Source organism: Pontibacter flavimaris (assembly GCF_001907195.1).
Taxonomy (GTDB): domain Bacteria; phylum Bacteroidota; class Bacteroidia; order Cytophagales; family Hymenobacteraceae; genus Pontibacter; species Pontibacter flavimaris.
This window is the reverse complement of the sequence record NZ_LVWA01000004.1, coordinates 1-57671: the sequence shown is the minus strand read 5'-3', so window position 1 is coordinate 57671 and position 57671 is coordinate 1. Positions and strand designations below refer to the sequence as shown.

The window sequence follows — 57671 nt, the reverse complement described above, 5'->3', positions numbered from 1 at the left end:
CAGTATATTTAAGGTAAATTATTGTACTACTTTGCCGTGCCTGTGCTGTGGCATTTCACTGAATTTATACTTTAAGAACATGGACAAGATGGAGCATGGGGAGGAAAATAACAGGGTCCGGAACACGCCCTTCCAGGTAAAGCTGCCGCTGTTTGTAAGTCTGGCGCTGGTGGTGGGCCTGCTGTTGGGCGCTACCATGTTCGCGCCCTCCACCACCAACCCGCAGGGCACCGCCAAAGGCTACCTCAAGTTCCGCGACGTGCTCAGCTACATAGACCGCGACTACGTGGACACCGTGGACGTGGAGGAACTGACGGACTACGCCATCACCAAGATGCTCGAGAAGCTGGACCCGCACACAGCCTACATTCCGGCCGACGAGCTGGCCATGGCACGCTCCTACCTGGAGGGCGATTTTGAGGGCATCGGCGTGGAGTTCAACATCTTCAAGGATACCATTTACGTCATCACCCCGCTCAGCGGAGGCCCCTCCGAGGCGGCAGGCATACAGACCGGCGACAAAATCATCAAAGTAGACGGGGAAACCGTGGCCGGCACCGGCATCAACAACGAGGGCGTGTTCAAGCGCCTGCGCGGGCCCAAAGGCACCAAAGTGAACCTCACCATCCAACGCAACACCCTTAAAAAGCCACTTAACTTCACCATCGAGCGCAGCAAAATTCCTACGCACTCCGTGGATGTGCGCTACATGGTGGATAACAGGACCGGTTACATTAAAGTCAGCCGCTTCTCGGCCCATACTTACGAGGAGTTTATGGAGGCACTTACCGAGCTGCAGGGCAAAGGCATGGAGCAGCTGCTGCTCGATTTGCGCGGCAACCCGGGCGGCTACATGGACCACGCCATCCGGATGGCCGATGAGTTTATTGACGGCGAGAAGATGATCGTGTACACCGACGGCAAGGGCAACCGCTACGACTCCAGAACCTTCGCTCAGCGCAAAGGCGCGTTCGAGAAAGGTCCGCTGGTAGTGCTGCTGGACGAGGGCAGCGCCTCTGCCTCCGAGATTGTGGCCGGTGCCCTGCAGGACAACGACCGCGCCCTGATCGTGGGCCGCCGCTCCTTTGGCAAGGGCCTGGTGCAAATGCCGATCCCGCTCAATGATGGCTCCGAACTGCGCCTGACCATCTCGCGCTACTACACGCCGAGCGGCCGCTCCATCCAGAAGCCCTACAAGGGAAATGCCGAGGACTACGAAAAGGATATCCTGAACCGCTTTGAGAACGGCGAGTACTTCCAACCGGACAGCAGCCTGTTCGTGGACTCGCTGAAGTATAAAACCCTGGGCGGACGTGCCGTGTATGGCGGCGGCGGCATTATGCCGGATGTGTTCGTGCCGCGCGATACCACCGAGCTGTCGGAGTACCTGAGCCAGCTGTATAACAAGAACGTGATCCGCGAGTATACGCTCAACTATTACCAGAAGCACAAGAAAGAGCTGGAGAAGATGCCGTTCGAGAAGTTTAGCAAGAGCTTTGAGGTGACCGACAAGATGCTGCAGGAGGTGGTGCAAACGGCCACAGCCGCCGGCGTGGAATATAACGAGGCGCAGTTCAGGCGCTCCGGCAACCTGCTGCGCAACCACCTGAAAGCCTTCATCGCCCGCAGCGTGTACGGCAACGAGGGCTTTTTCCCGGTGCTGCACCAGTCGGACGAGGAGTTTCAGCAGGGGCTAAGGCACTTTAGCCGCGCCCAAAGTATGGCAGCGGGAAGTATGTAGATTTTGCGTATCTCGTAGCATGTATCAGGTAACAAGACTATGCTTTTAATTAAGGTTGAGGAAAGTAGTTAATACGCTAAGCGCCATCATCCTTCTTAATAAGTCGTGCTACGTGTGTCGTGCTACCTGATACGGATATAGTATCACCTTAAAAACTAATCCATATGCCTTTTTACCATAAACTTGGGGAGATCCCGCACAAACGGCACACGCAGTTCCGGCAACCCGACGGAAGCCTCTATGCCGAGCAGCTGGTGGGCACACTGGGCTTCAGCGGTGTTTCTTCGCTGCTCTACCACATTAACCCGCCCACACAAATCAGCCGCCTTGGCGAGCCTAAAGCCTTTGCGCCCCGGCGGGCAGAGGGCGTGAAGCTGGCGCCGCAGCACCTGCGCACCGTAGAGGCGAAGGCCACCGGATCCGATTACCTGAGCGCCCGCAAAACCATGCTCTTCAACAACGACGTAGCCATCAGCCTCTGCAACCCATCGGAGCACGAGATGGACTACTACTATAAGAACGGGCAGGCCGATGAGGTGGTGTTTGTGCACGACGGCACCGGCGATCTGCTCACCCAGATGGGGCGCATCCCGTTTGGTCCCGGCGATTACCTGGTGATTCCGCGCACGGTTATTCACAAGTTCCGCTTCGATAAAAGCGAGCGGCAGGTAAGGCTGCTGATCATCGAATCCTTCAGCCCGGTAGAGACGCCGCGCCGTTACCGCAACCACTTCGGCCAGCTGCTGGAGCACGCGCCGTTCTGCGAGCGCGACATGCGCCCGCCAATGGAGCTGATCACCGAAAAAGGGAAAGGCGAGTACCTGGTGCAGGTGAAAAAGGAGGGAGAGCTGCATCAGTTCTACTATAAAACAAGCCCGCTTGATGCCGTGGGCTGGGACGGCTACTTCTACCCGTACGCTTTTAACATCAGGGATTTTGAGCCGATTACTGGCCGCATCCACCAGCCGCCGCCGGTGCACCAGAACTTCGAGGCGCACAACTTCGTGATCTGCTCGTTTGTGCCCCGCCTGTTCGACTACCACCCGCTGTCCATCCCGGCGCCTTACAATCACTCCAACGTAGACTCCGACGAGGTGCTGTACTATGTGGAGGGCAATTTCATGAGCCGCAAGGGCGTGGAGCGTGGCTCGTTCACCATCCATCCCGGAGGTATACCACATGGGCCGCACCCGGGCACCGTGGAGGCAAGTATAGGCAAGAAGGAAACGGAGGAGTATGCCGTAATGATCGACACCTTTAAGCCGCTGCACCTGACCGAGGACGCCCTGCCTTACCTGGACGAGAAATACCCGATGAGCTGGAACGAGGACAGCGATGACAAGGTACGCCTAGGTGATATGTTTGACTAAACTGCTTCTTGTTTTGTAACTTGCGGCGGGAAAGGCGGTCTTAGGGGCCAATTTTCCCGCCGCAATTGCTTTACACCCTTTATACTTAACCTTGATGAAGAGAATGATGCTGCTGGCCGTACTGCTGTTTGCCGTAGTAGCCACCGCCTGCGAAAAGATCGAAGACCTGCTTACTTTTTACATCGAAGAAGAGGAGACCTTTACCATTGATTCTGGTTTTCCTTTGGGAGCGCTGGTGCCGGCCACGCCGTTTACCATCACCACAAACTCAGCGGAAACGTTTAAGAACAACAAGACCCGTGCCGAGCTGGTAAAGAACGTGAGCCTGAACAGGCTGGAGCTGACGATAACGGAGCCCGAAGCACAAAACTTCGATTTCCTGAAGCGCATCGAGCTCTACATCTCCAGCGAGAAGCAGCCGGAGGTGAAGATAGCCTACCTGGAGGAGGTGCCCGCCGGGGCCAGTGTGCTGAAGCTGAAATCGACCAACGCCAAGCTGGACGAATACATCAAAGGAGACAACTATACTATCCGGACACAGGCCGAGATCGCGAAGCCGGTAACGGAAGACATTACCATTAAAGCCGATATGCGATTCAAAGTAACCGCAGATCCTTTATAAGATGCATACAATACAGATGAGGATTTCAGAGGATAACAAGTTAGAGAAGATCATCATTGTTGGCGACCGCGTGCTGATAAAGCCGAAAATGGCCAGCGATCAGACCAAGAGCGGTTTATACTTGCCGCCGGGGGTGCAGGCCAAGGAAAAGGTGCAGGAAGGCTACATCATGCGCGTAGGCCCCGGCTACCCGATTCCTGCAGACTTTGGCTACGACGAGGACACGTGGGGGCAGGAGGAGGAAGAGGTGCGCTACATCCCGCTTCAGGCCAGAGAGGGCGACCTGGCCATTTACCTGCAGCGCGATGCCATCGAGATCAGCTACCTCGGCGAGAAGTACTTCATCGTGCCGCAGTCGGCGGTGCTGATGCTGGTACGCGAGGAGGATCTGTAGGCTGGAAATCGGGGAGGTTTATACTTTGCTGAAGTATACTTTTATACTTTAAAACACGAAGCCCGGGCCGCTACTGTAGTCCGGGCTTCGTGTTTTAATACTTTATAGCTCAAGTTGCGATCAACCCACCCCTGCCCCTCCCAAGAGGGGAATTTCGCAAAAGAGTAGGTGATTCCCCTCCTTGGAGGGGTTAGGGGTGGGTATACACCTGCACTGCATCAGTAAACACAGCTTGGGTTTTATACTTCCTTACGAAGCTACGCTTTGTGAAAAGCTATACTTCTGGCGCGAGTGCCCGGCTATTTCCTGGGCCTCCAGCCCAGTTGAGTCAGAGGCTCAACATTACAGCAAGTCACGAATCTGAAGATTCGCGCCAGAGAAGTATGATTTAAGAAATTCCCCAACCTGAAGCTTGAATCGTTAAGTTCTAGCTACCCCGCTGTTAAAAACCTCTGTCATTCTATTAAGAATCTTGGTAGCAGGTAGGTTAAGCCGTCGCTCCAGGCCATCAAGATCCCCGGAAACAAGTTCGGGATTTTCCACTTTCAGGATGACAAAAAACGAGAACTTAACAGCCCCGCCTGGGAGGGGTAGGTTTATCCTTTATACTTCACTACTCCAGCGGCTTTGTCAAATCAAAATCAGCCCGGAAGCGGAGTTGATTGTCGCGCTTGAGGATATAGCTGAACGTTTTGCCGTCGGGGCTGAGGGCAAGTGTCCACTCGTTGGTAGCGGCAGCTGGCAGGAGCTCTGCTGTATAGGCATCCGCCGGGAAACGCTGCTCCAGTTCACTTTCTGAGGTAGAGGCCATGCCGCCATACATGGTCACTTCGTCCGGGGTGCCGTCTTCGTGGCGGTGGTCGTGCTTCAGTTGCAGTCCCTCCGCCGTTTTGCTGATCACCCACGTTCTGGATTTATCCTCACCTACTATAAACGGAATGCGAATGGTGCTGTCGGAGCAATTTTGCATGATCATCATCAGGGGCGCACCGGCAAACGGATCTTTCCCATCAGCCGGGAAAACTACTTTTCCGCTGAAAGACTGTCCGCACAGGCTGCTCATACTTTGGTAAAACGACTGTTGCTGCTTACTGGATTGCTGCTGCGGCCCGGTGCAGGCAAGTAGCAGCAACAGGCAAAGGGAGGTGAGGATATGCTTCATACAGCCAAAATAGCGAATAAATATGGATGCGCCGCTATATTCATACTTTCAGCGCGGGTGGCCCCATACATGCCAGATCCTCCCCTGAAGTATAAAACGGTCCAGCCGCCACTGAGGCAGCGGCAGCTGGGTATAAGCGGATGCTGTGGTCGGCTATTTCCGGATCATGACCTTGTAGGTGTATACCTGGTTGCCGTGCTGCAGGCGCACAATGTATAAGCCGTTAGAATGCTTGCTCAGGTCGATCATGCCTTTGTACTGGCCGTTTATCTGCTGCACCGAAGTGCTATAGAGCTGCTTGCCCAGCAGGTCTGCCACCGTCAGCGTCAGGTCTTCGGGAGAGGAGGTCTCTACCGTGAAGCTGAATTTGCCGTCCTGGCTTGGGTTTGGGAACACCATCAGCTCCGGCCCCACGTTCCGCGCCGCGCTCTCCACCTCATACCTGTAGGCAAGCGACATCTCCGACACGCAACCATCTGTAAAGGCAATCACACTGTACTGGCCGTTCAGCGTCGGGCTGAGGCGCTGGCCGGTAGAACCTTCCAGCGGCGCACCGTCCAGGTACCACTGGTTGCCCACCGGCAGGCTCGAAACAAGCTCGTTCCCCTCGCGCGTCACCTTAGGCTGATCGAGCGGGATGCCTTCCTTTAGCGCTACTGCCACACGCGGGCTCGGGCAGCCGAGGGCGCGCACCTTCAGGTCGTAGAAGTAGTAGTAATAGCTCTCCCACTCCGAGGAAGCGGTGTTGCCGCTGATGGTAAACACATTCTCTAGCCCAAACGGGTAGCCTGTTACGCCCTTGTTGTTGCGGTAGATGGTGGCGCTGTCCTCATACGAAATGGCGATGTTGTACATGCCGGCGCGCGGTAGCTCCAGCCCCAGGTAGTAGAGCTGGCCCTTGTCGTTGGGGTCGTCGGGCTGTACCAGATCATTTGTTGCTGGTGCGGAGCGGGTGGCGGTAACCCTTAGGACGCGCGAAGAGACCGGAGCCCCATTCATGTCATACACCGTGAACGTGATCTTGCCGCTGTGGCCAATGTATAAACGCGCCTGCTCCAGCACCACCGGGGCCTCTGTCGTTACCTGTACGTCGGGCGAAAACTGGTTATAGCCACCTTCCGGAAATTGGTTTTTGTCTTTGGGTCCAACAGTGGCCGAAAACTCATCAAAAGCAGCGAAAAGTGTGTTGCCTGCCGTGGCAGCCTGCACCCGTGCCTGGTTGCCGGCGGCCACCGGCGTGGTGCTGGTAGGGGAGGTGTACCAGAAAGGCGTGCCGTTGCCCTCAGCTGACAACGTATAAACCGGGCTGTCGCCGCACCGGAAAGCCGAGGCATCTACAGGTGTGGCCGCCTCGCCGGCAACCGTGAACGTATACCCGCGCTGGTTGTTGCCCTCCACGGCATCCGACGTCAGCCCCGATTGCGCCACCAATTCATACGTGGCACCCGCCTCCGTGGCAAAAGATCCGTCTACAAGCAGCTCCGCCTGCGCGAAGGGGGGCAGTTCCTTGTCAAAAACTCCTGTCAGCGTTGTCAGTTCCTGGCCGTTCTTCAGCACTTTTATACTTACCGGGATGTTCTGCTGCGCTGCGGTGCCATAGTTGCGGATGGTAACCATGGCGGCCTGCTCGGGCGAGGCGCACAGCGTGCTGCCCCCGACAGGCTGCACGGCAGCTATACTTATGTCGCGCTGCGGCCTCACAAACTGGATGAGGTAATCCTGGGTTTCGCCGCGGCCGTAGCTGCTGCAAGCGTTTACCGCGGCGGCATCGGTGGTTTCCTGCACCACCACACGCATCCGTACTTTGTTGCCCGCCACCAAGGTGCCTGGTGCTTTTATAGTGGCTGTGAAGGTGCCATCTCCATTTATTACACCGGAGGTAGCCGCTATTTCGCCGGGCTCTGCAAAGCTGCCGTTGCCGTTCCAGTCGATGTATACCTTGGCTACTTTGGCGGCGGCCGTGCCACAGCTGCCCAGTTCCAGCTTCAGTTGCTTTGCCTGGCTTGGCTCCAGGGTAAACACCGTGGAGGTGAGGTCGCGGTAGGTGGTGCAGTCGTCCTGCTGGTTTATACTTTGAGATCCGAAGGTGAGCTTGCTGATGCGGGCGCCCTGGTTAGAGGTGGGGGCGCTGGCGCAGGCCGCCGTGCCTCCCATACCGCTCACCAGCAGCGCGTAGGCCTGCGGGCCTTCTTTTAAGGTGCCTTTGTGCTTGATGGTGAGGGTATACTTTTTACCCGGCACGGCATCTGAAATCAGGATCTGCTCCACGTTATCCACCACGTTATCGCCTGTTGTGGCGGCAGCCTCCGGGGCGGCCGGGTTCAGGGTCCAGGGCAGGTAGTCTTTTCCATTGCCGGATACGCGTACATCCAGGTCGTTTACCAGCTTGGGCGTGCGGTTGTTAAGCGCCTTGGTGCCTGCGGCTGTTACCGTGCCTTTGGGGTCGGTCCAGGAGATGGTGATCCGGAGCGGGCCGTTGCCGGAGGCGGTTACCTCCAGCGTCTGCGTCTCGCTCTGCTTCAGCGCCCGCTCCTCCAGCAGGTGCGTGCCGTTGGTGTTGCTGATTACCTTAGCGGCCAACTCAGCATTCACCAATCCCCAGCCATAGCGGTAGTCCGGCCCGGCCGCGTCGCCGGCCTCATCGGCGGTATGAATAGCCAGGCCTTTGAGGGTAGCGGCGCGCATGAATTTGCCGGGGTTTACGTTGGTGTAGTGCTCCTGCAGCAGCAGCAGTGTGCCTGATACGTTGGGCGAGGCCATGGAGGTGCCGCTTTGCGTCTGGTAGCTCCTGTCGTTGGAGGAGTAGGTGGAGAGCACATCGATGCCGTTGGCCACCACGTCCGGTTTGATGCGGCCGTCGTCGGTAGGGCCCCAGGAGCTGAAATTGGCCATTTTTACATCCAGGGGTTGGTTGTATCCATCGGTCACTGCGCGTATGGCGCCCACTGTCAGTATGTTTTTGGCGGTGCCGGAGGTGGAGATCACGTCGTAGGCATCGTTGCTGCTTATACTTGCCGGCCGCGACTTCACGTACTCGAAGGTGCCGTTACTGTTGCGCTGAAAGTATGGCTCACCTACTTTCGGCCCGTTTTCCACGCGGTTATTGCCCGCTGATTTTACGATCAGGTAGTAAGGCGCGTTAAAAGCGATCTCATCCCAGGTGGCGGCTTCGCTGTTGTAGTACCCGAAGGTGAAGTCCTCCTCCTGGCTCACGCTGCTGTTGCCCCACCATTCCCAGTAGGGGTCCTCTTCAGTGCCTTTGCGCTCGGAGTTGTAGCGCCAGCCGGCCAGGTTACCGTAGGAGTGGTTGGAGATCAGCAGGTCTTTGGCTGCCTCGGCCATCTCTGCGCCGTCACCGTTAAAATCATAAGCCAGCAACGATTTGTAGCCGTAGGCCATCCCCTTCGCCAGCGGGTTGATGCCACTGGCTATCATGGTGCCGGCTACGTGCGTGGCGTGCTCGCTTTCCTTGGTGGGGTTGTCTTTCTGGATGACGCGGCCACTCATTTCCTGGTGCGAGGCGCGTACACGGCCACCGTCCCATATGGCCAGTTTGTTGACTACGTTGCTGCTACTGCCGCTCAGGCTAAGGCCCAGCGAGCCGCCGGCCCAGAGCTCGTCTACCCGTGTGGTGGAAGCGGAGCTAGAGTTGTTATAGGTGATGTAGTAGACGGGCATGCCGGTTTCATCCAGCCCCTGCAGCGAGATCACGGTTCCGTCCTTGTACTGCTTCTCAATGACCCAGCCATACTTTTCTGCCAGCGCTAGCGCCTTTCCCCGGTTGGCCCGGTAGTCTTTTTCGGCGGCAGAGGCAATTCGCTGCAGTTCCTGCGTGTTGGTGCGGTCGGGGGTAAGGCCACGCTGGGCAAAGGCCGTAGTGCCTACAGCCAGGCTCAGCGCAACAAGCCAAAGGCTCAGTCCTCTCATATAAATATAGCAGGGTAAAGATGTTCCATTCTAAAGTTAGTATAAATCAGGATAAAGACAAAGTGGTTCTTATGTTAGGGAGGAAGAGAAAGTTTATACGGAATGGCCGCTGTTGGTTAGCGTTTTGACGCCAGTTATACTTGCCGGCTGCTGTTAGTTGATGCAAGCCATACTTTCATACTTGTCTGTTTATACTTATTGCTATACTTTATACTTACCTGGCGCAAGCTGAAAGTCCCGGAGTATTTCGGGGCGTCCACTTGTGCCTTAAACTTTATACTTGCTGATTTATACTTTAAGCCATACTTCCCTAGCTGCTGCTTCCTTTCACTAGAAACAGGCTATACTTGCTAGCGACCTTTCATCCTGTAGACTTACATATCTACAGTTGCATTTCCTGCTTTGGTGCTCTCAAGCCCGAGAGGGCTCGTCCTTTGGCATCGCGCTGTGTACATTTCCTTTGCTCCTACGTCGCAATGCCGCCAAGGCGGCACCGTAAATCTACAAGGCGCTCAACCCAAGGACTGGGTATCATTCCAATAGCTACGGCCTTTGCTATAGAACAAGTATAATTCCCCTCCTTGGATAAGGAGGGGTAGGGGTGGTTGGAACAAGTACTGCAGAAACTCCCTCCCCTGTTTTTAGGGGAGGGCTGGGGTGGGCTGAATCTCACTCAAACAAAAAAGCGCACCGGCCATGGCCGGTGCGCTCTCTTCAAAGTATAAACTTTATACGTGCTATCGCTTCTGATACTGCGCGAACTCCTTGGCGAAGTAGGACAGGATAATGTCGGCGCCGGCGCGTTTTATACTTAGCAGGCTCTCCAGCATGGCTTTCTCCCCGTCGAGCCAGCCATTCTGGGCGGCGGCTTTTACCATGGCGTACTCGCCGCTTACGTTGTAGGCGGCAATGGGCAGGTTCGAGTTCTCGCGCAGCGACTTGATGATGTCCAGGTAAGCCAGGGCGGGCTTCACCATCAGGTAATCTGCGCCTTCGGCAATGTCGAGCTCGGCCTCCACCAGGGCCTCGCGGGTGTTGGCCGGGTTCATCTGGTAGGTTTTCTTGTCGCCCATTTTAGGGGCGGAGCTCAGGGCGTCGCGGAACGGGCCGTAGAAGGCGCTGGCATACTTGGCCGTGTAGCTCATGATGCCCACCTTGTGGTAACCGTGCTCGTCCAGCACATGACGCAGGTGCGCCACGCGGCCATCCATCATATCCGAAGGGGCCACCACATCGGCACCGGCCTGCGCCTGCGATAGCGCCATTTTGCCCAGTACCTCCAGGGTCTCGTCGTTCAGGATCTCGCCGTTCTCCACAATGCCGTCGTGTCCGTCGGAGCTGTAGGGATCCATGGCCACGTCCGAGAAGATCGCCACATCGGGGAAGTTCTTCTTTATCTCGCGGATGGCGCGGGCGTAGAGGCCGTCGGGGTTATGGCTCTCGGAGGCATACTTGTCTTTCAACTGATCCGGTATACTTGGGAAGGGCGCAAAGGCCTTCACGCCCAGCTCCACGCAGGAGGCGATCTCGTCCTGCAGCGTGTCTACGGAAAAGCGGTTGATGCCCGGCATGGAGCCTACCTCTACCCGCTGGTTCTGCCCCCCGATAACGAAGAGCGGAAGTATAAAATCATTTACATGGAGTGTTGTTTCCTGCACCAGGTTGCGAATGGCTTCGGTCTGGCGGTTTCGTCTTGGTCTTCTGAGCATATCTATGAATTTTACAGAAAAGCGTTCTTTCTTTTGTCTCCGCAAAGGTACGGCTTAAATGGCAGAAAAGCTGTTTGTTTATAGGAGTGATGCCTGGCAGGTGGGGATGAAGAGGAGGTGGAAGATGCTGCGCCTCCTCTGAGAAACTGAGTTTAGAACAAATGTAGCTAAATCATTCCCGGCCCCTCCGGGTCAGTTGCGTTGCAGACCTGCGCTCGCAGACCATGGAGAAGTTATAGTTCTTCGATCTTACGCGCATCAACCTACAGAAACAGCCACCTGCACTAAAAAAGAAAAGGGCAGAAGATCCCGTCGACCGCCCACCCTTTACTTTTCAAACGCTATACATTGTCCTCATCCGGCAGGATCTCCACATCCTGCACCAGCACAAAGTTCTCGATCTCGCGGGCTCTCGGGGTGTTGGCCAGGCCCCCTTCGGCGGTCTCTTTATACTTGCGCTCCATACTTTCGCCTACCTCGCCCAGCGCTGCCACGCACTGGTCTACCGGTATAACCGGGTCTACGCCGGCAATGGCGAGCTGCGCCGAGGAGAAGGCAATGGCTGCCGCGCTGGCGTTGCGCACAATGCAGGGCACCTCCACCAGTCCGGCCACCGGGTCGCACACCAGGCCCAGCATGCATTGGATGGTGATGGCCACGGCATTGAACACCTGCGGTACATCGCCGCCGAGGCAATAGACAATGCCGCCAGCGGCCATGGCAGCGGCGCTGCCTGTTTCGGCCTGGCAGCCGCCCACCGCCCCGGCCAGCGAGGCATTCTGTTCGATGATCAGGGCAATGCCGGCAGCCACCAGCAGGGCCTCATGAATTTTTCTGTCCTCCAGGCCGTGCAGCTCCTGCAGCGTGGTGAGCGTGCCCGGAAGTATGCCCGAGGCACCGGCCGTAGGGGCGGCCACTACACGGCCCATGCAGGAGTTCACCTCCTTGGCGCCCAATGCCCGCGACACCAGCATCTTAAACTCCGGCGAGAGCACCGTTACCGGCGATCGGGCCACTTTCTTGGCCCCGTTGTTCACCATGCCCGAGCGCGACTTCATGTCCTCGGTGAGGCCGGTTTGCACGGCATCCTTCATCACCTCGTAAGCTTTGGCGATGTTCTCCCAGATAAACTCCTCGGTGCGGCCTTTCTGCTCGATCTCGTACTCGAGCACGGGCTCATATAATGGCTTGCCGGTCTCAGCGCAGTGCTTTTGCCAGCTCTTAAAATCAGTGAATAGTAATGACATCGTTTTAACTCCTCCTATAGTATTTATTGCGGCAGAACCGGCTTTCTGAAGCGCCTGGTCCTATACACAAGTATACGGGTTTTAAGTATAACAAAATCTCCCCCGGTAAATGTTCTGATCATTAAAATATACGGAAGCTAACCTATGCCGGCGGGGCCCGTTTTTCAGGAATAAGGGTTCGGTTTATACCTTTATACTTCAACGATGGAGAACAGCAAGAAACGCGTGGCTATGCGGGTGCACGGCAGGGTGCAGGGAGTGTTTTTCAGGGCCAGCACCCAGGAGAAGGCGCAGGAGCTCGGCCTTTCGGGGTTTGTGCAGAACGAGCCCGACGGCACGGTATACCTGGAAGCCGAGGGCACTGCGGATGCGCTGCAGCAACTGGAGCAATGGGCGCACCAAGGCCCGCGCCGCGCCAAGGTGGAGCGGGTGGAGGTAGAGGAGAAGGAAACGCTGGAGGGGTTTGAAGATTTTGAGCAGCGGCGGTAGGGAGAGGGTATAATTTTCATTATTTTTATTAATCCCAACTAATAGTTTCTAAAAGTCGATGCGAGATATAACGACAAAAGAAAGCTCCTTACTAAGCCAAGCTCTAGACCATCTAGAAGCTAATTATAAGCATTTTAGAGATGGAGAATCAATTCATCTTTCTGGAGACTTTTTCCGCCATTGTTGGTGTTCTCGCCAACAATCTATACTTCTGCAACCCAACCGCTTGCTGGTGAAAACACGCAGCAAGGGCGGCGGTTATAATCCAGCTTCAATACTTTAAAGCCATACTTTCCCATGCCCCTCTCCCTCCTCCAGCAGGTTCCATACTTTGCGCCGGAAGACATAGCCGCCCTGGAAATGCTCTGGCAGAAGCGGGTGCACCTGCGCCGGCACGACTTCCTGACGCGGCAGGGACAGGTGGAGCAGAACTTATACTTTGTAGCCAGCGGGGCGCTGCGCATCTACTACCCCCTCCCCGACGAGGAGATCTGCGTTGGTTTTGCCTACCCCAATACGCTGGTGGTTTCCTTCCCCTCCTTCGTGGCCGGCAAACCCTCCGATTATTACATACAGGCCCTCCGGAAAAGCGAGCTGCTCGGCATCAGCAAAAACGATTTTATGCAGCTGATGGAGGAGCGTCCCCACATCAGGCGCTTCTGGTACGAGCAGTTGGAGAAGGCGCTGGTGGGCAAGATAGAGCGCGAGGTGGATTTGCTGCTGCCCGAGCCGGCGCAACGGCTGCAGCGCGTGATGCAGCGCAGCCCGCACCTGTTCCAGCACATCCCCAAAAAGTATATCGCCTCCTACCTGCGCATGTCGCCGGAAACGCTGAGCCGGCTGAAGTAGCCCGTCTTACAGGCTGTTGTAGTAAGCCACTAGCTTGGCCATGTCGCTGTCGTTGCGCAGGTTCAGGGAGTTGGTTTTGATGTAGGATTGCAGCTCATCGGCCTTGCCTGGCAGAGCCGCCAGCAGCGAGCCTTTGCTCTTCTTCACTTTCAACAGCTTGTTGCTATTGGCAACGTAGTAATCTTGGCTCTCCTGTACCTCTCGCTCGATGGTGGCAGAGCTATAGCCCTTGCGGTCGAAAACGTTCTTGGTGGTTCGTTTTAGGAGTGTGGTTTTGCCATCAGCAAGTACCTCCAAAAAGGCATCCGGAGTCACGCCCTCGCTGCTGTAGCCTTTGCGGAAAGTCTTGTTAACCTTCTCGTTGTTTTGGATATAACTGATGCTGAACTCCTTCACCGGCTCTATCAATTCCATTACCTGGTCATCCTTGTTCTTAAAAAGAATCACATCCTTTACCTGATCATACATGATGTTGATACCCTGATAGGTGGTGCCATTGCTCAGGGAGATGGCGCCTTCGGCCCAGTCGGGGTGGAGGTAAGGCGAACCAGTCATGGAAATTGTGTTATACTCATGTATGGGGCGGGCCTCCATGTCTGTTGTTAAAGTATACTGTGCCGCAGCATCCATGTAAGACAGGCCGCAGGCTAGTAATGATAACGCTAGTACTTTAACTGATTTTCTCATATGGACAGTGTATGATGTGTGGCCAGGTGCTGAAGATGCAAAAAAATCTTTATATATACTATCTTAAACCTTGATTCCCGTCAAGGATTGGTGCGTATAACCTGCTGTACCTTTGGGGTGTACACATAAAACTATGAGATCCATGACGACACTAGAACAACTCTCCCAAACCACCAGAAGCCTCTACGAAACCGTAGTTCACAGCTTCGACTCGCTAAGCCTGGTAGACCTCAACCACAAACCTGCCTCCGATAGCTGGAGCATGCTGGAGTGCCTGGAGCACCTGAACCGCTACAGCCGCTATTACAACCCGGCCCTGGCCAAGGCCATTGCCCAGAACTCCACCGGAAACTACGTGCAAAGTATAACCTACAGCTGGCTGGGCAAAAAATCGCTGGAGATGGTGCGGCCGCAGAACATGAAGAAGCACAAGACCGTGAAGCACATGAACCCCAACAACAGCCAGCTGACCCGCGCCACCCTAAAGGAGTTTCTGCAGCACCAGCAGGAGCTGCTGCAACTGATTCGTGATGCGGTGAAGGCAGACCTGAGCGAGAAGGCGGTGCCGGTGGAGTTCTTCCAACTGCTGAAACTGCGGATAGGGGAGGCGTTGGAGTTTGTGGTGGCGCACCAGGAGCGGCACGTGCAGCAGGCGCTGCGGGTAAAGCAGCAGCTAGCGCAACAGGCCGCTGCGTAGGCTTTTTATACGTTGGCAGGCGCAAAGCTCACCTGTACCTCCTGCTTCTGGCCGGTATGTAAATCGACGGTGAATAACTGGTGGCTGTTGGTGCTGGTTACCCAGAGCTGCCCGTTCAGGAAAATGATGTCGTTGGGTTCGTGGAGGCCGCTGGTGAGGGTGCGCACGCGCCTGCGCTGCAAGTCGAGTACTTTAATCTTGCCGTTGTAGGTGTCAGCAATGTACACGTCGCTGTCGATCACCTCCAGGCCTACGCAGTGCTGCAGCAGCGCGTCGTCGGTGTCGCCGTCCACATCCCCAAAATCAAACAGGCCTCTGCCCAATGGGGTGAGCACCATGCCGGTTTCCGTGTTCACGGTGCGGATGGCACTGGCCTCAGCATCGGCTACGTAAAGTATAGGTCCGTTAGAGGCCAGTCCGCTGGGCTGGTTGAAGGCAGCCTGAAGTAACGGCCCGTCGGTGAGCGCCTCGCGGCCGCTGCCGGCGTAGCGGTATACTTTCCCGGTGGCCAAATCCATGCGCAGGATCTGGTGGTTGCCGGCGCTGGCAATGTAGAGGTACTCACCAAGTATGAGCAGGTCCCAGGGGCTATTGGGGTTTACGGGCTCGTCCAGCTTGTCGTCCAGGAAATAATAGCCCATTTCGCCGTTGCTAGCTGCCGTTTCAACGGTCTTATGTTCGAGATCTACCTTCCGGATAGCGTTGTTCTTAGCATCTGCCACGTAGAGTATACTTCCGTGCAGCGCCAGGCCGTGCGGCTCGTAAAAAGTAGCCTCGGTGTAACTGCCGTTTTCAAAACCCTGCTCTCCGCTGCCAATCACTTCCAGCACCTGCCCTTGCTGGTTTAGCTTCAGGATGCGGTTGTGGCCGCTGTCGGAGAGGTAGATGTTGCCCTTCGTGTCGCTGATGAGCTTGGAGGGAAAGTATAAACCCTGCTCCGGCGTAGCCTCATGCTCCACGTGGAAACGGATCGGCTCGCGGTTCAATACATCCTTATGCTCTTCTGTTAGTTGCTCTATGTAAGGCTGCACCGTTTGGTACACGCCTTCGCCGGCATGTTGGCCAATTACCTTTCCCTTGGGGTCTATGAGCACCGTGGTAGGCCAGGCGCGCACGCCATACTGGTTCCAGATTTTATAGTCAGCATCATTTACAACCGGGTGCTCTATGCCAAACTTGCGGATGGCCTGCAGGATGGTCTCGTTCTGCTTCTCAGCGTCGAACTTGGCCGAGTGGATGCCCACTACCACCAGCACATCGGCATACTCCTCCTCCAGCCGCTTCAGGTCAGGCACAATGTGCTGGCAGTTAATGCAGCCAAAGGTCCAGAAATCGAGCAGCACGATCTTGCCTGCAAAGTCTTTGATGGACCAGCTCCTGTCGGTGTTGAGCCAGCCGTATTCGGTGTTTATCTCTGGTGCATTTGTGCGTCCGGTAAGCATAGTGTAAGTATGGTTTAAGCGTGTGTGCGGTGCTTTAGTTGTTACAGGTTTGGGGGATGATTTGTTTACCCCATCTCAGCCTTATCCAACCACCCCTACCCCTCCTTATCCAAGGAGGGGAATTTTCACCCCACCCCGGCCCTCCCCTTTTGTCGAGGGCCCCTACCCCCAAAACAGGGGAGGGTGTTCTGCAGTACCGGGTCTAACCACCCCTACCCCTCCTTAGCCAAGGAGGGGAGCTTGGTCTTAGCTACACTTCAAGGTATAAGTTTCATAGTCAAAGTATAAACACCCCTATAGTCCCCTCAAAGGGACAATAGTAATAGCTGTAACTATCGATTCTGTTCCCAGTCCTTGGGTTGAGCGCCTATGCGAGTTTTTCCGGTGCCGAACGCAAGTGAGGCAGCCCGAGGCACGAGGGCAGGAAAAGCTCCCAGCGCGATGCCTGAGGACGAGCCCTCTCGGGCTTGAGAGCACCAAAGTATAGATGCAACAGTAGCTTAAGTAAGTCTGGAGGATGAACGGCAGCTAACAAGGATAGCTTGATTCAAACAGAAGGAAGCAGGGGCGTATAAAGGCACAAGCGGACGCTTGCGCCAGCAAAGTATAAAAGTCTAGCCAAAGTATAAATCGGAAGTATAAGTATGGCTTTTCAAGCCACTCGGATTGCAAATCCGAGAAGATAGGAAGGCACGGGTTGCAAACCCGCGCCAGCAGTGGGAGGTAGAAGCATAACCGGATGCTTGAACCATGTTAAAACCTCTTTTAGAGCAGGGGTGGAAATTTTATCGTAATTTTGCCTAAACAGCTGCGGCGCCATGGCAGAAAACTATACATCAGACTTCGGAACTATCCTGCTCTTTCTGGTAGGCGGGGCTATCTTTGTGGTGATCGGACTGCTCACGGCCAGGATTATCCGCCCGAGCAGGCCCAACCCGGAGAAGCTGACTACTTACGAATCGGGGGAGGAGCCGATCGGTAATGCCTGGGTGCAGTTTAATCCGCGTTTTTACGTGGTGGCGCTCATTTTCATCATTTTTGATGTGGAGCTGGCCTTCCTGTTTCCGTGGGCCACCGTGTTTGGCCGCAGGGATTTAATAGAGGCGACAGACGGCCTGTGGGGATGGTTTTCGCTCGTAGAAATGTTCATCTTTATAGGCGTGTTGGTGCTGGGACTGGCGTATGCCTGGGCCAAGGGGCATCTGGACTGGATAAAGCCAAAGCCTATACTTCCGCAGAGCCGCTCCAAAATACCCCTGGACGTGTACCAGCGTGTAAACGAGCGAAAGTACGACCTGAGGACAAAAGACGCAGGACAAAGAACAAACGAGGTATAGAAGTGTAATTCACATTCCTAAGTATAAAACGTGGATAAGACAGGAGAAGGCGGCGTAGTGATCACCAAACTGGATGACCTGCTCAACTGGGCGCGGCTCACCTCGCTGTTCCCGATGGGCTTTGGGCTAGCGTGCTGCGCCATTGAGATGATGGGGGCCTATGCCTCGGGCTACGACCTGGACCGCTTCGGCATTATACCGCGCGCCTCGCCGCGCCAGTCGGATGTGATGATCGTGGCCGGCACGGTTACCTTTAAGATGGCCGACCGCGTGCGCCGCCTCTACGAGCAGATGCCCGAGCCGCGCTACGTGATCTCGATGGGAAGCTGCTCTAACTGCGGCGGCCCGTACTGGGAGCATGGTTATCATGTGGTAAAGGGGGTGGACAGGATTATTCCGGTGGATGTGTACGTGCCAGGCTGCCCGCCAAGGCCGGAGGCGCTGATCGGTGGCTTCTTAAAATTACAGGAGATCATCCGCCAGGAAACCATTCGTGCCCCGAGAGCCGTGCAGCAGATCATGGCGAAAAGAATGAAGAATGCTTAATTAGGAATGAGTAATCAGTAATGATTAATGGTTAGGGAGATTAGTAATTACTCATTATTTACTATTAATTAATAATTATGACCTTCGGGGAGCTACAGCAGTTTATACTTGATCGGTTTGGCGCAGCAGTTATACTTGAGGCAAAGACCGATGCCCTGCAGCCATACCTGGTGCTTCAGCCGGAGCGCCTGCCGGAGGTATGCCTGGAGCTCCACGACAACGAGCTAACCTATTTCGATTGCCTCTCCTGCCTGACGGGGATGGACAACGGGCCCGAGGCCGGTATGATGGAGGTGATTTATACGTTGTACTCCATCCCCTACGATCATCACCTGACGCTGAAAGTACGGGTGCCACGCAACAGCACATCGGAAGAGGTAATACCGCAGGTGCCCACCGTCAGCCATATCTGGCGCACCGCCGACTGGCACGAGCGCGAGGTGTTCGATATGTTCGGCATCTACTTTACAGATCACCCCGACATGCGCCGCATCCTCTGCGCCGCTGACTGGCAGGGACACCCGCTCCGCAAGGATTACCAACTGCAGGACTACTACCACGGCATCAAAGTGCCCTACGACCAACACAACGAGAACAACGGCTTCCGGGGTGAGCCGGTTATACTTACCCAGCAACCGCCCGCCGAGCAGTTTCCGGATAAGCGCGAGAAGCCGGAGTAAGATCGATATATTTCCCTTCTCTTTCTGGCGTAAGTAGCTATACTTGGATATACTATATACTGCTCTGGCGCAAGCTGAAAGTCCCGGAGCATTTCGGGGCGTCCGCTTGTGTCTCTATTTGCCGCCGCCTCTTGTAACTTGAAATAAGCTATCTTTGCTAGCTTCCGTTCATCCTCCAGACTTACGAGCGTCTCGCTTCATTTTATACTTTGGCTCCCTCAAGGCCGGGAGGCCTCGCCTTCGGGCATCGCGCTGGGAGCTTTTCCTTTGCTCCTAACGTCGCAATGCCTCACTCTCGTTCGGCACCGGAAAAACTCGCATAGGCGCTCAACCCAAAGGCTGGGATCAGATTCGATAGCAGCGGCTGACGGAGCTCGAAGAATCAAAGTCCCCCTTCGAAGGGGGCAGGGGGATGATAATCGTTCCCGAATTCCCCTCTCGGGAGGGGCTGGGGTGGGTTTATACTTTGTAGGGACAGGTCGCGACCTGTCCGCGCGAAGGCTGCGGCTATGCAACTTATACTTCAGCAGAAGCAACTACAGACTCCCCGCCTTACAAGTCTTGGGTCCCGAACTTGTTTCGGGAGAGGGGTAGGGGTGGTTGGATTCGGTGCTGCAAAGCTCCCTCCCCTGTTCTGGGGGTAGGGGCACTCGATAAGAGGGGAGGGCTGGGGAGGAGTAAAAAAAAGCCGCCGGTTATACTTCCGGCGGCCTCTGATTTTATACTTTATACTTACTGCACGTTCTTAAAGAAGGTAGGCGAGTTGCCGTAGAGCGGAGTTTTGCCGTCCCATTTCTCGATGAACTGCTGCTGGATGAGCAGGGGGGTGAGGGTGCGCTGGCGCAGTTCGTTGGCGCGGGCTTCGGCCTCGGCTTCCACTATTTTCTTGCGGGCCTGGGCCTCGGCTACCTTCAACTCGTTTTCTACCTGCATGGCCTGCTGCACCGCTTTGTTTTTCAGGTTCACGGCCTGCACAATTACCTCGGGGTACTGCAAGCCACTTGTCATCTGCTCCAGTTCGAAGCCTTCCTTGCGCAGGGCATTGTCAAGCGCTATCTGCACTTTATCCTCGAAGCTTTGGCGGTTCGAGATGATGCTGTCGGTGCTGTATTGGTTAAACTGGATGCGGAAGGCGTCGCGGGCATAGTTAAAGAGCGTCGTTTTGGTGATCAGCTCGATGTCTTTGCGGTACTTGCTGAAGATGCGGGGGCTTTCGCCGGGCGTTACCCGGAAAGAGATCGTGGGATCAACGGTAAAAACGGAACCATCCTTGGCGTTCACGGTAAAGGCCGGGTAATCCACCGTCTGCACGAAGGTCGGGAACTGGAAAACCTCCTCCGTGAACGGGTTAAACCACACGCGCCCGGTTACCAGGTTCACGTCCTGCACGCCTTTGTCGGTGCCGTAGAGTTTTACCAGGATACCCTCGTGGCCTGCGTCGATGCGGGTGCAGGAGGTCATGGCGGTAACGGAGAACAGGGCGATAAGTACAACAGCAATTATCCAGGTAGTGATACTTCGGGTCATCAGGCGTTTAGTTTAGTTAGCGAAAAACGGATTATAAAGAAATTGGCAAGTATAAGTATGGCCAGCAGCCCAAAGCCAAGTATAACCGAGGCATCGGAAGGCTGGCGGATAAGCGTCACTACTTCGGTGTAGGCAAAGATGTCCGCAAGCAGCAGCAGAATGAGCAAAAGAATGTAGAGTAATTTCATTAAAAGTATATTGCAATCACAATATACTGAAAACCTTTTGTTCTATCACCCGCTTCAGGCTGATTGTCTTCAGGAAAGTATAAATAAGGAGGATTGGGCAAGGTCTTTACGGATGCAAACGGGCAGCCGGCGTTCTTTGGCGGGAAGGTGGTAAAAAACTACGCATAGTTGCTATCGCGCCGGCCGCTCCTGAAGAGGAAGTACCCCACTAGCATGTACACGATAACGCCCACTCCGATGGGAGCTTCCTGCTGCGCATACCAGATGCTGCTGTTCTGCAGCAAGGGGTTGGTAACCATACCAATCAGGATAAAAGAACCGAAAACCAGGGCAGGAGAAAGTATAATGGCAATGGCCCGCACCAGCATTCTACGGTTTCTGCTGAGGTAATACCCGATGCCTGTGGAGCCGATTAACAGCAGCACGATTCCGGTCGCCATGAAAAAAGCTGCGGCACCGGAAGTGATGATCCGGCCGTTTGTGGCGACAATGACGGCTAGTTTTATGGCCCAGGCAAGCGTGCCCCCGATCAAAAATAGCCCCGCTACCTGCGCCCATCTTGAAAAAATTAGCTTCAACGGCATATGAACCGGTATTTGGATGTTAGGAAATGGCTTCAAGAGAAAGGAACAAGCCTTCGTATAGCCGGAGCATCAGAAAGCCAACGGGGGAAGCCGCTTCGGGGAGAAGTATACGCTACAGGGTAGTGTCAGCACGTATGCCAAAGCTATTCCAACTGTAACGCTATGTGCTCTGGTTATACTTGCTCTTCAGGTTAGGGGTGGTAAAGAAAACATACGCAAAAAGGATGGCAAAAGCTGCGTAAACCAGCGCCGCTATCCAAAGGTAGTTCAGGCTCGTGTCCTTAAATGCCAGTTTCGCCAGAGCCAGTGCGCCGACAACAAAATGGGACAGGTTGCCAACCGCAACAGGCCGGCTGTAAATCCCGCCTATCAGGTTTGCTTTGGCTGTCCAGTTAATCATGGCAAAACCAAAGTATAGCGCTCCCAGCACCTGCAAAATAATGGCAGCAGCTTCAGACATCCCTAAGCTGCCGGCAACTTCCTGCGGCAAAAAAGATAAGGCTACCCCTGCCATGCCCATCACGACAGCACTTATAGCCATTAGTAGCTTTGTATTCATGTTTTGTTTTAGGTGAGATTTTAATACCCTTAGCCCTTGCCAAGAGAAAGTATAAGCATAAGAAAAGTATGGATTGCACTCCGGTAGCAGCGGGAAAGCTATAAGGAGTGTGGTTTTAACACAATATACTGAAAACCTTTTGTTCTTTCACTTCCTCAAAGCCAATTGCCTTGTAAAAAGTATGGCTGTCGGTTCTTTGGGTATTGCAGCGCACTCGTACCTTGCCAACTCCTTTTTGCCTGGCCCATGCCAGCACCTGCTCCACCAGCATCCGGCCGGCTCCGGTTCTCCGGCAGTGCTCATCCACCACCAGGCCGCCTATCTCCACAAAGGCTCCGGACTCCAGGTGCAACGTATAAAATCCGTGCACCCAGCCGATCAGCCTTTCATCCAGCACCACCCCAAAAGCGCAGTGGTCTTTACTCGCTAAGATTTCCTGCAGCCATACTTTGGTTTGATCAACTGATGCCTTGTAGCCGAGTTGGGAGGAGAGGGTGACTACGGCTTCGGCGTCTGTGAGGGTAAGGGGTCTGAGGTATGGAGTCATGGTTTGCTATTGATTTAGTAGGCAGTGCGAGCTACAAGCTCGCACTGCACTAGCGGTGGGATGGCCTGTGTTAGGTGCTTTTAATTATTTTAATACATGTATTAAGTGATCTTTGATATCGTAAAGATTAATTCCAAAGTTTTCGGCATCCTCTGGTCGAATCGCAATAATTAATTTTTCAGTAATTTTGTTTTTTGTTGATTCTTTTACAAATGACTCAGCTATTACAGCAATCATTTTTTTTCTTGATATCTTTATTCGACCTCTTCCGGTTCCAATCACTGGCACAGAGAGTTCTTGCAACTCACCATTTTCTCTAACATGATTCCACAATCCATTTAGTGCTATATTTACATCAGATATAGATGAAGATGCATTACCTCCTTCGCCAATATTTGCCATTGCAGTAAAGTAAAATGTTTTACCATGAGTATGTATTGGAATTGTTGTTCCCATAGGGTAAGGCGAAGTTAAGTTAATAACATCTAGTCCTTCCTGGATTTTCTTGATCAATTCATTCTGGTTTCCAGTAAAATACTTTGCTGTAAATTGGCCCTGAAGACTATTAACTGCTATTTTTCCTCCGGCTACATCTGCCTCAAATAAAGTATTTGTGCTAATCATGGCAGCACCGCTAATATCAAATAAATCAACTATTCGCACATCAATACAAAAGTCATATTCAGGAAATGAAATTGAGAATGATTTAATAGGTCTTCTTAGAAGGATTGAGATTAAAATTGATATAATTATAAAGAAGAAGAATGCATAGGAAGCATACTGGTCTCTTGTGTAGACGTTAAAGAAATCCAGAGTTTCTATAAGAAGCCATAATAACCCAAAAATGGCAAGTATTGATTTTAACCCATCAATCGAAAATATATATCGCCAATAAGCCTTACTTGTAATTGAATTGAAGATGTATCTCATTGCAGGTTAACACGTGTAAAAGTAGGTTCCAGCGCTACATTTTGAAGCAACCATAAAATCCGGGTCATTAAGTGCGGCTCTTATTAGATCCTTTTTATTTGGTATATGCAAAGTTGGAACATTGTTCATAGAATCTCGGAAGATTGGTAAATTGTCCCACAGATCTATTATCTGCTTTCGTAAGGTACCAGATTGGCAATTAATTATATCACTCTTTTCGCAATACTCTGGATAAACTACTATTATTGGGAGTTCTTGCGTGTTAATTCCATAATCCATTTCTTCTCTTATAGCTCTGGAACTCTTAGTTGAGGAACTCAAGAACAATAGTATACTTTTTGAGTATCTTAAGCGCTCACGAATTCTAGGCTTTAATGTCATCTCCCAATCGCTATTGTCCCTTACATTATAATTTTTATCATGTGAGTCAACAAAAGGGAAAGTGGAGTCACCTCCCTTCCAAGCTCTTAGCATGTTGTAATAAACAAAATCCTTTGTTGCATGTGCACCAAGACTACATTCGTTGAATGGTTCACTTACATAAAATGCTGAGTAATTTCCATCTTTATAATTCATATGCGTTTATTTTTTACATTTTGTTGAACAAAGCTTCTGTATAAATGCAAAAGGCATATAGTCTTTTGTCGTTTTTGACAGATAATCATAATTAAATATCCGAATATACTATATATTATTTAATATATGCATTTTCGAATGCTATTCTTTACCTAGAACCAGCCCCTCTATTATTCCCCCTTTTTCCCGACCTTTGCTATTCATTCATCATTAGTTATTAATTATTCACCCTGTGTCCACGATCTATAAAAACTACCTGCTGCAATCGGAGCCGAACAAGTTCAGCCAGGATGCGCTGAAGGCCGGTGAGATGATTGTGAACATGGGGCCGCAGCACCCGAGCACGCACGGCGTACTGCGCCTGGAGGTGGTCACCGACGGCGAGATCATCCAGGAGGTAGTGCCGCACATTGGTTACCTGCACCGCTGTTTCGAGAAGCACGCCGAAAGTATGGCCTATAACCAGACCATCCCCTACGTAGACCGCATGGACTACCTGGCCGCTATGAACTCGGAGCATGTGTGGTGCATGGGCGTGGAGAAGCTGCTGGGCATTACCGACCAGATTCCGAAGCGGGTGGAGTATATCCGCGTGCTGGTAACGGAGCTCAACCGCATTGCCTCGCACTTTGTGGCCATCGGCACCTACGCCATCGACATCGGGGCGTTTACGCCGTTCCTGTGGCTGTTGCGCGACAGAGAGCACATTCAGCGTTTGCTGGAGTGGGTTTCGGGCGCGCGTATGCTGTACAACTACATCTGGGTGGGCGGTTTATACTATGATCTGCCGATCGGCTTTGAGGAGCGCTGCCGCGAGTTTATAGACTACCTGCAGCCCAAGCTCGATGAGTTGGACACTATACTTCTGGAGAACAAGATCTTCATCGACCGCACGGCCAACGTGGGTATACTTCCGCTGGACGTGGCGATCAACTATGGCTGCTCCGGCCCCATGCTGCGTGGCTCCGGCCTGAAGTATGATTTGCGCCGCGTGGATGGCTACAGCGTGTACCCCGAACTGGACTTTGAGGTACCGATAGGGCAGGGGCTGGCTGGCACCACCGGCGACTGCTGGGACCGCAACTACGTGCGCGCCCTGGAGTGCCGCGAGTCGGTTAAGATCATCCGCCAGTGCCTCGACCAGCTTACCGGCGACCACAAACGCACCCCCGACTTTGACCCTCAGGCAGCCTGCCCCAAGAAAATGCGCATGACGGGCACGCAGGAGCTATACTTCCGTGGCGAAACCCCACGCGGCGAACTGGGCTACTACTTCCGCACCACCGACCGAAGCGACGTGCCGTTCCGCGCCAAGGGCCGCGCCCCAAGCTTTGTGAATCTCTCCGTACTGCCCGAAATCAGCCGCGGCTGCATGGTCGCCGACCTCATCGCTATTGTCGGCTCTGTGGATATCGTGCTGGGCGAAGTGGATAGGTAGCCGTTATAGTTGTTCGTTGTTAGTTATTGGTTGTTGGTGTTGTAGAAACAGGTCGCGACCTGTCCGCGCAAGAACGATAGCTATAGCTATAAAACTTATACTTTAGCCAAAGTAATTACAGAGCTCCCCGCCTTGGCTAAGGAGGGGTTAGGGGTGGTTTGACCCGGTCCTGCTGGAAATCCTGATTCAGACAAATTACCGGTGCACGATTCGGACAGGTCGCGACCTGTCCCTACAGCCCAGCATCTGCAAGTATAAAACCAACAATAAAGCCTGCTTCATCAGCAGGCTTTATACTTTATTTTCCGCGTTGCTCTTTCCAGAGCTGGTTAAACGATTTGCCGGCAACTTGCAGCGGCTCGCGGCGCTTGCTCCAGGTATCCTTCTGCACGTAGCGCAGCACAAAGTTCTTGAGGCCGGCAGGGGCTAGGTTCATCAACGTTCTGCTCTTCATCGCCTTTACCCACAGTTTGATTGCGGTTTTTTCCTGGCTCTCGGCCAGCCCTTCGTCAACGCTTTGCTTGCGGTTTAAGAGCAGCAGGTTGTGGATGTTGATCTTGACCGGACACACCGAGGTGCAGGCGCCGCAAAGGGAGCTGGCAAAACTCAGGTGCTTGTTTTCGGCCATGCCACTCAGGTGGGGCGTAATTACCGAGCCGATGGGGCCGCTGTAGGTGGTCTCATACGTATGGCCACCGATGTTTTTGTAGACCGGGCACACGTTCAGGCAGGCGCCGCAGCGGATGCAGTTCAGGGCCTCGCGCTTCTCGGGCAGGGCCAGCAGTTCGGTTCGGCCGTTGTCGAGCAGCACCACGTACATCTCCTCCGGGCCGTCCTTTTCTTTGGACTGGCGCGGGCCGGTAAAAATGGTGTTATAAACCGTTATACCTTGTCCGGTGCCGCTGGTGCTCAGCAGGGGCCAGAACAGGTCCAGGTCCATGATAGAGGGAATCATCTTCTCGATGCCCACAATGGCAATGTGCGTTTTGGGGAAAGCGGTAGAGAGGCGACCGTTGCCCTCGTTCTCGGTTACGGCCACGCCGCCCACGTCAGCGATCAGGAAGTTGCCGCCCGTAATGCCCACCTCAGCAGAAGTATACTTTTCGCGCAGCAGCGTGCGGGCCACGCCCACCAGTTCCTCTGCGTTATCGGTAGGAGGGATGCCCAGTTTGCGCACGAATAGCTCCGAGATGTCCTTCTTAGACATGTGCATGGCCGGCGTTACGATGTGGTAAGGCCGCTGCTCTGCCAGCTGCACAATATACTCGCCGAGATCTGTTTCTACAGTCTCGATGCCGTTCTTCTCCAGGTACTCGTTCAGGTGTATCTCCTCCGTCGTCATCGACTTGGACTTTACCACCGAGCGGGCGCGTTTGCGCTTCATGATCTCGCCAATCTCCTTTAAAGCCTCCTGCGCGTCTCGGGCCCAGATCACCTTGCCGCCACGGGCCGTGAAGTTGGCTTCGAACTCCATCAGGTACTTGTCCAGGTTGTTGATTGTCTGGGTTTTTATAAAGGAGGCACGCTCGCGGGCCAGCTCATGGTCGGAGTATTGGGTAAGGCCACGCTGCACAGCGGCGTTATACTTGCCGATGTTAAACTTGATGGTGGAACGATGCCCCTGGTCGAATGCTTTCGTCTCCGCGTCCTGCAGAAACTGTTTCAGTTTACTCATACTGTATTTCCCCCTGCGTTTTCCGGTGGTGAGCCATACTTTATAGCTACCCTCTTAAAAGAAAAGCACCCTTAAAGGTATAAAGAGTTTGGGAGTTTAAGAGTTAGAAAGTTTAAGAGTTTAGGAAGCTGGAACAATTATAGTTTGTTACTCCTCCTTTTTTAACTCATTTTTCTCTAACTCCCAAACCCCCAAACTCTCTAACTCAGAAGTCTTACTTTTTATTGCTGTCCACTACGATGCGGTTCTCGCGGTTGGCCAGCTCCCAGGTCACGTGGAACGCCAGGCGCGATACTTTCTCAGCGCTCTCGTAGATGATCTTATCGGCCTCATCGCCTGGCTGGTGGTAATCGTCGTGCACGCCGTTGAAGTAGAACACGATCGGGATACCGTTCTTGGCGAAGTTGTAGTGGTCGGAGCGGTAGTAGAAGCGGTTCGGGTCGTTCTCGTCGTTAAAAGTATAATCGAGCTTCAGGTTCACGTACTTCTGGTTCATCTCCTCGTTGATCTGGTGCAGTTCCGAAGAAAGCTTGTCAGCCCCGATCACGTAGATGTAGTTGCTGTCGTTGGTCTTCTCGTGCTCATAGTCCATGCGGCCGATCATGTCGATGTTCACGTTGGCCACGGTGTTCTCCAGCGGGAAGATCGGGTTTTCGGAGTAGTACTCAGAGCCCAGCAGGCCCTTCTCCTCGGCAGTCACCGTCATGAACAGCACGCTGCGGCGCGGGCCGTAACCGTCTTTCTTCGCCTGGGCAAAGGCCTCGGCCAGCTCGATCACCGCCACCGTGCCGGAGCCGTCGTCGTTGGCGCCGTTGTAGATCTTGTCACCTTCCAGCGATTCGTCCACACCCACGTGGTCGTAGTGCGCTGTCACGATAACTACCTCGTCTTTTTTATCGGTACCCTCCACAAAGCCCAGCACGTTCTCGGTTGGCAGTGGCTCAGAGGTTCTGCTCATCAGGATCCTGATATCAGAAGCAGGCTTAAAGGCGATGGTGGAGGCATTGCGCTGCAGCTGCTCCGGCGTAGTGCCCAAAATGGCGGCGCCTACAGTAGGCGTGGCAAAAATTGTGGCCGGGCGACTGCTGTTGTTGCTGCCCATCTGCGAGAGGGAGGGCTGCGAGAGGCGGTGTGAGAAGCGCTCGGCCATGCCGCGGTACTCCTCTGCTCCCAGCACGTACACCACGCCCTTAGCGCCTGCCTGCTCTGCGGCGGCACCAAAACCGCGCATCTTGGTCTGCATCTCGGCTGGCGTCAGCATGGTTACCACCAGTTTGCCATTAGCGTCTTTCCCGGCAAGCTGCGCGGCATCCGCTACATAAACCGCCTCCACGCTTTGCTCCGTCGTGAACGGGGAAGAGCCGAACGGGAAAAAGTCCTGCATCATCAGGTACTTCTCGGTTCCTATCGAAATATGGCCTTCGCCCCAGGCGCTTTTCTGCAGATCGAATGTCTGGTAATAAGGGTTGGCGCTGTTGGCTTTCACCGGTCCGGTCAGACCGTCCTCACGGAACTCGCGGGCGATGTACTCGGCAGCCATTTTCTGGCCTTTCTCGCCAGTGTTGCGGCCCTCGTACTCATCAGAAGCGATGATGTGGAGGTGCTTCGACAGATCGGCGGCTGTAATGGTTTCGGCATACTTGGGGGCAGCCTCGCTCAGCTTGGCTACATCGGTGGTAGGCTTGCTGGCGCTTGGGCCCTGGGCGCAGCCATAGCCAAAGGCGGCTAGCAGCAGGGCGGCGTAGAGATTATGTCTCTTCATGGTTTAGTTAAGGTGTTATAAAAGTATAAGTTGAGGTTAGACGTGCGTTGGTGCAGGTGGTTTAATCCGCGGTGCCTACTGCTTCACGATCAAAACGGTGGCAAAGGCCGCCACGCCCTCTTTCTTGCCCACAAAACCTAAATGTTCGGTGGTGGTGGCCTTGATGGAGATATCCTCCTCCGGGATGCCCATCACCTCGGCTAAACAAGCCTTCATGGCCGGAATATGCGGGTTTACCTTGGGCTCCTGCAGGCAGATGGTGGAGTCGATGTTGCCGATCTCGTAGCCCTCGCGGCTCAGCAGGTGCACCACTTCCTTCAGCAGGATCTTGGAGTCGATTCCTTTGTACTTGGGGTCTCTGTCGGAGAAGTGGAAGCCGATGTCGCGCATGTTGGCGGCACCCAGCAGGGCGTCGCAGATCACGTGGGTGAGCACGTCGGCGTCGGAGTGGCCCAGGGCGCCGTGCGTGTGCGGAATCTTGATGCCGCCGAGCCAGAAGTCGAGGCCCTCCTGCAACTGGTGCACGTCGTAGCCGAAGCCGGTTCTTATTTTCAGTTTCATAGTGTGGTTATCCGAAGTATAGGTATGCCTAAAGCGCCTGAAGAAGCAGGGCTAAAAAGTAAATCTAAGCTAAAAATACGATTTTGTGCCACTTCCAGGGCTGTTTTTTGCGTTTATACCTGCCTCGGGCAAGGGCGCTGCCGGTATCAAAGTATAAAGCACCGCATACTCTACGGGCGCACGTGCGTAGAGTTGAGGAACCACGCATAAGGTGTAATCAGAAATAAGGATGAGTAGAAAGATAGGAACCGCCCTGCCCCTGCTGGCGATGGGGCTGCTGGCTGGCTGCGGCGGCGAGAACACCGAAACCAACGTGCAGGTGCCGGGCAGCGAGAAAACCACGGAGTCGAAGGCGCTGGAGATGAGCGCGGAACTGATGCAGGACAAGGCCCCGCTCACCAGGATTGATATGTACCTGGCTGGCTTCCACTTTTACAATGGTCACCCGCAGGGGCAGATGGAAGCGCACCACTATGTGACGCAGCTGAACGAGGACGTGCAACAGGCGATCATTTTTGATGGCAACGGCGAGGACGCCAAACTGATGGGGGTGGAGTACATCATCTCGGAGCGGTTATTCAAAAAGCTGCCGGAGGAGGAGAAAAAGCTGTGGCACAGCCACCACTACGAGGTGAAGTCGGGCACCCTGATTGCGCCGGGCATACCCGATGCCGCCGAGCACCAACTGATGGAGAAGCTGGTGAGCACCTACGGCAAAACCATCCATACCTGGCACACCGACCGCAACATGGAGCTGCCTTTTGGTGCCCCGATGATCATGATGGGCTTTACCCGGGACGGGCAGCTGCGGCAGGAACTGGTAGACGAGCGCGACAGGAACCTGGAGGTATCGACGGCCGAGAAGCGCAGGCAACGCGCGGACATCCCGACGCCGGAGGTGGTGCCGGGCGCCAACGCCTGGGAGCAGGGCGAGGTGCGCCAGCTGCAGCTAACCGACAAGGCCCCGGATTTGCAGCAGCATGGTCATTAGTGGAAGTATAAAGTATAAAAGTATGGCTCGGTTGAAATTTATATTTGGGTTATACTTTATACTTCCCCGCTCTCTGGCGCGGGCTTGCAGCCCGTGCCCCTTTATGCGTTGGGTTTTCAACCCGACTGGCTCAAAGAGTCATACTTTTATACTTTGGCTATACTTCCATAGCTGCTGCTGCCTTCCACTTGACACAAGCTATACTTACTAGCTTCCGCTGATCCATTGCCTTACAACCTTAATTGTTTTATATCCAGTTTTGGCTCCCTCAAGGCCGGGAGGCCTCGCCTTCGGGCATCGCGCTTGGAGCTTTTCCTGCCCTCGTACCTCGGGCTGCCTCGCTTGCAGCTCGTCACCGGAAAAACTCGCATAGGCGCTCAACCCAAGGGCTGGGATCAGATTCGATAGCTACAGCTATTACTACTGTCCCCTTGAGGACAAACAAGAACGAGAGTTCGAAACTTGCGACCTTAGGTCAATAGGGGAGCCTGTCATTACTTTGACTATAGAACTTATACTTTAGCCAAAGTAATGACAGGCTCCCCTCCTTAGTCAAGTCTTGGATCCCGAACTTGTTTCGGGAGAGGGATAAAGGGGTGGTTGGATCCGGTACTGCTGAGCTCCCTCCCCTGTTCTTAGGGGAGGGTTGGGGAGGGGTGAATCCGTTTGCGTTACAAAGTATAAAAAAAGCGCCTGCTAAAGTATAGCAGGCGCTTTCAAAATTTGCGGCAAGTCGGCTTAGGCTTCCACCTCTGCCAACGTCGGGTAATTCACGTAACCTTCAGGGCCTGGAGCGTAGAACTTGCTCTGGTCTGGCTGCTGTAGCTCGGCGTTCTGGGCAAAGCGCTCCACCAGGTCGGGGTTGGCGATAAACGGCACCCCGAAGGCCACCATGTCGGCATCGCCATCGGCAATTACTTTATTTCCTGTCTCCTGGGTAAAGCCGCCGTTGAGAATCAGGGTGCCCTTATACTTAGGGCGGTAGCGCTTGGCCACCTGCGGCTCGATGTGCGGCACATCCTTGTTGGCCGGCGAGGCCTCGGTCAGGTGCACATACGCCAGGTTATACTTGTTCAGATGTTCCACAATGTAGTCGAAAGTCGGGATGGTGTCTTCGTTTACGGTAATGCCGAAGCCGCCGTGCATGCTGGGGTTCAGGCGCACACCAATCCGGTGCTGCGGCACCACTTCCTTGATAGCATCCAGCACCTCGAACAGGATGCGGGCGCGGTTCTCCACTGAACCACCGTAGGCATCGGTACGCACGTTAGCCGTGCTCACGAAGAACTGGTGCAGCAGGTAACCGTTGGAGGCGTGCACTTCCACACCGTCGAAACCGGCATCAATGGCATTGCGGGCAGCGGTTTTAAAGTCCTGTACAATCTGCTTTATCTCCGGTATCGTCAGCTCGTGCGGTGTCACGGTATCTTTAAAGCCCTCGGGCGTGAAGGCTTTGTCGTTGGGGTTAATGGGAGAGGGGGCCACCGGCAGTTTTCCGCCATGGAAGTAGGGGTGCGACATGCGGCCTACGTGCCACAGCTGCAGGAAAATCTTGCCTCCCTCGGCGTGCACGGCGCCGGTTACTTTTTTCCAGCCGGCTACCTGCTCTGCGCTATGGATGCCTGGCGTGTTAATATAACCCACAGCCTGCTTCGATATCTGCGATCCCTCGGTGATGATCAAACCGGCGCCGGCGCGCTGGGCGTAGTACGTGGTCATCAGCTCATTGGCGGCGTTGTGTTCGTTATCGGCGCGGCTGCGTGTCATGGGAGCCATCACGACGCGGTTCTTCAGCGCAAGGTCGTGTAGGGCAATCGGATTTAAAAGTGGTTGTGACATAATGTAGTTAGAAAGTTAGAGAGTTAGAAAGTTTAGGAGTTATCCTGCCCGCACAATCTTCTTCACTCTTGATTATTAATTCGTAATTCTTGATTCTTAATTATACCGTGTCCCACGCCGGGGCGAAGGAAGGGCTGATGAGGCGGGTATTGGCCTGTTTCAGCTGGTTTATCTGCTCCATTTCCTGGGGCGTGAGCTCAAAGTCGAAGATGTTGAAGTTGGCCTCCACGTTCTTTTCTTTGGCGCTCCTCGGGATGGCCAGCACCCCGTCCTGCTGCATGAGCCAGCGCAGCGTTACCTGCACCTCACTTTTGCCATACTTGCTGCCGATGCTTTTCAGCGTCTCGTTGCCCAGTACTTGGCCTTGCGCGATGGGGCTGTAGGCCGTGAGCGTGAGCTCGTGCTGGCGCAGGTAAGTATAGAGCTTGTCCTGGTTGAGGAAGGGGTGGTACTCTACCTGGTTGGTGATGATCCCGGCGCCCGTGGCCAGTACCTTGTCGAGCAGGGCGGTGGGGTGGTTGCTGACCCCGATGTACCTGGCGTAGCCCATTTCCCGGGCTTTCACCAGCTCCGCCATGTACTCCTCCACCGGCACCTCGGCGTTGGGCCAGTGAATCAGTAGCAGGTCCACGTAATCGGTGCGCAGCTGCTGCAGGCTTTCCTCCACAGAAGGCATGAACTTTTCGCGCGACAGATTCGTCGGCAGCACCTTGGTGGTCAGGAAGACCTCGCTTCTTGCTACCCCGGATTCCCTGATGGCTTCGCCTACTGCCTCCTCGTTGCGGTACATCTGAGCCGTGTCGAGGTGCCGGTAGCCGGTGGCAAGGGCATGGCCTACAATTTTCCGGGCCGTGTCTCCCTCCAGCTTAAACGTTCCCAAGCCCAATGCCGGAATAGTGGCCCCCTTTAGTTTGATATAGTTCATACTTTGTTCTTAAGTATATACATTACTTGTGCATACAAATATTTATGCAAAAAAAATCAGCCCCGCAATTTGTCCAACTTGTTACTTACCAGCAGTGCCTCCTCCTGCGAGAGGTTGTGGAAATGCTCCAGGAGTTCCGGAAAGCGGTCGTCTACCTCCTGCAGCTTTTTCATGCCCTTTTCGGTGAGGCGCACCTCTATCATGCGGCGGTTGGCTTGGCAGATGTCGCGGGTAGCGAAGCCTTTCTCTATCAGCTTGTCGATGAGGCGGGTAACGTTGGAGTTGCGGTCCACCATGCGGTTCTGGATATCGCCAAAGCACACCGGTTCCGGGTGCTGCCCCCGAAGTATGGCCAGCACGTTGTGCTGCTGCAGCGTCAGGCCAAGGCGCTTAAAGAACGGCATGACCTGCTGGTTAACCCAGTTGTTGGTGAACAGCAGGTTTACCAGCAGGCGACGGTAATCGTCTGTAAACTCCTTCTGGTGTATCTCGTCTTCTATCCGCATTGGCACAAAGGTATGAGTTCTTATTTGTATATACAACTGTTGGGCCGAAAAGGTTTAGCCAGGGGGCACAGCTTATACTTGTGGAACAAAAAAAGCGCGGTGCCGCAGCACCGCGCTTCATAAAGTATGGCCCAGGCTATTATCAGCCGGCGCTTAGTCCCAGTAGGGCGTGGTGGTTTGCTCCTGGCCGTCGGCCGAGAACACGAGCTTATGCTCCTGCTTGTCTTTCTCCAGCTCCACCTGGTAGAGTGTGTTGTCTTCCTGCACCAGCACGTCGGCGTCATCGATCCGGAACCCGGCGTAGTTTTGGTTGATGCCGGCCTTTACTTCTTCCGGCAGCTCTGCTTCGGGTAAGTCATACTTGTGCTTGAGCAGGCTGCCTGAGGCGTTTAACAGGGCGTCATACTCCACCGTTTCCTGGCTAAAGTCGGCCTCGAAATCCTCGCCCTTTTTCTCCCACTCCACATGCTGGGCATTTGGGAAGGTGCTGATTAGGGCCTCCTTCACGGCTGCCGGCACGTCGTCTGGCTTTACGTCATTATCTTTATCATTATCGCAGGCAACTAAGGAAGTGCCTAGAAACAGGAACGCAAATGCTGTTGATTTCATGATTTATACTTTTAAGGTTAAAGGAATTTATACCTCAAAGCTACAGGCCGATTCTGAAGTAATGTTGGAGAGAATCTGAAGCAATTCTGGAGATGGGGAATAGTATTGATTTTAGCTCTAATAAATTCTAATGCCTTCTTGGCCAAGAGAGAAATTCACCCCTCCCCAGCCCTCCCCTTTTATCGAGGGCCCCTACCCCCAGAACAGGGGAGGGAGCTTTGCGGTACCGGGTCCAACCACCCCTGCCCCTCCTTGTCTAAGGAGGGGAGCCTGCTTTTACTTTGATTGTAGTTTAAGTTCTATTGTCAAAGTATAAACACGCCTATAGACCTATGGTCGCACGTTTCGAACTCTCGTTCTCACTTGTCCTCCAGGGACAGTCTATACTTGTTGCATGGCAAAAGCAGCAGCTATCGAACTGATCCCAGCCTTTGGGTTGAGCGCCTTGTGAGATTCCGGTGCCGCCGTGGCGGCATTGCGACGTCAGGAGCAAAGGAAGGGAACACAGCGCGATGCCCGAAGGCGAGCCCTCTCGGGCTTGAGAGCACCAAAGTATGAAATGAAACGGTAGGTTCGTAAGTCTGGAGGATCAGCAGCAGCTAGCAAGTATAGCTTGGTTCAAACGGAAGGAAGCCGTGGCTAGGAAAGTATAAGTATGATTAAAGTAAAAACATGGCTCAAGCGGATTGCAAATCCGCGGCTATTATACTTTCGGATTGCAAATCCGAAAGAGCGGAAACGGGAGCTAACAAGTATAACTTGTGTCCAGTTGATATAGCTGTGGCAGGTAAAGACACAAGCGGACGCTTGCGCCAGCAAAGTATAAAGTATAGCTCAAGTATAAACCGGGAAGTATGAGTGACAGATGAACAGCAATTACGCTGGCGAGCCTTCTATAAGAGAAAGGCCACCACGTATGGCAGCCCTTCTTCGTTATCAAAAGCCAATATTACGCCTCCACCGCTTGCTCCTTCTTCTCCGCCTTATAAAGCAGGGTAGAGCAGTTGGTTTTGCGCAGCACCTCCTGGGCGCAGCGCTGGAGGTCGTCTGGCGTGACGGCCTGCACTTTCTCGCCTTCCTGGTTGATGAGGTTGGCATCGCCGAGCAGTTTGCAGTAGGCCAGGTTCATGGCGCGGTTCAGCAGCTCGATCTCCGAGAACACAATACTCGTTTCGGCCTGATTTTTCACCTTGTTCAGCTCCTCCTCGTCCACACGGGTATCGACCAGCTCCTGCACAATAGCTTCGATGGCGGAGTTGGCCTCCTGCAGGTCCGCGCCCTCGTTCAGCTTACCTTGTATAATGAGCAGTCCCGGCTCCACGCTTCCCGTAACCGATGCCGAAATGGAGTTGAACAGCTTCTGCTCCTTCACCAGCTGCTCGTACAGGCGGCTCGACTTGCCCCGGCCCAGGATGTCGCTGATCAGGTCTACGGCGTGGTAGTCGGGGTGCTGGCGGCCCGGCATGTGGTAGGCTTTGTAGAGGGCGCTGAGCGGCACATCGGCGCTTACCTCCAGCACGCGCTCCTCCGTCTGCCGCGGCTCCTCCTGTAGCTGGCGCTCATACTTCTCACCGGCTGGTATCGGGCCAAACCATTTCTCGGTCAGCTCCTTCGCCCGCGCAAGGGTTACGTTGCCGGCTACCACCAGGATGGCGTTGCTGGGCGAGTAGTGCTTGTGGAAAAAGGCCTTCACAATGTCCATCGTCGCTTCCTCTATGTGCGCAATCTCCTTGCCGATGGTAGCCCATTTATAGGCGTGCTCCCTGTAGGCCAGCGGGCGCAGCTTCAGCCACACGTCGCCGTAGGGCTGGTTCAGGTAGTTCTGCTTAAACTCCTCCACCACCACCTTGCGCTGCACCTCCAGGCCATGGTCGCTAAAGGCCAGCTCCAGCATGCGGTCTGACTCCAGCCAGAAACCGGTTTCCAGGTTCTGCGCCGGCACCGAGAGGTAGTAGTTGGTGATGTCGGGACTGGTGAAGGCATTATTCTCGCCGCCCACGCGCTGCAGGGGCTCATCATACACCGGTATGTTTTTGGAACCACTGAACATCAAATGCTCAAACAAATGGGCAAAGCCCGTATGCGCCTCCTCCTCGTCGCGCGAGCCCACGTCGTAGAGCACGTCCAGCACCGCCATCGGTGAGGTATGGTCCTCATGCACGATCACGCGCAGGCCGTTATCCAGGGTAAATTCTTTAAACTCTATCATGATCTTACTTGCTCCATTGTTGGATTGTTAAATTGTTTGGGCACTCAACCTGAACTCCCATTCCTAAACTATCCGGTTATACTTCTAAACGCTGGCTGCGGCTATGCTTTATACTTTAAAGGTATAGAATATAGAGACTTTTGTGTCTTTGCTTGCAGCCTTTGCAGGTTTTCTGTAGCTTTTGCTCGCTAAGGCACAAAGGCCGATTCCCTTGCCTTACGGGATTAACCTAACTAAGCAAAAGTATAAATTAATGGCATACCTTACGGGTGCCTCGCCCTTAATTAACCCAAAAACTATAACGAGGTTTTCATTAAAGCGATGAACTATAACCGCAAAGAGTATTCTGAGGAGGAACTGATAAAACTGTACCGCGCCCTGCTGAAGCCGCGCATGATTGAGGAACGCATGCTGGTGCTGCTGCGCCAGGGGCGTGTGAGCAAGTGGTTCTCCGGCATCGGGCAGGAGGCGATTTCGGTGGGCTCGGCCCTGGCGCTGGATCCCGACGAGTACATTCTGCCACTGCACCGCAACCTAGGCGTTTTCACGAGCCGGGGCATCGACCTGGGCCGCCTGTTTGCGCAGTTCCAGGGCAAAACCCACGGCTTTACCAAGGGCCGCGACCGCTCTTTTCACTTCGGCACCAACGAGCACCACATTGTGGGCATGATCTCGCACCTGGGTCCGCAGCTGGCCGTGGCCGATGGCATCGCGCTGGCTGATTTGCTGGAGAACAAGGAAAGGGTGACGCTGGTGTTCAGCGGCGATGGCGGTGCTTCGGAGGGTGATTTCCATGAGGCGCTGAACGTGGCTGCCGTGTGGAGCCTGCCGGTTATCTTCATGATCGAGAACAACGGTTACGGGCTGTCTACGCCAAGCAACGAGCAGTTCAAGTTCAAGCACTTTATCGATAAAGGCCCGGCCTACGGCATTGATGCGCTGCAGATAGACGGCAACAACATCCTGGAAGTATACGACACGGTGCGCCAGGCAGCGGCCAGCATCCGCAAGAACCCGCGCCCGATGCTCATCGAGGCCATCACTTTCCGGATGCGCGGCCACGAAGAAGCTAGCGGTACCAAATATGTGCCGCAGGAGCTGTTCGAGAAGTGGGCGAAGAAAGACCCTGTGGAGAACTTCGAAAAGTACCTCCTGGATGAGCTGGTGCTGACGCATAAGGTGATGGAAAGTATAAAAGAGGAGCTGAAGGCGGAGATAGAGGAGGGGCTGCAGACAGCCTTCGCCGAGCCGATGCCGACAGCCGACCGCGAGCAGGAACTGGCCGATATGTACAAACCTTTCGAGCAGGAGGTGGTGCAACCGGCCTCCGAGGCCAAAACGGAGCGCCGCTTCGTGGATGCTATCTCCGACGGCCTTCGCCAAAGTATGGAGCGCTACCCGGAGTTGGTGCTGATGGGCCAGGACATTGCCGAGTACGGTGGCGTGTTTAAAATCACCGAAGGCTTTGTGGATAAGTTCGGCAAAGAGCGCGTGCGCAACACCCCGCTGTGCGAGTCGGCGATACTGGGCATTGGCCTGGGCCTGTCGGTGCGCGGGCAGAAAAGTATGGTGGAGATGCAGTTCGCCGATTTTGTGAGCGCCGGCTTCAGCCAGATCGTGAATAACCTGGCCAAGAGCCACTACCGCTGGGGCCAGCACGCTGATGTGGTGGTGCGCATGCCAACGGGCGCGGGCACGGCGGCCGGTCCGTTCCACTCGCAGAGCAACGAGGCCTGGTTTTTCCACACCCCTGGCTTAAAAGTGGTGTACCCATCCTCGCCCTACGATGCCAAAGGTTTGCTGAACGCCGCCATCGAGGACCCGAACCCGGTAATGTACTTCGAGCACAAGCTGCTCTACCGTTCCATCTCACAGGAGATTCCGGATGATTATTATACCATAGAGATCGGCAAGGCCAAAACGGTGGCCGAGGGCTCCGACCTGACCATCATCACCTATGGCATGGGCGTGCACTGGGCTAAGCAACTGCAGCAGGAGCTGACGGACGCCAGTATCGAAATCCTGGACCTGCGCACGTTGCTGCCATGGGATAAGGAGGCCGTGCGTGCCGCCGTGGAGAAAACCGGCCGCGTGATCATACTTCATGAAGACACCATGACCGGCGGCATCGGCGGAGAGATTGCCGCCTGGATCAGCGAGCACTGCTTTGAGTTGCTGGATGCGCCGGTGGCCCGTGTGGCCAGCCTGGATACCGCCGTGCCGTTTGCGCCGCCGCTGGAGCAGGAGTTTCTGCCGCGGCAGCGCCTGCGGGAAAAGGTTGAGGCCATGCTGAATTATTAAATGGAGGCAGTATCGTATACTTGGTTGTAGTATGCGGTGCTGCTTTTGTGTTTAAACTGTGTTTAATAAAATTAAATTCATATATTTGCATCATGCGTATACTTCGCCCATACCTTTTCATGTTGCTGTGCCTGCTGCTGCTCGCCGGGTCGGGTTGCCAGCGCAAGGGCATACCCTGCCCCAAACCTAGCAGCAAGCGCACAGTGAAAGTGCAGGGACCAAACGCACAGGGCCTCTCGGCCATAAAGGTGCAGCAGGATAAGAACGGGATGGTAAAGAAGAAGCGTGTGTTAGGTCTGTTTTAGAAACCAGTTTAGACGGAATCAGTATAAAACCATGATGAAGGTGCGTGTTGCTGAATCTTGCTGCCGAACAGCGTACAAGTATGGCCTGGGCCTGCTGCTGTTCTTCCTGTTGGGTACCCTGCCGGGGTACGGCCAGGTGAGCTACGAGGCCTCAGCCAGGCACGGGCAGTCCCTGCGCAAATCGCTGAAAGACGCCGAGAAAGTAGACAGCAAGTATAAAGACACCCACCTGAACACCAACGCCTATACTTTTAAGAAGGGAGAGGCTGGCCGCAAGCGTGTGAAGAAAGACGAGCGCGCCAGGCTGCACTTCAACGTAAACGGGGACCCGGCAAAGAAACTACGGCTCTTCAAGAACAAAAAGAAGTATAAGCCGCGAAAAGACAAAAGAAACCACTAACCAAGAACAAAGACCCTGACGATATGAATTGGCACCCGCTAACCAGCCTTGAGCAGCTGGAGGAGATCATGGATGAATCAAAGAACACGCCAGTCGTAATCTTTAAGCACAGTACCTCCTGCTCCATCAGCTCCACTGCCAAAAGCCGCCTGGAGCGCCAGTGGGCCAGCGCCGGGCTAGACCACGTGAAACCCTACTACCTCGACCTGCTAAGCTACCGGCCCGTTTCCAACGAAGTGGCGGAGGTGCTGCAGGTAACGCACCAGTCGCCGCAGCTGCTGCTGGTGCAGGACGGCGTGTGCACCTACGATGCCTCGCACCTTGGCATCAGCGTGGACGCCCTTAAAAAACAGGTGGCGGCGTAGCATACTTTTTCCGCCCCGTTTTCCGTATAAAGTACCAGCAGGATTTATAAACAGCTCCGGTAAGGCCATACTTTCGCTTCGCGCTATACCTTAAAGTAAACTTTACCGGAAGGCACCTTCGTGGGGCCTTCTTAAGGTAGAGGCGGTGTGATATCCTGAGTTTGAAATACACGTAAAGTTGAGTACTTTTAAACAACCTGAAAACACTGGCCTGTGATAAGATTCCTGACATGTATGCTTGTGGCGGCGCTTCTGGCGGCCTCGCCTGCCGTTGCCCAGACGGAGGAGGACGAGAGCTTTGAGCGGGAGACGAGCTACGGCATCAACTTCAACTCCAACGGCGGCCTGATCGGCGGTGCCTTTGTCCGCGCCTCGTTCTACATGAATGAGCGGATGTACCAGTTCGGGGGCATCGAGATTGTAGAGGTGAAGCACCCGAAGGAGGAGCGCTACCTGAACTATGTGGGCGAGCCGTTTGTGTACGGCAAGAAGAACTACTTTTTCGTGCTGAGGCCGCACTATGGCCGTGAGCTGGTGCTCTTCCGCAAGGCCGCCGAGTCGGGGGTGCAGGTAAACGCGCTCGGAGCCGTGGGACCATCCCTTGGCTTGCAGGTGCCCTACTACATCGATTACAGCTACGACGGCACCACCAACGACGTGCGCACCGTTCCCTACGACGAGAAGATCCACACCAACACCGACTACATCCTGGGCAGCGATACCGTGTTCCGTGGCCTGGGGCAGACGAAGGTGAAGCCGGGGGTGCACGCCCGGGCGGGCCTCAGCTTCGAGTATGGCCGCTACCGCGAAAGTATAGCCGGCATAGAGGTGGGGGTAGCCGTGGAGTACTTCCCGAGCACGCCTGTTATCATTCCGCTGGCCGAGAACAACAACACCTTCACCTCGGTGTACCTGAACCTGTTCTACGGCAGCCGAAAGTAGGATTCCCACTGAACATTTGCCGGTGCAAGCTTGTTAGGAAGGCATACCTGCCAGGGGCACATTTTTGCCTTATGGTTAAACTCTTACGCCATAACTTCCTATCTTTGCAGCATGGATGAAATGATGACACTTCCGGTAATTCAGCCTAACGCCAAGCCCGAGGGACTTAACGCGCTGGGCCAGCCCCGCAAGCCAAACTGGCTGCGTGTAAAACTGCCGGTTGGGAAGGAATACACCAAGGTTAGAAGCATCGTAGACGAATATAAACTGCACACCATTTGCGAGAGCGGCAACTGCCCCAACATGGGCGAGTGCTGGGGTGCAGGCACCGCTACCTTCATGATCTTAGGAAACGTGTGTACCCGCAGCTGCTCCTTCTGCGCTGTGGCCACCGGCCGTCCCAACGAGTACGACGTAGATGAGCCACGCCGTGTGGCCGAGGCAATACAACTGATGGGCGTGAAACACGCCGTGATCACCTCGGTAAACCGCGACGAGCTGAAGGACCGCGGCGCCGCCATCTGGCACGAAACGGTGAAGCAGGTAAAGCTTCTCTCCCCAACCACTACCATCGAAACCCTTATCCCGGATGTGAAAGGCACCTGGGACGCCCTGATCACCATGATCTCGCCGGGACAGGAGGTAGTGTCGCATAATATGGAGACGGTGAAGGAGCTGTACCGCCGCGTGCGCCCGCAGGCCAAGTATGAGCGCTCGCTGGAGCAGATACGCCGCACCAAGGAGTATGGCAAGCGCACCAAAACCGGCATCATGCTGGGCCTGGGCGAGACCCGGGAGCAGGTATACCAGGCCATGGACGACCTGGCCGCCAACGGCTGCGACATTCTCACGCTGGGCCAGTACCTGCAGCCTACCAAGCTGCACATTGAGGTGGCAGAGTTTATCCACCCGGATCTGTTTGAGCATTACCGCGTGGAAGGGCTCCGAAGGGGCATTAAATACGTCGAGTCGGGCCCATTAGTAAGATCCTCATATCACGCCGAGCGCCACGTGAACGTTTAGCGGTATAACTTCAACTACTCTTAGCCCCTGTTGCCTGCATATGCAACAGGGGCTTTTTTTTGTCCTATACTCTCCCAAAGTATAAAGTATGATTTATCCAATATTTTAATAAAAATATTTAAATATATTTGAAAATACTGTTGTAGAATGTAATTTTAACGGCGAATTACTACTACTGCGCCTATGTAAACAAACTTACTTATTCTCTTCGCAAAAGATTTTTTTGCACTGCTTATCCCCGCCTTATTCTGGAAGAAAGAAAAAGAGTTAGTAAAAACTTATAGATCAGTGCGCAGTAAAACTTAGTTATGAATATATAAAGATTTTATTGTCTTTGATGCAACAATTTCCGGCCGTTCAAGTAAAAGAACAAAGATAGATATAGCCCTATCTATAAATATGTGAGTGACGTTATATACAGTTATTTTTAAGCTTTATGATTAAACATCTACTGCTGACCTTTCTCTTACTGACTGGCAGTATCACCCTTAGCCTGGCACAGGATATAGATCTTGGTCGGGCAACCACCTTCTCGGCGCTGGCCAACAAGAAGATCGTCTTTAAAGGGCCTGGGAAAACCAAGATCCAGGGCAATATTGGTGTCAGCCCGGGTAAAGCCATAGAAGGCGGCGACCAGTTCCTGGAATTGCTCGGCCGCCAGGAGCGAAATACGGAGCTGGCTATCGCGGGCATGCAAAACGCCAACAGGGTCTACAGTGAGATTCTGGCGCGGGAGGTGGACATGGACCATGCTCCTGTATTAGGCAACAACAACTCCCTCGATCCAGGTACCTACAGGATCAATGGGGATGCCATACTTAATGGTACCCTCCGCCTCAATGGCCAGGGGGATATAAACTCCAAGTTTATCTTTATCATTGAAGGAGACTTCATCTCTAACAGCGGTAGCATCCAGTTCTCAGACATGGGCGCCTCCGCAAAAAACGTTTATTGGGTTGTAAAAGGTAATGCCACCATTGGGGCAGGCAGTTCTTTCCAGGGCAATATCATCGCTACTAAAGATATCACCTTTCACAACAGAGCGGCCCTGATAGGCCGTGCTTTCTCCCTCGGAGGGACCATTTACTTCGATGAGAACTCTACAGCCATGCCTATCGTGGTGGAAACCAACCTGGAGGTAGTGAAGGATGTGGAGTATGAAGAAATGACGCTGGGAGCCAGGGTGATTTATACTATTAAAGCCACAAACTGGGGCCTGGGGGAGGCCATGCACGTGGTGGTGAAAGAGCAGATACCGGCAGGGCTGAAATTTGTAAGGTTTATCTCCGCCACGAAAGGCACATACGATACGGAATCGCATCAGTGGCTTGTTGGCGACATGGAAGTAGGGCCTACCGAAATCCTGAAGCTGGAGTTTGAGATAGTTGGTACAGGAAACATTAAGAATGAGGTGATCATCATTGGTGATAACCCCGACCCGAACCCGGTAGATGATAAAGATGATGAGGTAATCATACTTCCTGACCTGGGAGTGGTCAAAGAACTGGTTAACCCGAAGGAAACGTATGTTGTCGGTGACTTTGTGGACTACAAGATCACGCTGACGAATTATGCTGATAAAGCCGAGGAGCATGTGTATGTAAGAGAGCGGTTGCCGGAAGGGCTGGAGCTTGTCGGCTCTACGCCAAGCGTAGGATCATACAACAAGGAAAGCGGGGTTTTCTATGTGCCATTGCTTGCCGGAAACTCCTCTGTAACACTCACCATCAGAGCCAGAATTGTAAAGGTTGGCCAAATCAGAAACGTTGTTAGCATCATAGCGAAAGACATTAAGCCAACTGATCCTGCTAACCCGAGCGACCCTACGAACCCTACCAATCCGACAGATCCAACGGACCCAACAAATCCAACGGACCCGACAGATCCGACAGACCCAACAAATCCAACGGACCCGACAGATCCAACGGACCCAATTAATCCGACCAACCCGGGCGACTATGAAGACTCAGACCCGGACAATGACGAAGATGATGTCACGATACCGGAGGTGAAGTGTAACCCTGCGCTGGAGGTGGCCATCAGTGGGGCGCCAGCCACGGCTTGCGCCAGTGCCACAAGCCTGACCTTTAAGGCAGCATCCGAGGTGGTTGGCGGTACCTATAGCTGGACCCTGCCCCAGGGATGGAAGTATGCCCCGGGCACGAACCCGGGCAGCAGTGAAATAACCGTGCAGGCAGGTACAGCCACCGGCGCTAAAAAGGTAATAGTTACCGTAACCGACCAGTGCGGCAAGAAAGCAACAGCGGAAGTAGCCGTAAACATAACCGGTGCCCCGAAAGCGCCCGCCATTAATGGTCTTGCCCAGGTATGCTTCAACAGCGAAGGCATGACACTGAAGGCCGGCGAGGCGGAAGAGGAGCTGACCTATGAATGGTCTGTGGACACCGGCCTGGAGATAGTAGGCGACATAACAGGAGCCAGCGTTGTCGTGAAGCCGAAGACCGGAAGCCTGTTGGGCGGCAAAGTTACCCTGAAGGCCACCAACAGCTGTGGCTTCAGCAGCACCAGCGTTAAAGTGCTTGCCGTTACGCCGGCTATCAAAGCCCCGACAGCCATTGCGGGCGATGTAAAAGTATGCGGAGACAAGCAGGTTACCTTCAGCACGCCTGCCGTGACCGGTGCCACAAGCTACACCTGGAGCTTCCCAACTGATTGGGCTGTGGTAGGAGCAGCAGACGGCAGAGAGGTAACCGTGAAAGTAGGCAAGGAGATCGGAAAAGTGAGCGTGAAAGCCAACAGCGATTGCGGCAGCAGCGATGTGTTCAGCAAAGACGTGGAGGTGAACGAGCCGCCAACCATCGGGAACTTTACGCTGACCGGCGCGGGAGAGACCTGTCAGAACGGAACGCTTGTACTTACTGCCACCGAAATACCGGGCGCCTCATACAAATTTACGGTGGAGGGCGGACTGGTGAAAGTATCAGAGGCCGGTAACAAGGTAACCGTGAAGGCGGGTGCGACTAACGGCACTGTAACCGTAGCCGTAACCGACTTCTGCGGAAACACGCTTACCGTCTCCAAAGCTATTGTTGTTACCCCGATGCTGGCCACACCTTCCATCACGGGCACAGACAAAGTATGCCAGAACAGCACCGGCAATGTATACACTGCCCCGGCCTACGAAGGCACGGTAACCTATAAATGGACAGCCAGCGGCGACCTGACGATCACATCCGCCGCAAACGCTGCCACAGTAGAGGTAAGCGCCGGCGCTAAAGGCGGTGCGCTTAACCTGGAAGTAACGAACGGATGCTTTACGGTTAAAGACACCAAAACGGTAAGTATAAACCCGCTGCCACAGGCCCCTGCAAGTATAACCGGCGATGCTACCGTGTGCGCCGGCTCAGAGCAGAGCTACACGGCGGCAGCAGTAACCGGAGCCACTTCCTACACCTGGAGCCTCCCTACAGGCTGGGCAGTAGTATCAGGCGAGGGTGAGAGAACCATAACCGTGAAAGTTGGCAACAACAGCGGCGCGGCGAAGATCAGTGTGAAGGCCGACAACGCGTGCGGCACAAGCGTAACGGCTGCCAACCTGGATGTGGTGGTGAACGATGTGCTGGCCGCCCCGGCCATCAGCGGCAGCAACGGCGCCTGCGTAGGCACTACCCTTACTTATACTATACCGGCAGCTAACGGTGCCACAGGATATGAGTGGAACGTGCCGGAAACCTGGACACTCGTATCAGGCCAGAATACCACCAGCGTGGTGGTGAAGGTTGGCGAGAAATCAGGCAACATCAGGGTAGCTGTAAGGAATGAGTGCGGACTGGGCGAGGAAGCCACGAAGGCGGTAGCGCCGGTAACGGCCCCGGCTGCCCCAACCATCACCGGCAGCAACGATGTATGCGAGAACGCTACGCAGCTTACTTATACCATATCCAACCCGGAGGAAGGCGCTACTTATACTTGGTCGCTGCCACAGGGTTGGAGCTTTGAGGGTAGCAATACCGGCACCAGCGTAACCGTTAACGCCGGCACAACGGCAGGTGCTATCAAAGTAGTAGCCGGCAACAGCTGCGATACCTCAGAAGGCCAACTGGAGATCAAGATCTTCACGCCGCCGGTAACGCCAGGGCAGATAACCGACAACAGCAATGTCTGCGACGGCCTGGTGTTCTCCATCGAGGCGGTATCAGGCGCCAGCGACTATACCTGGACGGTAAGCAGCGGCTTCACGATCACCTCCGGGCAGGGTACTACCTCCATCACCGTGAAGGCTGACAGAGCGGACGCACTGGGAACGGTAACCGTGATGGCCAACAACGGCCCTTGCAGCAGCATGGAAGCCTCCGCGCCGATCGACGCTGCTAAAGCCGACGGCAGCCTGGACTTCCCGAAAGCCTTCAGCCCGAACGGCGACGGCAAGAACGACAACTGGCATATCCGAAACCTGGAGAAATTCGCGGACAACGAGATCACCATCCTCAACCGCTGGGGATCTGAGGTATTCAAATCGAAGAGATACCGGAACAACTGGAACGGCAAAGGACTGGAGCAAGGTACTTACTTCTACAAGGTAAGGGTGACATTGTGTGACGGCGTAGTGAAAGAGTTTACCGGCTACACCACCATTTTCAGGTAGTAGCTTAATATTTAGTAATCCAGATGACAATGAGAATATGTTACCTATTGCTGGCCCTGTTGCTTACCACGGCCGCAAACGCGCAGCAGAATCCCCAGTACTCACAGTATATTTTTAACAGCATGGGCATCAACCCGGCCTATACGGGTAGCAAGAACGTGCTGAACATAAACGCCTTCCACCGCTCGCAATGGACGGGCGTGGAGGGAGCCCCCAGTACGCAGTCGCTGGCCGTGGATGGCGTAGTGGCCAACGACAGGCTGGGCCTGGGCCTGCACATTACGCGCGACGAGTTGGGTGCCCACAGCACCACCAGCGCCTACGCCAACCTTGCCGTGAAACTGCAGGTGAGCCAGAACGCTATCCTTAGCCTGGGCCTGGCACCCGGCCTGGTGCAGCACATGGTGGACGGCAGCAAGTTCGGCATCACCGACGACCCCACCATCCCGACGGGAAAGGAGACCGCTATAAAGCCGGACGTGAAGATCGGGGCTTACTTCCACACGCCGCGCTTCTATGCGGGCTTCTCCGGCACCGACCTGCTGCAGTTTAAGGACATGGACCAGGTAGAGCCGGAGCGCCATTACTTCTTCACTGCCGGCTATGTGTTTGATGTGAGCCCCTTCGTGAAGCTGAAGCCGAGCCTGTTGGTAAAGGAAGACTTCCACGCTCCTACAAGTATGGATGTGAACGCCTTTATACTGCTGGCCGACCGCCTGTGGCTGGGTAGCTCTTACCGCACCAGCATAAACGTTTTCAACACGGCAGAGATGGGCGATGTGGAAAAACGCACCGCTGTGGCCTTTATTGCGGAACTGCAGGTGATGAAGCAGCTGCGCCTGGGCTACTCCTACGACAAAATGCTGAACGGATACAGCAACCAGAGCACCCACGAGGTATCGGTGGGCTACTACTTCTTCCGTAAGAAAGAGACCAGAATGCTGACGCCGCAGTACTTTTAACCCTTAGCGCTTACTATATGAAACTTAAGAATATACCCTTCTACTTGGCAGCGGCCGCTGTGCTAGGCTTTTCGCCAGCCGTACAAGGCCAGTCGTCGTTGAAAAAGGCAGATAAATATTTCGATAACTATGAGTTCGCCCTGGCTCTGCCAGCATATAAAGAGGCCATCCAGAAACGCAAGCCGGATCTGCCAACGGTAGAGCGCATCGCCACGGCTTACCGCCTCACGCGCCAGAACGAGCAGGCGGAAGTATGGTATGGCAAAGTGGTGGCCATGCCGGGCCGCCCGCCCATGAACCTGTTCTATTTTGCGGAGGCGCTGCGCAGCAACGGCAAGTACATCGAGGCCAAGGAGCAGTACATGCAGTGGGGCGAGGAGATGCCGGAGTATGCCGAGCGTGCCCAGCAACTGATGGAGGCCACCGACCTGTCGCTTCGCCTGATGAAGCAGCCTGCCGTGGCAGAGGTTACGCAGCTTACCACCCTGAACATGCCAGGGGCATCCGACTTCAGCCCGATGCAGTATGGCAACAACGGCATCATCTTTACCTCCGACAGAGGCGTGCAGAAAGACGGCAAGGACGCCAAAGTATACGGCTGGACCGGCCGCCCTTACCTGCAGCTGTTCATCGCGCAGGAAGTAGGCGAAGGCACCTACGGCAGACCACAGCCGCTTCAGGATGTGATCAACGCAGACTACCACAACGCCACTGCCTCAACAGCAAAAGACGGCGGCAAACTATACTTTACCCGCACCAAGATGGTGCCGGCGCTCGATAACGTGAATGCCGACCCTACCAGCTGGATCCAGAAAAACGAGAACCAGAACCTGATCAACCGATTGGAGATTTACGCTGCGGAGCGCCAGGGCGGTAGCTGGACGAACATTGAGCCCTTTGAGTACAACAAGGTGGAGGAGTACTCTGTCGGTCATCCGGCCGTGTCGCCGGACGGGCAGGTGCTATACTTTGTCTCCGACATGCCGGGCAGCCTGGGTGATACCGATATCTACTACAGCACCCGCAAAGCCGATGGGAAATGGAGCGAGCCCGTGAACGCCGGACCGGTGATTAACACCAGCGCCCGCGAAAGCTTCCCTTACGTGGACGCCAACGGCAAATTATACTTTGCCTCCGAAGGACATGTGGGAATGGGCGGAATGGACATTTTCTCGGCCGAAGGCGAATTAGGCAAGTGGCGCGACGTGAAAAACCTGGGCTACCCGATTAACACGCCCCAGAACGACTACGGCATCATGTTCACCGAGCCGGGCAAGCGCGGCCTTTTGTCCTCCAACCGCGAGTCGCAGAACGGCACCGAAGACATCTACGCCTTCAATATCCTGCAGAAGCCGGTGGTGCTGGCCATCACTACGCTGGGCCGCTATCAGAACAAGTTAAAGAAAACGGTGCAGGACCCGCTCCCGAACACAAGAATTATGATGAGCCAGAAGAACTCAAAAGATTCTACGGTGGTTATTACAGATGAGAGGGCACAGAGTTTTGCCGACGCCCGCGCCGGCAACGCCTATACGTTCACCGGCTCTAAAATCGGCTTCCTTAAAATGGAGTCAGGTATAGAGGTGCCGGCTACGGCCTCCGATACTGTGCAGGTGGCGCTGGTGTTCGATAAGAACGAGGTGGAGAAGGCCATTGTGCTCGAAAATATCTACTACGACCTGGATAAGTGGGATATTCGTCCGGATGCCGCCAGGGAACTGGACAAACTGGTGACCCTGCTCAAGAATAACCCGGCTGTGGAGATAGAGATGGGCGCCCACACCGACAGCCGCGAGAGCCAGCAGTACAACCAGTTGCTCTCTGAGCGCAGAGCGCAGGCCGCGGTGGATTACCTGGTGTCGAAGGGCATCGAACGGAACCGCCTGGCTGCGAAAGGCTACGGCAAAACAAGGTTAGTGAACAAGTGCGCCGACGGCGTGCAGTGCCCGGAGGAGGAGCACCAGAAAAACCGCCGCACCGAGTTCATGATCAAGAAGAACTAAAGTTGATTTAAATTCTCATTAGCTTTCATAGTTTGGAAAGGCTCTGCGGTTTCTGTGGAGCCTTTCATCTTTTCAGGGGAGGCAAACTATGGTTTTGCGTCCGGGCCAGAAAAGCTGATCTTTAAGAATCGCTGGTGCTTAAACTTTCAGCCGCCTCAGCCGTTCTCTCAATTGTTCATCCATTTTTCTCATGATCCTTTTCCGCTACACCTATACTTTGCTTTTCCTTTTGTTGCTGCTGTTACCGCAGGCCCTGCTGGCGCAGGCGCTATACACAGGCGTTGTGCTAAAGTCCGATACGGAGCAGCCGCTGCAGGGCGTCACTATAACCGCCAGTTCCGGTGAGCAGGGCATCAGCAACGAGAACGGCTACTTCAGTTTGGCCACCGCCGCTGCGCCTGCCCGCCTTGTCTTCAGCTACATCGGCTATAAAACAGAGACAATCACCAACCCAGCTGCCGGCCAGGAACTGCGGGTGCTGCTGCAGCCGGATGCGGCCAGCCTGCAGGAAGTGGTGATTACCGGCTACGAGACGAACCGGCCATTGCTGCAAACGGCAGGTGCGGTAAGTATAGTCGGGCGGGAGGTGATTGAGCGGTTCGACGAGAGCTCTTTGGTGCGGGCGGTGAACACGGTGCCCGGCGTGCGGATGGAGGAGCGGGCGCCGGCCAGCTACCGGATTTCGATTCGGGGCAGCTCCCTGCGCTCGCCCTACGGCATCCGAAACGTGAAGCTCTACTATGACGGCATCCCCTTTACCGAGGCCAACGGCACCACGGCACTAAATTTGATGGATGCCGCCAACATTGGAAGTATAGAAGTACTGAAAGGCCCGACCGGAAGTATATATGGAGCCGGCACAGGCGGCACGGTGCTGCTGGAGCCGCGCCGCGCGGCAGCCGGGGAGCAGTCGCTGGAGGTGGGGGCGATGACCGGCTCTTTTGGGCTGCGACGCTACACGGCTACCGCGCGCGTGGGCGGGGAGAAAAGCAGTTTCCTGGTGCAGTACGCCCGGCAGGAGTATGATGGCCACCGACAGCAGTCGGCGGTGGAGCGGGAGGTGCTGTTGCTGAGCTCTGAGTTCAGGCCCTCAGACAAACGTATACTTTCTGCCAACCTCATCTACTCCGATTTATACTATGAGCTGCCCGGAGGACTGACGCAGGAGCAATACGACGAAGACCCGAGCCAGGCGCGCGGCGGCATGTTCGGCAGCGTGGCGCAGAACGCCTCCATGAACCAGGAGGGCGTGAACGTGGGGCTGAAGCAGGAGTATACTTTCAGTGAGAATTTCCGGAACACCACCTCGCTCTACGGTCTGCACCGCTTCCGCGATCATCCTTTTAATACCGACTATGAGCGCAACGCGAACCAGGAAATTGGGGGCCGCACCAGCTTTGCCTACGAGGCCCGTCTTGGAAGTATAGGCGCCACGTTTACGGCAGGAGGGGAGCTTCAGCGCGGCTTCGAGGCAGCCCGCACCTACGACAACAACGGCGGCGAGCCCGGCGACCTCCGCACCGACGACGAAGTAGTGGCCAAATCCGGGTTTGCCTTTGCGCAGGCCGAGTTCGAGCTGCCATCGGATTTTATTGCCACCGCCGCCCTCAGCCTGAACGATACCAAGTATGAGATCACGCGCCTGCATCAGGTAAGCAGCGGCAACTACAAGTATAACCGCGATTTTGACGCTGTGTTCTCGCCGCGTGTAGCCCTGCTGAAGCAGCTGACGGAGCAGCTCAGCATACACGCCAGCGTCAGCTCCGGCTTCTCGCCTCCCACCGAAGAAGAAATCCTGACCTCTGACGGACAATTAAACGAGGAGCTGGAGGCGGAGAAAGGCACGAATTACGAGGCGGGCATCCGGGGTTTTGCGCTGAAAGGCAAGCTTAATTTTGATGTGGTGGGGTTCTACTTCAAGTTAAAAGAAACGATCGTGAGCCGGCAGGATGTGTCGAGTGTAGCGGTGTTCCGGAATGTGGGCAGCACCGATCAGAAAGGCATCGAGACAAGTATAAACTACACGTTGGTGGATGAGCCGGCGCAGCAGCTGAGCCTCCTGAAAGTATGGACGAGCTATACTTTCAGCCACTTCCGCTTCGATGCGTATCAGCAAAACGAGAATAATTACTCCGGCAACAAACTTACGGGCGTGGCGCCGCATGCGGCAACCGCCGGTATCGACCTGAACACGCGCATCGGTCTATACCTGAACCTGACGGCCAATTACTCCGACGAGATCCCGCTCAACGACGAGAACACGGTGTATGCCGACAGCTACCTGGTAGCCGGAGCCAGGCTAGGCGTAAAGCGGCAGCTGGGCCAGCACTTCGGGCTGGAGCTGTTCAGCGGGGTGGATAACGTTACGGATAAAAAGTATAGCCTCGGCAACGACCTCAACGCCTTTGGCGGGCGCTTCTTCCAACCGGCTCCGGGCCGCAACTACTACGGCGGCCTCAGCCTGAAGTATACTTTATAACTGTCTTAGCGGTTCCTTTTGATAGGGTTAGGCGGAAACTGCGACATGACATCGGCCACGGCCAGGTTGATGCGCTCCATGTCCTGGGAAGTGGGGTTGATGCCCGCCTCCGAGTAGCCGCGCCAGAGCAACCGGTTCGTGTCCGGGTCAATGATGTCGATGACGAGCGTGCCGAGCGGCAGGGCCTGGATGGGCTGATAATCGGCAAGGCCGGTGGTGGTGTAGCGGAAGCGGTAGCCGAACCAATGGCTGTAACCGTAGCCGAAACCCGCCGGGAAAGTATAGTCTTTCGGTGCCTGGCTGCTGTCCACTGCCAGGTCGTAAGCCACGATCAGGTCCGGGTTTTCCACCTCCGGGCGCAGGCCCTGTTTCACTAACTCACTCGCAATGGCCTCCCGCACGCGCTGGTCCAGCAGCAGGTTAAACTGCGGCCCGGCACCGGCGCGGGGCTTTGGCACCTCGGCCCTGTACCAGTTAAAGGTGCGGAACTGCGTGAAATCAACCGTCGTATCATACGTGTACCGGTTGCTGGCCTGCGGCACCTGGGAGCAACTGGCTAGTGCCAGGAGCAAGACGAGCAAAGTATAAAGTCGGCCTGTTTTTATCATAGTTAAAATAGTAAGAGGAGGTGTAGTATAAACGCTGCGTCTAAGGCTCTAAAGTATACTTTGGGTCGATAAAAGTATACCGATGTAAATATATGGATAATTTATTTTATGTAAACGCAGCAACCGTTGCAGGTGTTGTTTCGTCTTGGCGCTGGCTCATAAAGTATAAACCGCGGGGCAGCAGGAAAGTATAAGTATGAAATCTATATTCCTGAAAAAATAAGAGCCTGACCAAGTATGGCCAGGCTCTTAAAGTATAAAAGGGGAGGAGTAGGTTAGCCGATGGCTACCATCTCATTTCCATTTTCGTTGTAGGCTTCAATCGGGGCGCAGGAGCAAACCAGGTTACGGTCGCCGTAGGCGCTGTCGATGCGGCTCACGGTTGGCCATACTTTGTTGTCGCGCAGGTAGGCCATCGGGAACACGGCTTTCTCACGGGAGTAAGGGCGCTCCCAGTTCTCTACCATCACCACTTTGGCGGTGTGCGGCGCGTTCTTCAGCACGTTGTTCTTCTGGTCAGCCTTGCCGGCCTCAATCTCACGAATTTCCTCACGGATGGAGATCATCACCTCGCAGAATCTGTCCAGTTCCTCCTGTGCCTCCGACTCGGTTGGCTCTACCATCAGGGTGCCCGCTACTGGGAACGATACCGTCGGCGCATGGAAGCCATAGTCCATTAAACGCTTCGCGATGTCCTCTACCTCTACGCCATACTTTTTAAACTCACGGCAATCCAGGATCATCTCGTGCGCACAACGGCCGTTCTTGCCCACATACAGTACCGGGTAGTGTTTCTCTAAACGGGCTTTGATGTAGTTGGCGTTCAGGATCGCCACTTTCGTTGCCTCGGTCAAACCTTCGCCACCCATCATGGCAATGTAAGCATAAGAGATCGGCAGGATAGAGGCAGAACCCCAAGGCGCAGCCGATACAGCATGAATGGCCTCCTGACGACCCAGATCAACGACAGCGTGGCCCGGCAGGAAGGGAGCCAGGTCTTTCACCACACCGATCGGGCCCATGCCAGGACCACCGCCACCGTGCGGGATGCAGAACGTCTTGTGCAGGTTCAGGTGGCAAACGTCGGCGCCGATGTGGGCCGGCGAAGTCAGGCCTACCTGGGCGTTCATGTTGGCGCCGTCCATGTACACGCGGCCGCCGTTGTCATGTATGATCTGGCAGATCTCGATGATGCTTTCCTCATACACACCGTGCGTGGACGGATAGGTCACCATCAGGCAGGACAGCTCATTTTTATGCTGCTCCGCTTTCGCGCGCAGGTCTGCCACATCAATGTTGCCTTTCTCGTCGCACTTCACGATCACCACTTTCATGCCGGCCATCACCGCAGAAGCTGGGTTGGTGCCGTGGGCAGAAGATGGGATCAGGGCAATGTTACGGTGCTGGTCGCCGCGCGATTCGTGGTAGGCGCGGATCACCATCAGGCCGGCGTACTCGCCCTGTGCGCCGGAGTTTGGCTGCAGCGACACCGCATCGAAACGGGTGATCTCGCATAGCCAGGCTTCCAGGTCCTTAAATATCTGGGCGTAGCCTTTCGTCTGGTCAGCAGGGGCAAAGGGGTGCAGCTGCCCGATCTCCGGCCAGGTGATTGGAATCATCTCGGCCGTAGCGTTCAGCTTCATGGTGCAAGAGCCCAGCGGAATCATGGAGTGCACCAGCGAGATGTCCTTGTTCTCCAGGTGTTTCATGTAGCGCAGGATCTCGTGCTCGGAGTGATGCTCGTTAAATACGTAGTGCGTCAGGTACTCGCTCTTACGGATCAGGCTCTCGGCCCAGGTAATTTCTGTTTCCTCCGGCAGCTCATCTATGCCTAAAACATCAGCCGACTTGCCGGCCACTTTCGCAAATACACCCACGATGTCCTTCACGTCCTGCAGGTCGGTGTTCTGGTGCAGGGAGATACCGATGTTGTTCTCTCCGAAATAACGGAAGTTGATGCCCGCTGCCTCTGCCTCCGTACGGATGGCCTGCTGCATAGCGGCGCTTTCCACGGCAATCTTCAGCGTGTCGAAATACTGCTCGTTCTGCTGCTCAAAACCCAGGGCCTTCAGGCCTTTTTCCAACTGCTGCGCCAACGCGTGTGTGTTAAGCCCGATGTACTGCAGGCGACGTGGCCCATGGTACACGGCGTACATGCCGGCGATAACCGCCAGCAGCACCTGCGCTGTACAGATATTAGAAGTAGCTTTTTCGCGGCGGATGTGCTGCTCGCGTGTCTGCAGGGCCATGCGGTACGCCTTGTTGCCGGCAGCATCCACAGAAACACCAATGATACGGCCCGGAATAACGCGCTTAAAGGCATCCTTTGTGGCAAAGTATCCCGCATGCGGACCGCCAAAGCCCATCGGCACGCCGAAACGCTGGGTAGAGCCTACCACGGCATCAGCGCCCATCTCACCCGGAGGCGTCAGCAACGTCAGCGACAGGATGTCGGCAGCCACGGCCACATGCATTTCCTGCGCGTGCGCCTTAGCGATAAAGTCGGTGTAATCAAAAATGGCTCCGTCGGCAGCAGGATACTGCACCAGGGCGCCAAATAAAGTCTCGTCAGCGAAATCAACCTCGCGGTGGTCGCCGATCACCAGCTCAATACCAATCGGTGTGGCGCGCGACATCAGTACATCCAGGGTCTGCGGCAGCACCTGCTCCGACACGAAGAAGCGGTTGGCGTTCTTGCGGGAGCCTTTGCGCTGGGCATAGAACATGCCCATGGCCTCAGCGGCGGCAGTGCCCTCGTCCAGCAGCGAGGCGTTGGCGATCTCCATGCCGGTCAGGTCCATCACCATGGTCTGGTAGTTGATCAGCGCCTCCAGTCGGCCCTGGGCAATCTCCGCCTGGTAAGGCGTGTAGGCTGTATACCAGCCCGGATTCTCCATAATATTACGAAGTATAACCGGCGGCATCAGGGTATCGTTGTAGCCAAGCCCGATGTACGACTTGTATACTTTGTTCTGCCTGGCGATCTGCGAGAAATGCTTCAGGAAATCGCGCTCCGAAAGCGCGGCAGGAAGGTCGAGTGGCTTCTTCAGTCGGATGGCGGCTGGTACAGTCTCCTCAATCAGTTGGTCCAGTGTTTCTACGCCAATCGTGCGCAGCATGTCCTGCATTTGCTCTTTGTCGGGGCCGTTGTGGCGCTCCTTAAATACATCAGCAGGTTTGGTTTTAAAGATCATAACGATGATATATTAGTCTGGAATTTTTTGGGTAATCTGCTCCGTCGGAAGCCCGCTTTTTGCCGGTTCCTGACTCATGCTACAAAAGTAGTAATACTTTATTATATTGAAGCATCAAAGCTAAATAGTTAAGGGCGCGCGGGTGAGCGTATTATATGGTGAAGTATAAGCGCCGGCGCCGGCTTAAGTATACTTGCTTTAACACAAAAACAGCTGCAACAATTCAAATTCTAACCATATGCATAAACTGAAGATCGGCATCATTAAGGAAGGTAAAATTCCGGTGGATAAACGCGTGCCCCTCACCCCAAAGAAGTGTGTGGAGGCGATGCAGGATTTCCCGGAGATGGAGGTCGTCGTACAACCCAGCGATATCCGCTGCTTTACTGATGCTGAGTACCAGGAGCTCAACATTCCGCTGCAGCAGGACCTGAGCGACTGCGACGTGCTGATGGGGGTGAAGGAGGTGCCGATAAGCCAGTTGATCCCGAACAAGACCTACTTCTTTTTCTCGCATACTATTAAGAAGCAGCCGCACAACGCCAAGCTGCTCCGCGCCATACTTGACAAGAACATCACCCTGATAGATTATGAACTGCTGAAGACGCCGCAGGGGCAGCGGGTGGTGGCCTTCGGCCGCTATGCCGGCATAGTAGGCGCCTACAACGGCATACTTACCTATGGCAAAAAGCACCAACTGTTCGACCTGAAGCCCGCTTACCTGTGCCACGAGATGGAGGACATGCAGGAGGAGTACTTTAAGGTGAAGCTGCCGCCGATAAAGATCGCTATTACCGGTGGCGGACGCGTGGCGGGCGGAGCCATGGAGGTGCTCGATAAGATGGGGATAAGGAAGGTAAGCGTGTTCGATTACCTGTACAAGCAGTTCACTGAGCCCGTGTACGCCCAGCTGCACTCCGGCGACTACAACGTCCGCCCTGATGTGGAAGTATGGGACTCTCCGGATTTCTACGCTCACCCACTCTTATATAAGAGTACCTTCCGGAAGTTCACCCGCGTAACCGATCTGCTGCTGGCCTGTGCCTACTGGGACCCGCGCGCGCCGAAACTGTTTACAGAGGAAGACACCCGCCAGCCGGATTTCAAAATAGACACCATCGCCGACATTACCTGCGACGTAGACGGCTCCATCCCTATCACCAAGCAAGCCACGACTATACCAGAGCCAGCCTTCGACTACAATCCAGCCACAGGAGAGCTGGAGCCGCCATACTCTAAAACAGAGAACATCACAGTGATGGCCGTAGACAACCTGCCCTGCGAGCTGCCGCGCAACGCCTCCCGCGATTTTGGCCGTCATATAATAGACAATGTGTTTCCTCAATTCTTTAACGGAGACGAAGGCGAGATGCTAAAGCGTGGCACAATTGCCACAGGCGGCAGGCTAACCGAGCTATACAGTTACCTACAGGAGTATGCTGACAGTGCAGTCAGTGATAAGGAGAAGCAGCAAACAGTATAGTATAGTATAGTATAGTATAGTATAGTATAGTATAGTATAGGCATCTACAAAGTATAAAGTTTAGCAAAAGCCCCGGTCGCAGGCCCGGGGCTTTTTTGTTTTCGGGGGCAAGGTGGCGGGCGTCAGAAACTTTTCCCGCTCTTCCTCAGGTGTTTCCGGTGTTGGCACATCTTTTTTCAGGGCGTGGTATTGTAAAGCCGGGACTTCTTTTTACTTTTGCCTCCCCGTTCAGCAGGAGCGGGGAAGAGGAGACGGGCTAGAGGAGGGGTGTTTTGCCCCGGTCAAAGCCACCCCAAAAAAAGATTTACTCTCAGTGTTGCGAAAAGGAAAAGCTTTCTTACCTTTGCAACCCGGTTCCGGAAGGGGGCCAGCGGGCAAGTGGCTAACACCGCCTGCAGCCTTCGAGAAAGGCCCGGAAAAAAAGAGGCGGAAAGCTTGCAGGGATAAGGAGAATCTTTCTTACCTTTGTCACCGCTTCCAAAAGGAGCTTCTTGAGGCCGGCAGGGCTAAAGAAAAAAAGAGTGAAAAAGTTGCTTGGGATTTTAGAAAGCTTTCTTACCTTTGCAACCCGCTTCGAAAGGAAGCGCCGCCGCCGGCAGGGCAGCGGAAAGAGAGAGAAAAAAAACACCGCAAGGTAGTTGGGAATTGAGAAAAGATTTCCGACCTTTGCACCCC

Annotated in this window: 47 protein-coding genes; 23 read left to right on the top strand and 24 right to left on the bottom strand. The window is 54.6% G+C overall.

Annotated features, from left to right (window positions below; translation table 11 throughout):
• The first annotated feature begins 79 nt into the window (after positions 1-79).
• From A3841_RS05155 to A3841_RS05140, 4 genes are all read left to right on the top strand, one after another.
• The gene (locus A3841_RS05155) at positions 80-1741 is read left to right on the top strand and encodes a S41 family peptidase (protein WP_073851265.1); all 1662 of its coding nucleotides are present in this window, start codon (positions 80-82) and stop codon (positions 1739-1741) included.
• 164 nt (positions 1742-1905) lie between these two features.
• The gene (locus tag A3841_RS05150) at positions 1906-3111 is read left to right on the top strand and encodes a homogentisate 1,2-dioxygenase (protein WP_073851264.1); all 1206 of its coding nucleotides are present in this window, start codon (positions 1906-1908) and stop codon (positions 3109-3111) included.
• A gap of 94 nt (positions 3112-3205) precedes the next feature.
• A complete protein-coding gene (locus A3841_RS05145) occupies positions 3206-3733 on the top strand; it encodes a hypothetical protein (protein WP_073851263.1) in 528 nt (175 codons plus the stop codon).
• Positions 3734-3749: 16 nt separating this feature from the next.
• The gene (locus A3841_RS05140) at positions 3750-4127 is read left to right on the top strand and encodes a co-chaperone GroES (RefSeq protein WP_073851852.1); all 378 of its coding nucleotides are present in this window, start codon (positions 3750-3752) and stop codon (positions 4125-4127) included.
• Positions 4128-4740: 613 nt separating this feature from the next.
• Here A3841_RS05140 and A3841_RS05135 read toward each other — a convergent pair.
• The 4 genes from A3841_RS05135 to sdaAA form a co-directional block, all read right to left on the bottom strand.
• Positions 4741-5289 (bottom strand): hypothetical protein, encoded by a 549-nt coding sequence (locus A3841_RS05135; protein ID WP_073851262.1) that lies wholly within the window; start codon positions 5287-5289, stop codon positions 4741-4743.
• A 153-nt stretch (positions 5290-5442) separates the two neighbouring features.
• Positions 5443-9216, bottom strand: a complete 3774-nt coding sequence (locus A3841_RS05130; RefSeq protein ID WP_073851261.1) for a S8 family serine peptidase — start codon at positions 9214-9216, stop codon at positions 5443-5445.
• A 737-nt stretch (positions 9217-9953) separates the two neighbouring features.
• Positions 9954-10925 carry a porphobilinogen synthase gene (gene hemB, locus A3841_RS05125; RefSeq protein WP_170866145.1) on the bottom strand — a complete coding sequence of 324 codons (972 nt, stop codon included), beginning with the start codon at positions 10923-10925 and terminating at the stop codon, positions 9954-9956.
• 341 nt (positions 10926-11266) lie between these two features.
• Positions 11267-12172 carry an L-serine ammonia-lyase, iron-sulfur-dependent, subunit alpha gene (gene sdaAA / locus A3841_RS05120; protein WP_073851260.1) on the bottom strand — a complete coding sequence of 302 codons (906 nt, stop codon included), beginning with the start codon at positions 12170-12172 and terminating at the stop codon, positions 11267-11269.
• Between the two features lie 204 nt (positions 12173-12376).
• Between sdaAA and A3841_RS05115 the strand changes: the two genes are divergently transcribed.
• Together A3841_RS05115 and A3841_RS05110 are read left to right on the top strand one after the other, a co-directional pair.
• Positions 12377-12661 (top strand): acylphosphatase, encoded by a 285-nt coding sequence (locus A3841_RS05115; protein WP_073851259.1) that lies wholly within the window; start codon positions 12377-12379, stop codon positions 12659-12661.
• 297 nt (positions 12662-12958) lie between these two features.
• On the top strand, positions 12959-13510 hold the full coding sequence (locus A3841_RS05110) for a Crp/Fnr family transcriptional regulator (protein WP_073851258.1): 552 nt from the start codon (positions 12959-12961) through the stop codon (positions 13508-13510).
• Between the two features lie 6 nt (positions 13511-13516).
• Here the strand turns inward: A3841_RS05110 and A3841_RS05105 are convergent, their stop codons facing one another.
• The gene (locus tag A3841_RS05105; protein WP_073851257.1) at positions 13517-14197 is read right to left on the bottom strand and encodes a hypothetical protein; all 681 of its coding nucleotides are present in this window, start codon (positions 14195-14197) and stop codon (positions 13517-13519) included.
• A gap of 142 nt (positions 14198-14339) precedes the next feature.
• On the opposite strand from A3841_RS05105, the gene A3841_RS05100 reads away from it, so the two are divergent.
• Entirely contained in the window at positions 14340-14894 is a 555-nt protein-coding gene (locus A3841_RS05100; RefSeq protein WP_262502551.1) for a DinB family protein, read from the top strand.
• Between the two features lie 5 nt (positions 14895-14899).
• On the opposite strand, the gene A3841_RS05095 is transcribed toward A3841_RS05100, so the two are convergent.
• The gene (locus A3841_RS05095; protein ID WP_073851255.1) at positions 14900-16336 is read right to left on the bottom strand and encodes a thioredoxin-like domain-containing protein; all 1437 of its coding nucleotides are present in this window, start codon (positions 16334-16336) and stop codon (positions 14900-14902) included.
• Positions 16337-17154: 818 nt separating this feature from the next.
• Here A3841_RS05095 and A3841_RS05090 point away from each other — a divergent pair.
• The 3 genes from A3841_RS05090 to A3841_RS05080 all read left to right on the top strand — a co-directional run bounded on the left by A3841_RS05090 (position 17155) and on the right by A3841_RS05080 (position 18899).
• Entirely contained in the window at positions 17155-17673 is a 519-nt protein-coding gene (locus A3841_RS05090) for an NADH-quinone oxidoreductase subunit A (RefSeq protein WP_073851254.1), read from the top strand.
• A gap of 30 nt (positions 17674-17703) precedes the next feature.
• The gene (nuoB, locus tag A3841_RS05085; RefSeq protein WP_073851253.1) at positions 17704-18219 is read left to right on the top strand and encodes an NADH-quinone oxidoreductase subunit NuoB; all 516 of its coding nucleotides are present in this window, start codon (positions 17704-17706) and stop codon (positions 18217-18219) included.
• Positions 18220-18296: 77 nt separating this feature from the next.
• Complete coding sequence (locus A3841_RS05080) at positions 18297-18899, top strand: NADH-quinone oxidoreductase subunit C (RefSeq protein WP_073851252.1); 603 nt, start codon at positions 18297-18299, stop codon at positions 18897-18899.
• Between the two features lie 732 nt (positions 18900-19631).
• Here the strand turns inward: A3841_RS05080 and A3841_RS05075 are convergent.
• The 7 genes from A3841_RS05075 to A3841_RS05050 all read right to left on the bottom strand — a co-directional run bounded on the left by A3841_RS05075 (position 19632) and on the right by A3841_RS05050 (position 23810).
• Complete coding sequence (locus A3841_RS05075) at positions 19632-20426, bottom strand: SPFH domain-containing protein (protein WP_073851251.1); 795 nt, start codon at positions 20424-20426, stop codon at positions 19632-19634.
• Positions 20426-20614 carry a hypothetical protein gene (locus A3841_RS19955; protein WP_139307884.1) on the bottom strand — a complete coding sequence of 63 codons (189 nt, stop codon included), beginning with the start codon at positions 20612-20614 and terminating at the stop codon, positions 20426-20428. The genes A3841_RS05075 and A3841_RS19955 overlap by 1 nt, the downstream gene beginning before the upstream one ends.
• Before the next feature lie 158 nt (positions 20615-20772).
• The gene (locus A3841_RS05070; protein ID WP_139307883.1) at positions 20773-21192 is read right to left on the bottom strand and encodes a hypothetical protein; all 420 of its coding nucleotides are present in this window, start codon (positions 21190-21192) and stop codon (positions 20773-20775) included.
• A 166-nt stretch (positions 21193-21358) separates the two neighbouring features.
• Positions 21359-21757, bottom strand: coding sequence for a hypothetical protein (locus A3841_RS05065; RefSeq protein WP_073851249.1), 399 nt, complete (start codon positions 21755-21757; stop codon positions 21359-21361).
• Between the two features lie 115 nt (positions 21758-21872).
• The gene (locus A3841_RS05060; RefSeq protein ID WP_073851248.1) at positions 21873-22304 is read right to left on the bottom strand and encodes a GNAT family N-acetyltransferase; all 432 of its coding nucleotides are present in this window, start codon (positions 22302-22304) and stop codon (positions 21873-21875) included.
• Between the two features lie 84 nt (positions 22305-22388).
• On the bottom strand, positions 22389-23234 hold the full coding sequence (locus A3841_RS05055; RefSeq protein WP_073851247.1) for a macro domain-containing protein: 846 nt from the start codon (positions 23232-23234) through the stop codon (positions 22389-22391).
• Between the two features lie 6 nt (positions 23235-23240).
• The gene (locus A3841_RS05050; RefSeq protein ID WP_073851246.1) at positions 23241-23810 is read right to left on the bottom strand and encodes a TIR domain-containing protein; all 570 of its coding nucleotides are present in this window, start codon (positions 23808-23810) and stop codon (positions 23241-23243) included.
• A 232-nt stretch (positions 23811-24042) separates the two neighbouring features.
• On the opposite strand from A3841_RS05050, the gene A3841_RS05045 reads away from it, so the two are divergent.
• Positions 24043-25248, top strand: a complete 1206-nt coding sequence (locus tag A3841_RS05045; protein ID WP_073851245.1) for an NADH-quinone oxidoreductase subunit D — start codon at positions 24043-24045, stop codon at positions 25246-25248.
• A gap of 298 nt (positions 25249-25546) precedes the next feature.
• Here A3841_RS05045 and A3841_RS05040 read toward each other — a convergent pair whose 3' ends face one another.
• The 3 genes from A3841_RS05040 to ispF all read right to left on the bottom strand — a co-directional run bounded on the left by A3841_RS05040 (position 25547) and on the right by ispF (position 29246).
• On the bottom strand, positions 25547-26923 hold the full coding sequence (locus tag A3841_RS05040) for a LutB/LldF family L-lactate oxidation iron-sulfur protein (RefSeq protein ID WP_073851244.1): 1377 nt from the start codon (positions 26921-26923) through the stop codon (positions 25547-25549).
• 214 nt (positions 26924-27137) lie between these two features.
• On the bottom strand, positions 27138-28685 hold the full coding sequence (locus A3841_RS05035; RefSeq protein WP_073851243.1) for a M28 family peptidase: 1548 nt from the start codon (positions 28683-28685) through the stop codon (positions 27138-27140).
• 75 nt (positions 28686-28760) lie between these two features.
• Complete coding sequence (ispF, locus tag A3841_RS05030) at positions 28761-29246, bottom strand: 2-C-methyl-D-erythritol 2,4-cyclodiphosphate synthase (protein ID WP_073851242.1); 486 nt, start codon at positions 29244-29246, stop codon at positions 28761-28763.
• Between the two features lie 229 nt (positions 29247-29475).
• On the opposite strand from ispF, the gene A3841_RS05025 reads away from it, so the two are divergent.
• The gene (locus A3841_RS05025) at positions 29476-30237 is read left to right on the top strand and encodes an OBAP family protein (RefSeq protein WP_073851241.1); all 762 of its coding nucleotides are present in this window, start codon (positions 29476-29478) and stop codon (positions 30235-30237) included.
• 738 nt (positions 30238-30975) lie between these two features.
• Here A3841_RS05025 and A3841_RS05020 read toward each other — a convergent pair.
• The 5 genes from A3841_RS05020 to A3841_RS05000 all read right to left on the bottom strand — a co-directional run bounded on the left by A3841_RS05020 (position 30976) and on the right by A3841_RS05000 (position 36325).
• Entirely contained in the window at positions 30976-32076 is a 1101-nt protein-coding gene (locus A3841_RS05020; RefSeq protein ID WP_073851240.1) for an alkene reductase, read from the bottom strand.
• A gap of 100 nt (positions 32077-32176) precedes the next feature.
• Positions 32177-33001, bottom strand: coding sequence for an aldo/keto reductase (locus A3841_RS05015; protein WP_073851239.1), 825 nt, complete (start codon positions 32999-33001; stop codon positions 32177-32179).
• Between the two features lie 56 nt (positions 33002-33057).
• Positions 33058-33507, bottom strand: coding sequence for a MarR family winged helix-turn-helix transcriptional regulator (locus A3841_RS05010; protein ID WP_073851238.1), 450 nt, complete (start codon positions 33505-33507; stop codon positions 33058-33060).
• Positions 33508-33660: 153 nt separating this feature from the next.
• Positions 33661-34116 carry a PepSY-like domain-containing protein gene (locus A3841_RS05005; protein ID WP_073851237.1) on the bottom strand — a complete coding sequence of 152 codons (456 nt, stop codon included), beginning with the start codon at positions 34114-34116 and terminating at the stop codon, positions 33661-33663.
• A 949-nt stretch (positions 34117-35065) separates the two neighbouring features.
• Complete coding sequence (locus tag A3841_RS05000) at positions 35066-36325, bottom strand: M16 family metallopeptidase (RefSeq protein ID WP_073851236.1); 1260 nt, start codon at positions 36323-36325, stop codon at positions 35066-35068.
• A gap of 321 nt (positions 36326-36646) precedes the next feature.
• Here A3841_RS05000 and A3841_RS04995 point away from each other — a divergent pair, with 321 nt between their 5' ends.
• The 10 genes from A3841_RS04995 to A3841_RS04930 all read left to right on the top strand — a co-directional run bounded on the left by A3841_RS04995 (position 36647) and on the right by A3841_RS04930 (position 51711).
• Positions 36647-38626: an alpha-ketoacid dehydrogenase subunit alpha/beta gene (locus A3841_RS04995; protein WP_073851235.1), complete on the top strand. Its 1980-nt coding sequence runs from the start codon at positions 36647-36649 to the stop codon at positions 38624-38626.
• 92 nt (positions 38627-38718) lie between these two features.
• Positions 38719-38931, top strand: a complete 213-nt coding sequence (locus A3841_RS04990; protein WP_073851234.1) for a hypothetical protein — start codon at positions 38719-38721, stop codon at positions 38929-38931.
• Positions 38932-38962: 31 nt separating this feature from the next.
• Entirely contained in the window at positions 38963-39331 is a 369-nt protein-coding gene (locus A3841_RS04985) for a hypothetical protein (protein WP_073851233.1), read from the top strand.
• Positions 39332-39354: 23 nt separating this feature from the next.
• Positions 39355-39696, top strand: a complete 342-nt coding sequence (gene ytxJ / locus A3841_RS04980) for a bacillithiol system redox-active protein YtxJ (RefSeq protein WP_073851232.1) — start codon at positions 39355-39357, stop codon at positions 39694-39696.
• A 213-nt stretch (positions 39697-39909) separates the two neighbouring features.
• A complete protein-coding gene (locus A3841_RS04975) occupies positions 39910-40638 on the top strand; it encodes a hypothetical protein (RefSeq protein ID WP_235861298.1) in 729 nt (242 codons plus the stop codon).
• Positions 40639-40758: 120 nt separating this feature from the next.
• The gene (gene lipA / locus A3841_RS04970) at positions 40759-41661 is read left to right on the top strand and encodes a lipoyl synthase (protein WP_073851850.1); all 903 of its coding nucleotides are present in this window, start codon (positions 40759-40761) and stop codon (positions 41659-41661) included.
• A gap of 436 nt (positions 41662-42097) precedes the next feature.
• Positions 42098-46267, top strand: a complete 4170-nt coding sequence (locus A3841_RS19865) for an ice-binding family protein (protein WP_083610225.1) — start codon at positions 42098-42100, stop codon at positions 46265-46267.
• Between the two features lie 29 nt (positions 46268-46296).
• Positions 46297-47229, top strand: a complete 933-nt coding sequence (locus A3841_RS04940; protein WP_083610224.1) for a PorP/SprF family type IX secretion system membrane protein — start codon at positions 46297-46299, stop codon at positions 47227-47229.
• A gap of 17 nt (positions 47230-47246) precedes the next feature.
• Positions 47247-49232 (top strand): OmpA family protein, encoded by a 1986-nt coding sequence (locus A3841_RS04935; RefSeq protein ID WP_083610223.1) that lies wholly within the window; start codon positions 47247-47249, stop codon positions 49230-49232.
• A gap of 190 nt (positions 49233-49422) precedes the next feature.
• Positions 49423-51711 carry a TonB-dependent receptor gene (locus A3841_RS04930; RefSeq protein ID WP_073851229.1) on the top strand — a complete coding sequence of 763 codons (2289 nt, stop codon included), beginning with the start codon at positions 49423-49425 and terminating at the stop codon, positions 51709-51711.
• Between the two features lie 5 nt (positions 51712-51716).
• On the opposite strand, the gene A3841_RS04925 is transcribed toward A3841_RS04930, so the two are convergent.
• Positions 51717-52319 carry a DUF4136 domain-containing protein gene (locus A3841_RS04925; RefSeq protein ID WP_073851228.1) on the bottom strand — a complete coding sequence of 201 codons (603 nt, stop codon included), beginning with the start codon at positions 52317-52319 and terminating at the stop codon, positions 51717-51719.
• A 275-nt stretch (positions 52320-52594) separates the two neighbouring features.
• On the bottom strand, positions 52595-55513 hold the full coding sequence (gene gcvP / locus A3841_RS04920) for an aminomethyl-transferring glycine dehydrogenase (RefSeq protein WP_073851227.1): 2919 nt from the start codon (positions 55511-55513) through the stop codon (positions 52595-52597).
• A gap of 238 nt (positions 55514-55751) precedes the next feature.
• Here gcvP and A3841_RS04915 point away from each other — a divergent pair, with 238 nt between their 5' ends.
• Positions 55752-56996 (top strand): NAD(P)-dependent oxidoreductase, encoded by a 1245-nt coding sequence (locus A3841_RS04915; protein WP_073851226.1) that lies wholly within the window; start codon positions 55752-55754, stop codon positions 56994-56996.
• 382 nt (positions 56997-57378) lie between these two features.
• On the opposite strand, the gene A3841_RS20480 is transcribed toward A3841_RS04915, so the two are convergent.
• A partial coding sequence (locus A3841_RS20480) for a hypothetical protein (RefSeq protein ID WP_206073064.1) occupies positions 57379-57671 on the bottom strand: 293 nt, incomplete at its 5' end.

Excerpts from the sequence above, each read along its gene's own strand:
- A3841_RS05135 (WP_073851262.1), bottom strand. The coding sequence starts at position 5,289 with ATGAAGCATATCCTCACCTCCCTTTGCCTGTTGCTGCTACTTGCCTGC.
- A3841_RS05020 (WP_073851240.1), bottom strand. The coding sequence starts at position 32,076 with ATGTCACAACCACTTTTAAATCCGATTGCCCTACACGACCTTGCGCTG.
- A3841_RS04925 (WP_073851228.1), bottom strand. The coding sequence starts at position 52,319 with ATGATAAAAACAGGCCGACTTTATACTTTGCTCGTCTTGCTCCTGGCA.
- A3841_RS05055 (WP_073851247.1), bottom strand. The coding sequence starts at position 23,234 with ATGAGATACATCTTCAATTCAATTACAAGTAAGGCTTATTGGCGATAT.
- A3841_RS19955 (WP_139307884.1), bottom strand. The coding sequence starts at position 20,614 with ATGAAATTACTCTACATTCTTTTGCTCATTCTGCTGCTGCTTGCGGAC.
- A3841_RS04915 (WP_073851226.1), top strand. The coding sequence starts at position 55,752 with ATGCATAAACTGAAGATCGGCATCATTAAGGAAGGTAAAATTCCGGTG.
- sdaAA (WP_073851260.1), bottom strand. The coding sequence starts at position 12,172 with ATGTCATTACTATTCACTGATTTTAAGAGCTGGCAAAAGCACTGCGCT.
- A3841_RS04935 (WP_083610223.1), top strand. The coding sequence starts at position 47,247 with ATGAAACTTAAGAATATACCCTTCTACTTGGCAGCGGCCGCTGTGCTA.
- A3841_RS05100 (WP_262502551.1), top strand. The coding sequence starts at position 14,340 with ATGACGACACTAGAACAACTCTCCCAAACCACCAGAAGCCTCTACGAA.
- A3841_RS05040 (WP_073851244.1), bottom strand. The coding sequence starts at position 26,923 with ATGAGTAAACTGAAACAGTTTCTGCAGGACGCGGAGACGAAAGCATTC.
- A3841_RS04990 (WP_073851234.1), top strand. The coding sequence starts at position 38,719 with ATGCGTATACTTCGCCCATACCTTTTCATGTTGCTGTGCCTGCTGCTG.
- A3841_RS05115 (WP_073851259.1), top strand. The coding sequence starts at position 12,377 with ATGGAGAACAGCAAGAAACGCGTGGCTATGCGGGTGCACGGCAGGGTG.
- A3841_RS05110 (WP_073851258.1), top strand. The coding sequence starts at position 12,959 with ATGCCCCTCTCCCTCCTCCAGCAGGTTCCATACTTTGCGCCGGAAGAC.
- A3841_RS05035 (WP_073851243.1), bottom strand. The coding sequence starts at position 28,685 with ATGAAGAGACATAATCTCTACGCCGCCCTGCTGCTAGCCGCCTTTGGC.
- ispF (WP_073851242.1), bottom strand. The coding sequence starts at position 29,246 with ATGAAACTGAAAATAAGAACCGGCTTCGGCTACGACGTGCACCAGTTG.
- A3841_RS05090 (WP_073851254.1), top strand. The coding sequence starts at position 17,155 with ATGGCAGAAAACTATACATCAGACTTCGGAACTATCCTGCTCTTTCTG.
- lipA (WP_073851850.1), top strand. The coding sequence starts at position 40,759 with ATGATGACACTTCCGGTAATTCAGCCTAACGCCAAGCCCGAGGGACTT.
- A3841_RS05010 (WP_073851238.1), bottom strand. The coding sequence starts at position 33,507 with ATGCGGATAGAAGACGAGATACACCAGAAGGAGTTTACAGACGATTAC.
- A3841_RS19865 (WP_083610225.1), top strand. The coding sequence starts at position 42,098 with ATGATTAAACATCTACTGCTGACCTTTCTCTTACTGACTGGCAGTATC.
- A3841_RS05005 (WP_073851237.1), bottom strand. The coding sequence starts at position 34,116 with ATGAAATCAACAGCATTTGCGTTCCTGTTTCTAGGCACTTCCTTAGTT.
- A3841_RS04985 (WP_073851233.1), top strand. The coding sequence starts at position 38,963 with ATGATGAAGGTGCGTGTTGCTGAATCTTGCTGCCGAACAGCGTACAAG.
- A3841_RS05130 (WP_073851261.1), bottom strand. The coding sequence starts at position 9,216 with ATGAGAGGACTGAGCCTTTGGCTTGTTGCGCTGAGCCTGGCTGTAGGC.
- A3841_RS05145 (WP_073851263.1), top strand. The coding sequence starts at position 3,206 with ATGAAGAGAATGATGCTGCTGGCCGTACTGCTGTTTGCCGTAGTAGCC.
- A3841_RS05150 (WP_073851264.1), top strand. The coding sequence starts at position 1,906 with ATGCCTTTTTACCATAAACTTGGGGAGATCCCGCACAAACGGCACACG.
- A3841_RS05105 (WP_073851257.1), bottom strand. The coding sequence starts at position 14,197 with ATGAGAAAATCAGTTAAAGTACTAGCGTTATCATTACTAGCCTGCGGC.
- A3841_RS05140 (WP_073851852.1), top strand. The coding sequence starts at position 3,750 with ATGAGGATTTCAGAGGATAACAAGTTAGAGAAGATCATCATTGTTGGC.
- A3841_RS05155 (WP_073851265.1), top strand. The coding sequence starts at position 80 with ATGGACAAGATGGAGCATGGGGAGGAAAATAACAGGGTCCGGAACACG.
- A3841_RS04930 (WP_073851229.1), top strand. The coding sequence starts at position 49,423 with ATGATCCTTTTCCGCTACACCTATACTTTGCTTTTCCTTTTGTTGCTG.
- A3841_RS04995 (WP_073851235.1), top strand. The coding sequence starts at position 36,647 with ATGAACTATAACCGCAAAGAGTATTCTGAGGAGGAACTGATAAAACTG.
- A3841_RS05095 (WP_073851255.1), bottom strand. The coding sequence starts at position 16,336 with ATGCTTACCGGACGCACAAATGCACCAGAGATAAACACCGAATACGGC.
- A3841_RS05075 (WP_073851251.1), bottom strand. The coding sequence starts at position 20,426 with ATGACCCGAAGTATCACTACCTGGATAATTGCTGTTGTACTTATCGCC.
- A3841_RS05000 (WP_073851236.1), bottom strand. The coding sequence starts at position 36,325 with ATGATAGAGTTTAAAGAATTTACCCTGGATAACGGCCTGCGCGTGATC.
- gcvP (WP_073851227.1), bottom strand. The coding sequence starts at position 55,513 with ATGATCTTTAAAACCAAACCTGCTGATGTATTTAAGGAGCGCCACAAC.
- A3841_RS05015 (WP_073851239.1), bottom strand. The coding sequence starts at position 33,001 with ATGAACTATATCAAACTAAAGGGGGCCACTATTCCGGCATTGGGCTTG.
- A3841_RS04940 (WP_083610224.1), top strand. The coding sequence starts at position 46,297 with ATGAGAATATGTTACCTATTGCTGGCCCTGTTGCTTACCACGGCCGCA.
- A3841_RS05060 (WP_073851248.1), bottom strand. The coding sequence starts at position 22,304 with ATGACTCCATACCTCAGACCCCTTACCCTCACAGACGCCGAAGCCGTA.
- ytxJ (WP_073851232.1), top strand. The coding sequence starts at position 39,355 with ATGAATTGGCACCCGCTAACCAGCCTTGAGCAGCTGGAGGAGATCATG.
- A3841_RS05080 (WP_073851252.1), top strand. The coding sequence starts at position 18,297 with ATGACCTTCGGGGAGCTACAGCAGTTTATACTTGATCGGTTTGGCGCA.
- A3841_RS05025 (WP_073851241.1), top strand. The coding sequence starts at position 29,476 with ATGAGTAGAAAGATAGGAACCGCCCTGCCCCTGCTGGCGATGGGGCTG.
- A3841_RS05050 (WP_073851246.1), bottom strand. The coding sequence starts at position 23,810 with ATGAATTATAAAGATGGAAATTACTCAGCATTTTATGTAAGTGAACCA.
- A3841_RS05065 (WP_073851249.1), bottom strand. The coding sequence starts at position 21,757 with ATGAATACAAAGCTACTAATGGCTATAAGTGCTGTCGTGATGGGCATG.
- hemB (WP_170866145.1), bottom strand. The coding sequence starts at position 10,925 with ATGCTCAGAAGACCAAGACGAAACCGCCAGACCGAAGCCATTCGCAAC.